Source organism: Desulfovibrio intestinivivus (assembly GCF_053570665.1).
Window position 1 is genome coordinate 1,138,559 of the sequence record NZ_JBRBQT010000001.1, and the last position, 56,720, is coordinate 1,195,278.

The following is a 56,720-nucleotide window of genomic DNA, read 5'->3' on the forward strand; positions in this document are numbered from 1 at the left end:
CGCCTGCCGTGTAGGGGCCAACGCCGGGCAAACCACGGATGGCTTCAAGCTCTGAGGGAAAAACGCCGCCGTGTTCCGCCATGATTTTGCGGGCGGCGGTCAGGATGTGTCTGGCGCGCGAATAGTAGCCAAGGCCTTCCCATTGGCGCAGCACGTCTTCCTCGCTGGCGGCGGCGAGGCGGGCTATGTCGGGGAAGCGCTGCATCCAGCGGTTGAAATAGCTGACGCCCCGCTCCATCTGGGTTTGCTGGAGCATGACCTCTGAAATCCACACTTCGTAGGGCGTGTAGTTGATCCGCCACGGCAGGCGGCGCTGGTTTGCGGCAAACCAGTTGAGCAGGGCGTTTTGCAGTTCGCCAAGGTGATCCTGGGGCGGCAGATGCGTGCTGGCAGCGGCCTGTTCCGGCATGCCCGGCAGTGTTGCCGGTTGGGGCTTGGAAGTCTTGCGGTTCATGCTGCGAAGCCTATACCGGGAAACGGGCATTGTCATCCGCGCTTCCATACCCTATATTCGCGCCAATGGCGGGGCGAACGCCCGCTGTGCAGAATAACCATTCAAGGAGCACCCATGTCCGACAATCCTACGGTTTTGCTGGAGACTTCCTCCGGCGACATTCTTGTGGAGCTTTATGCCGACAAGGCCCCCCAAACCGTTGCCAATTTTTTGAAATATGTGGATGACGGCTTTTATGCCAACACCATTTTTCATCGCGTTATCCCCGGCTTCATGATCCAGGGCGGCGGCCTCGGCGCGCGCATGGACGAAAAGTCTACCCGCGAGCCTGTGACCAACGAAGCCGACAACGGCCTCAAGAACGAGCGCGGCACCCTGGCCATGGCCCGCACCCGCGATCCCCACAGCGCCACCGCCCAGTTCTTCATCAATCTGGTGGACAACGATTTTCTCAACCACAGCTCCCCCACCCCTGACGGCTGGGGTTACTGCGTTTTCGGCAAAGTGACCGAAGGCATGGAGAATGTGGACAAAATTGCCAAGGTTAAGACCAAGACCGTGGGCTTTCATGAAAATGTGCCCACCGACATGGTGCTGATCACCGGGGCAAGCCGCTTCGAATAAATGGCGCGGCAGGCTTTGCCTGCACCGCTGTCGCATGGAACCGCCGTATGCCCGCAATTGCGGCGCTGCGGCGGTTTTGTGTTTGAGCGGCCTTTTACGCACAGGCAAGCTGTGCGCCAAACCTGAAAGAAGAGGAAAAGCCATGTCCAGAGAAATTGTTGCCGCCCTTGAAGAACCCTATCAGCGCTCTTGGGCCCTGCTGGCCCAGTATATGGACATCTGCCCCGAAAACATCTGGGCCGAAACCAACGGCGGCTGGCCCGTGTGGCAGCAGGTGGCCCACGCCATTGCCGTGCTGAACTTCTTTATTCTTGAAAGTGACGACGAAACTTTTTTGCCCGCGCCTGCCGGTATTGGCGTGCTGATGCTCAAGGAGCAGGGCAAGGATGTTGTGAGCAAAGAAGCCATGCAGGCTTATGGTAAATCCGTAAAGGCCGCAGTGGACGCACGGCTGGCGGCGCTTTCCAATGCCGACCTGACCAGGGTGCAGGAGCGCGTGAGCAAAAAAATTGGCCGGGATCTCACCTATGCGGCCATGATTGCCATGCTGGCCTCGCACACCACCTACCATCTGGGTTCCTGTGATGCGGCTTTGCGGGATCATGGCTTGCCGGGCGTGTTTTAGGCTGCAACAGTTTTTGCTGTTGGCAGGGAGTTCTGCGGCAAGCTTTGGGTCTGCCGCAGAACTCCCTGCACTGCCCGCATATCACGAACAAGGGCGGGCAGCGGCGCAATTTTTTTTGATAAATCATCTGGAACAACTTGACTCGGCAGCGTAGAGCCTTAACTAAAAACCATAGCTTGAACGTATGTTTTTCCGGCAGGCGTTGCCGATAAAAACAGCAATATAGATTTGAGCGCAACCTGCACTAAGCGGGAGGTTGTTATGGCTACCTGGAAGAACGATCCCGACCATTCGCACCTTGGTTTTGTGGTGCGGCATCTCATGATTACCGACATTAACGGCAGGTTTGCAGACGTTGGCATTGACCTTGAAACCGGCAACGATGATCTTTCTGACGCAGTCTTTACCATGACGGCCAAGGCTGTGAGCATTGACACGCATGTGCATGCGCGGGACGAGCACTTGCGCTCGCCGGATTTTTTTGATGTGGCGCAGCACCCCGAAGTTACCTTCCAGAGCACATCTGTGCGCCTTGGGCCGGATCATACCGGAACCATAACAGGCCTGCTCGAAATGCGCGGCACCTCGAGAGAAGTGACGTTCAACATCACAGCCAGCGACCGTATCACCAACCCCATCAACAGCAAGGAAACGCAGTCTTTCAGCATCACTGGCGAGGTGAATCGCAGCGACTTTGGTATTGGCCCCAACATCCCGGCAGCCATTGTGGGCGACAGGGTGAAGGTGGCTGCCAACTTTGAAGTTTCGCCAGCCTAGGCATCTGAATATTGAGATGTTTTGCGGGGGGTCTTTGATTTGAGAGCCCCCGCGGAATATGACCAAGCATTGTTTGCTCTGTCTGCTGTTTTTGCTTGCATGCCTGAAACGCTCACAATGATTACTTTCCGCCTCCGATCTTTCCCACCACGCGAAATCCGGCCCCGCCATACCCCGGGTTACGTTTAAAAGCCGCTCCTGCTAACAGGGGCGGCTTTTTATTCTTCTGCCCAGGATTCTTCCGCACAATAAATATCCCCCGGCATAGCCGGGGGTTTTTCATATGCGCCTGTAAGGCTCTCTTACCAGCTGCGCCCTAGCAGGCGCATGCACGATCTGACATTTGCATTTCTGTTACTTGCGGCCCGTAAACGGGCTTCCTGGATACGGGAGACTCAGCTGATCACCGAGTTTATCCCGATCCAGCTGTTTCTTTATGTAATCTTGAATCTTAGCCGTGTTTTTGCCTACTGTATCTACATAAAAGCCACGGCACCAAAACTCACGGCTGCGGTATTTAAATTTGAGATCGCCGAATTGCTCATAGAGCATCAAACTACTTTTACCTTTTAAGTACCCCATAAAACTAGATACGCTTATTTTCGGAGGTATCTCAAGCAACATGTGGATATGGTCAGGGCAACATTCTGCTTCTAGTATTTTTACATCTTTCCACTCACACAGCTTACGCAAAATATCCCCTACCGCTCGCCTTTTCTCACCATAGAATACTTGTCTGCGATATTTGGGAGCAAAGACGATGTGATATTTACAGTTCCACTTTGTGTGAGCTAAACTTTTTGCGTCACCCATTGTGACCTCCTTTTGATTTGTTTCGTTTGCAGTTGCCAGACCGCAAGTCGTTGTAACAAATCAAAAGGAGTTTTGCTGACATGCTTAAAGCTTTAAGCTTTACGGAACCCCCCGCCTAGCGGGGGGTTTTCTTCATACAAAAAAGGCCGGGTGCACATGCCCCGGCCTGATGGCCCCCATCGGGCCGATCGGTTTTTAACCTTACTGGATCTTGCAGTTGCCGTCGTTGCAGTCTTCGGAGGCGATCACAGGAGTGGCCTGGAACAGCACAACCTGTTCGCGCCCCTTGTTGGTGATGACCACCACGGTAATGCGCATGAGGCCCTCGGGCAGCGCAGGCGTGGCCTTGGCCTTGAGGTAGCCTGTGCCGGTGATGAGCTTGGCGTCGCTGATCAAGGCAGTGCGGGCATTTGTGAAGGTAAGGCGGTCAATGACCAGTTCCTTGCTCTTGATGGTGTTGATGAAGTGTTCCTTGTCCTCAATGTGCCCGTTGGCATTAATATGCCAGTAGTTGGGGGCCAGCAGGGTTTCAAGGGCCGGGACGTCGCCTGTCATGACGGCTTCGGTATACAGCGCCACGGTGTCGGCCTTGGCGTGGGCAAGCCCGCCGGAAAGGGCAATAACAAGGGCTATGAACACAGTGGTTACTTGCAGAATCTTCATGGTATCCTCCCTGAAGGGGCTATTGGAGCGGCCAGACCGAAAATTGCCAATGTGCACGGATTCTTCTATGGTTATATGTAAAGAGTTAAGCAAAACTCTCCCATTGTAAAGCGAATATCTGCCATAGAGCCGGATTTCCTGGTATTTTTTACTGTGAGGCTTATGTTTTCATGTTAACCAGCATTTTACAAACCATTGGCAACACCCCCATGCTGCGGCTTGATCTTTCACGCGATCTGCCCGGCACTGTCTGGCTGAAGCTTGAAAATCGCAATCCCGGCGGTTCCATCAAGGATCGCGTGGCTTTTCACCTTGTTGGCGAAGCTCTGGAAGAGGGGCGTGTAGAGCCGGGTGGGGTGCTGGTGGAGGCCACCAGCGGCAATATGGGCATAGGCATGGCCCTGGTTGCCTCGGTGCGTGGCTTTCGCTGCATACTGACCATGCCCGAATCCATGAGCGTTGAGCGCCGCAACCTCTTGCGGGCGCTGGGCGCAGAGCTTGTGCTCACCCCGGCGGAACAGGGCATGAGCGGGGCTGTGGCCGCTGCAAAGTGCATTGCCGATGAGCAGGATGCCTTTGTACTCGGCCAGTTTACCAATCCGCAGGCTGTGGTAGCCCATTACAAGACCACCGGGCCGGAAATTTTCAAGGACAGCGTGGGAAAGATGGACGTGCTGGTTGCGGGCGTTGGCTCCGGCTCGACCATCACTGGCGTAGGGCGGTATCTCAAGGAGCGCATACCCGGTTTCAGGGTCGTTGCCGTGGAGCCAGCCGCTTCGCCGGTGCTCTCGGGCGGCAAACCAGGGCCTCACCTCATTCAGGGTATTGGGGCTGATTTTGTGCCTGCCATCCTTGACCGCGCGCTTTTGGACGAGATTATCCAGATGGACGGCGAGGAAGCCATAAGAACCGCCCGTCTGCTCATGGAGCACGGCATCATGGCGGGCATATCCACAGGCTCCAACGTGCGCGCGGCCCTTGACCTTGCGGCGCGGCCAGAAATGCAGGACAAGAATATCGTTACCTTTGCCTGCGACACGGGCGAACGCTACATGTCGACGCGGTTGTTTCACGGAGTATAAACTGCTGGCAAGCTGGCTTTGCACCTAATTTATGACGGTATTTTCAATGCTAATGCACTCAGTTTGATATGTTCCCCGTTTTGTGCGAAACAGAAAAATGTGAAAAAAACTGTCTTTTCGGCCTGCATGGCTAAATATTTGCACTTGGCAACCGATAAGAGAGTCAGCGTAAGCTTCGCTCACCGGCTGGCAGCAAACAAGTTCAGGTCTGCCGTCCGACATTAACGGGCTTCAGCCCAACGGAGAGCATTTCCATGGCGCAGACCAACATCCTGCTGGAAACCGGCACCAACGAGCTGGAAATTGTGGAATTTTTCGTCAACCAGGACGGTTACGAAGCCCACTATGGCCTCAACGTGGCCAAGGTGGTTGAAATTGGCCGTCGCCAGCCGGTGACTGCCATGCCGGAAATGCGCCATAAAGCGCTTTTGGGCGCGTTTCTGCACCGCAATGGCCGTGTGGTGCCGCTGATTGATATGGCCCAGTTTTTGGGCAGCGGCCCCATTGAAAACGAAGACGCCAAGGTTATCGTCACCGAATTCAACGGCGTATGTACGGGCTTTCTGGTGTCGGGGGTCAACCGCATCTATCGGCTGAGCTGGACGGATGTGGAAGCGCCGGGGCAGTTTTTGCAGAATGTGAGCCGCAGCTCGGTAACGGGCGTGGTGCGGCTGGAAGAGCGCGTGATCTTTTTGCTGGATCTTGAAGCCATTGTAGCCGAACTGCATCCGGCCATGGCCATGCGCTTTGACTCCTCAGACATGCGGCACAGCGGGGAAAAAATTTACAATATCCTGCACGTGGACGATTCAAGCAGTATCCGCAGCCTGCTGCTCGATCTGCTCAACAAGGAAGGCCGCTTTACCGTGACGCAGAAGGTCAACGGGCAGGAAGCCTGGGATTACCTTAAGGTTCTGCGCGACCGCTGCGAAGCCGAAGATCGCCCCATTTCCGATTTCATTCACGGCGTCATCACAGACATTGAAATGCCCGGCATGGACGGTCTGGCCCTGTGCAAGCACATCAAGGATGAAAGAGTCCTTAAAAAGTTGCCCGTGGCCATCTTCTCTTCCATGATCAATGAACCGCTTGCCAAGAAATGCGCTGTTGTGGGGGCTGACGTGCAGTACACCAAGCCCGATCTCAAGGTGCTTTCCGTCAAGTTGTATGATCTGGTGACCGAAGCCTGGGGTTAAGGCAGTTTTCGCTTAAAATGCTCTGAAGGCCCTGACCGCACTGGTCAGGGCCTTTTTGCGTTATGGCATTTTTGTGCGCTCTCCTTCAGCCCGCAGCCCCTTTCTTGCCCAGCCCTGAAACCTTCAGTATGCTACACAAAGGGTCTCGCAAATTTACTGCTGAAAAATCTGTAAAGCCCCATACCTGCTGGATCAGCGTCCACTTTTTTACCCTGAGATGCCTATGCCCGCCCTGCCGGAAGAAAAAATGCTTGTCGAACAGGTAATGCACGACAACCCGGAAACCCTGACCCCTGACCATAAGCTCAAGGACGCGCTCCCGGTGTACGAACGGCACGGCGTGAACTGCGTGCCCATTCTGGATGCGGAAAAGAGGGTCAAAGGCATTCTCACCATTTTTCGCATGGTACAGGCCGTGCGCGCAGGGAAGTCCTTTGAAACGCCCATCAGCGAGGTCATGGACACCAACCTTGTCAGCATCCGCAACGATGACACCTTTGGTATGGCGTGCAGCATGCCCATCGACAGAATGCTTGTGCTGGATCATGAAGACAGGCTTGTGGGCGTTTTGACCAAGAAGGAACTGATCCACAAAATATACGTGGCCTTCAGAAATGCGGATATCCACAACCGCGAGTTGAGCGAGGTTATCAACTGCGCCACTGACGGCATCATGATTTTTGATGCCGAAGGAATCCCGCTGTTCAGTAACGACAAAATCCGCAGCTTGCTGCCAGATTGCGACAATATGGCAGCGCCCGCTTCTCCGGACATGGAGGTCGTGGGCGACCTGTTGAAAAAAGCGGTGGCCCACCGCAAGGCGCACAGTTCACTGCTTGAAGATCACAACGGCAAGCAGGTGGTGCTCACCATAACGCCCTTGTTTGATGAAAAGGAAAAGCTGTTTCGGTGCGTGCTTTCCGCGCAGGATATGACGGAAATCAACCGCCTGCAGACAGAGGCGGAGAATACGCGGCGGCGGCTTGCGGCCTTTCAGGAGGCCTCGCACAAAGGCAAAAAGGTCATTGCGTGCAATCCCTCCATGCTGCGTTTGCTACGCGAGGCTGAAAGGCTTGGCAGCGTGGATTCAACCGTGCTCATCACTGGTGAAACCGGCACGGGAAAAGAAGTGCTGGCCATGCATATCCACAGCCACAGCGGCCGCCGTAACGGGCCGCTTGTGCAGATCAATTGCGGCACCATTCCCCAGCACCTCCAGGAAGCGGAACTGTTTGGCTACGAAAAAGGCAGCTTTACCGGGGCCAATGCCAGCCGCGTGGGCATGCTTGAGGTCGCCAACGAGGGAACCCTCATGCTCGATGAAGTGGGCGAAATGGATATGTCCCTCCAGGTCAAGCTGCTGCGCGCCCTTCAGGAGGGTGTGATCTATCGCATCGGAGGGCGTAAGCCTGTCCACCTCAATGTGCGCATCATTGCCATGACAAACAGGGATCTGCTTAAAATGGTGCGGGAAAACACCTTTCGTGAAGACCTGTATTATCGTCTCAATGTGATTCCGCTTGCGGTGCCGCCCCTGCGTGAAAGGCCGGAAGACATCCTGCCGCTTGCACAGCATTTTCTTGCCAGTTTCAGCAAAAAATATTCTACCCGGTGCATGATCGGGCCAGAAGAAGAGCAGATGCTCCTGGCCTATCCCTGGCCGGGCAATGTGCGCGAACTGGGGAATTTTGTGGAAAGGCTGACCATTGCCAGTTTTTCCGCCGGGCATTGTGCATCAGTGTGGGAGAGTATTGCTCCGGCTGGCAGGGCTGCAGCTGTCGGTGCTGGCAACATGCGTGACCAGATCAAGATGTTTGAACGCCAGTGCATCGAAAGCGGACTTGCCGCCACAAGCAGCATCCGCGCCGCCGCGCGCAAGCTGGGCATATCCCATCCCACGCTGTTGCGTAAAATGCGGGAGCACGGCCTTTCGGTTCAGGAATGAACCACTTGGCGTGGCCTTTTGCTGTATGACGTTATCAGCACGAGTTCCGGTGCCGTTTTCCTGTGAAAGGGCTACGTTCTGACTGTGGTTTAAAAATGAACCGCATGGTTTGATTTTGAACCATTGTTTCGACACAGGCCCGGGGTTGCCTTCAAAATTATTAACTCAATTAAAACAAATTGTTATATATTTCATTTGCTGAGCATTGTGCGCAGCGAGGCCCGCGAAGTATACGCGGGCTTTTTTATATCTATTTGATAATCAAGATAAAACTTTTTGGAACAAACATTGCTAAGACAGGCTCACAATAGAAAGGCTTTGGTGAAGTGATGCTGTACAAACACAGTCACGAGAACGTTCAGTCGCAGTTGCCGCCACGGGCCCGGTCGGCGCGCGCCTGAGATAGAGAAAAGCAGGCTGCAGCGGTCAGCCGTACAGCCCATGCGCACGGGCTTTACCCTTGCCGTTCCGCCGCCAGACAGCGGCAAAATCATCCGTTATGATGAGGAGTTTATATGTCATCTTCGGCTTTTTGGATGTTCGGCCTTGCACTCGCGTATACGCTCCTGCTCATTGTCATGAGCCAGATAGCCAAGAAAAAGGCCAAGGCGGGCGAAGATTTTTTTGTGGGCGGGCGCAAGTTCAGCCGATGGACCGTGGCCTTTTGCATTACAGGCCTCTTTTCAGGCTCAACCTATATCGCAATCCTCGAACTTTCATATTTTACAGGTATTTCAGCCATCTGGTACGGCGTTGCGGAACTGACCCACGTGCTCATCATCGCACTGGTGCTGATCGGGCCGTTCCGCAAAAGAATGATGGTCACCATTTCTGGCCTCATTGGCGATAAATACGGACGCATGGCAAAGGGCATAGCCGGAACCATCACGGCCATCACGTTTCCCATGTGGTCTGTGGCTACGGCGCTTGCTTTCGCCTCGTGCATCAACGCCCTCACAGGGCTGGACATGCTTGCCTCGGTCGTTATTACCGCGGCGCTTATGTATGTCTTTTTGAGTGCTGGCGGCATGTGGTCTGTGGCCATGACCCAGACTGCGAATTTTTTTGTGTTCATGGGCATGTTTGCGGTGGCCATTTACGCCATTGGCGTCAATCCGGGCTACGGCGCGCTGGCAACCTTTCTGGAGACAAACGTCAAGTACGGCAGCCTGACCAGCGTTGGCCTGCAAACCATTCTGGCCTGGTTTGGCACATTCCTGATCAATGTGCTGCTGGCGCAGGCCGCATTCCAGATGGCCCTGTCGTGCAAAACAGCGGACGAAGGGCGCAAGGGCCTGCTGATCGCTGGCGGATTCAACATCATCTTCATTGTCATGGGTGTTCTTGTGGGCGTTGCTGCGGCTATCACCATGCCCGGCAATGCGCGCGGCCTTGTGGCTGTACCCAAATATCTTATGGAAACCCTGCCCGCGCCCATGGTTGGCATGTTCACGCTGGGCATCTGGGCCTGCGCCCTTGGCTGGGGCGCTCCGTGCCAGTTCTCCGGCGCAACCAGCCTTGGCAGGGATGTCGGCTCGGCCCTGTTCCCTGACGCGTCAGACGCCAAGCTTGTGCATTTTACCCGCATATCTCTGCTGGCGCTGACGGCGCTCATGATTCTGTTTGGCTATCTGCGTTCTGAACAGGCCGCGTGGTGGAATATCTTCGCCTGGACGGCCCGCAACGGCGCAACCTTCGCTCCCATGGTCGCAGCCCTGTTCTGGGGCGTTGCCACGCCCCGTGCCGCTGTCACCGCCCTTGTGGCCGGTTGCGGCGCTGGCCTTGTGTGGAACTGGATGGGCGGTTGGGCCGTCAACAGCTTCTATCTCAAGATACATCCCGTGTGGGTGGCCATGGCCGCCAATATTATTGGCATGACAGTCGTTTCTCTGGCTGAACGCGGCTGGAGCGTCATCACGCCGCAGGGCGGAGCCGCCATGCTGCGCAATGCGGCGCTGTTGGTAGTTCTGGCCTTGCTTGTCTGCCTGGTTTCGGCTGGCGGGTGGCTCTATGCCACAGGCCTTTGGGGCATGACGGCTTTTCTGCTTGTTCTTCTTGTCTGGATTGCCCTCATTGTCAGCACGGAACGTCAACAAGCATCTGCCCGCTAGAGCGGTCGTTACAAAAATTTGCGCTGCCAAATGCCCGCACGGCGAACATGCATAGATGCTTAGGCGCGCCAGCATGCATTTAAAGCGATAATACCTTAAAGGGGTTTACCATGCCTATGATTAACGTTGAATGGAAAGGGAACATGCTGTTTGAAGGAAGGGATTCCGATAACCGCCCTGTGATTATGGATGCCTCTGCCATATATGGCGGCAATAACGAAGGCGTACGCCCCATGGAGCTGCTGCTTATTTCTCTGGCGGGCTGCACGGGCATTGAAGTGGGCCATGCCCTCAACAAAATGCGTGTTCCCTTCACAGAATTCAAAATCTCTGCCGATGCTGTGCGCCGCGAAGAAATTCCGCAGATATTTACGGAAATCAATGTGGAATACTCAGTCAGCGGCGAAGGCGTCACCCTGGAAAAATTTGTGCGCGCATTTGAGCTTGGAGCCGTCAAATACTGCTCCGTAGCCAATATGCTCAAGGTGGCGAGCCGCATCAACTACAGCTTTGTGGTCAACGGCGAACACCACGCCTACCCTCTGCCGACCGCATCGGCCTAGTTGAGGCGGAACAGCGGAACTGACGACGCTTTTTACCATTGCGACAGGCAGTTCCCCACCACATCGATGGGGCCGGGAAGTTCGCGAACTTCCCGGCCCCGTGTACAGGAGACAGTATGCCTCAGTATAACTTGCCAGAAGATCTGTTTTACACCCCGGAGCACATCTGGGTGCGGCAAGAGGGAGATGAACTGGTGCTGGGCATTACGGACTTTGCCCAAAGCCAGCTTGAAGAAGTTGTCTATGCGGACGTGCCCAACGTTGGCGCGCAGCTGGAAGCCGAAAAAGAATTCGGCTCGCTGGAATCCATGAAGACCGTCAGCGCCTTGTTTGCGCCGATTACCGGAACCGTCATTGCGGTCAACGGCGATCTGGAAGATTCCCCTGCCCTGATAAACCAGGATTGCTACGGCAAAGGCTGGATCGCGCGCGTACGGCCCGAAGCTCCGGCAGGCTCGCATGCTCTGCTGCGCGCAGCGCAGTACGGCCAGTTGCTGCCGCAAAACAGTTAGCTTTCTGTGCCTTAAAATATGCGCGAGGATGATCGAATGAAAAAACTGACCATCATCGGCAGCGGCCCTGCCGGATATACGGCGGCCTTTGCAGCGGCCCGCGCCGGGCATGACGTAACGCTTGTGGAAAGCGAAGCCATTGGCGGCACATGCCTCAATTCCGGCTGCATTCCCACCAAGACGTTCAAAAGTTCCGCAGATATTCTGGACAAGTTCCGGCACATGAGCGAATTCGCCGTTACGGGCTCATCGCAGGCAGCCATTGATATGGCCCTCCTTCTGGAGCGCAAAAACCGCGTTATCCGGCTGCTGGCTCAGGGGCTGGAAAAATCTTGCGCACATCTGAATGTGGCTGTGGCCAGGGGCAGGGGCCGCCTTGTCAGCGCGCAGCAAGTGCAGGTGACGGCAAAGGATGGAGGCACACAGCGGATTGACGGTGATGCCGTCATTCTTGCGGTTGGCTCAAGGCCTTTGGAACTCCCCGCCCTGCCCACAGACAAGCGCCACATCCTGACCAGCGACGACGTTCTGAATCTGGATCGTGTTCCCGCAAGTATCTGCATTGTGGGCGGCGGCGTGATAGGCTGCGAGATGGCCTGCATTTTCAGGGCATTTGGCGCTGAGGTTACGGTAGTTGAAGGGCAGAACCGTCTGTTGCCCTTGCCTGCGGTTGATGAAGAAATCAGCAAGCTGCTGCACCGCGAACTGAAAAAAGCGGGAATCAAGGTCGAAACGGGAGTCACTGTCAGCCGGGCCGAAGTGGGCGACGGTGGAGTGCGCCTGCATACAGAAGCTGCCAGCGGCGAGCGCTCATCCGTGCCGCCTCCGCTTGAGGTGGAAAGCGTGTTTGTCACTGTTGGGCGCGTGCCGGATACGGAGGGACTGGGGCTGGAAACGGCAGGCGTGGCATGTGACGCGCGCGGCTGGGTGCAGACCGATGCCTTTCTTGAAACGTCCGTGCCGGGCGTATACGCCATTGGCGACATTCTTGGCCCGGGAAAAATCATGCTGGCCCATATGGCCGCCGCAGAGGCGGAATGCGTGGTCGAAAACCTGGGGCAGCAGTCAACGCCGTGTGATTATTCCCTTGTGCCCTCGGCTATTTTCACAACGCCGGAGATAGGCTGCGTGGGGCTTTCTGAAGCGCAGGCGCTGGCAAAAGGGCGCAATGTGCGTTGCGCCCGACTGCACGTGCGTGAACTGGGCAAGGCGCACGCCATGGGCGAAATCGCCGGGATGTTCAAACTGGTCATTGATGCGGAAAGCCAGGCAATCCTGGGAGCGCATATTTGCGGCCCGCATGCCACAGACCTCATAGCCGAGGCGGCGCTGGCAATCCATATGGGGGCAAGTGTCGAGGATGTGGCCAGCACCATTCACGCGCACCCCACCCTTGCGGAAGGTTTTGGCGATCTGTGCCGCATCGCCAAACTGGCGTAAGGCCTGCCCTGCGCCGGAGCGCATGCGCACTGCGATGTCCGTTGCTGCGCATGCGCCATCTTTTTGAGCAGTCAGACTACGAAATAGTTGCCAGCTTGCGAGTAAGCTGACCTTCAAGCGTTAATCTGCCTCAGCAATGCGCAACCCCCTCTCGGGTAGGGACACGAGAGGGGGCGCGCATGGGGCGGCCAGGGGTAGGGGCCGCCTTTTGTCACTATTTCAGGGCTGTTTAGCCCATCTTGGTGGCGTCAATCACGTTGTAGTCGAGGCCCAGTTCCTTGCCGGGAATACCCAGGGCAAGGCCCACCAGCTGCGAAAGGTGCAGCACGGGCACACGGGCTTTCGACTTGGCTATATCCTGCGCTGCTTCCTGATAAATGTCGAGCTGCATTTGGCAGAGCGGGCAGGGGGTTACAATGCAGGCCGCGCCGGAAGTTGCCGCGCTGTCCACAATCTGGCTGGTCATGCGCATGACGGATTTTTCCGCCGGATACACGGCGTGGAAGCCGCAGCAGTCCAGCCGCTTGGCAAAGGGGACCGTCTGCCCGCCAAGGGCGGCCACCACGGTCTCAAAGCTTGAGGGATTCACCGAGCTTTCAAAGCCCAGGGCGGATTCGGGCCGCAGGCTGTGACAGCCATAAAAGGCCGCCACTTTAAGGCCCGCAAGCGGCTTGGTCACCTTGGCCTTGAGGGTCTGGGCGTTTTGCGCCAGCACCCAGAGCAGGCTGGTGACTTCGCTGGTGCCGTTATAGGTCATGTTGCCCTTGGCAAGAAAGGTGTTGATGCGGTCCTTCTTGCCGCCGTCAAGCTCTGCCTTGGCGCGACGCAGCATGAGCAGGCAGGTGCTGCACGAGGTCAGCACGGGCAGGCCCATCTTTTCGGCCAGGGCGATGTTGCGGGCGTTGGCAACCAAGGTCGCCACGGGGTCAACATCCTGAGCCTGGGAAGCGCCGCAGCAGCTCCAGCCGGGGATTTCCTTGAGTTTGATGCCGAGCTTCGGGGCCACGGCCTCAAGAGCCATCTTGGATTCCTTGGCGGCCTGAGTCAGCACGCAGCCGGGAAAAAAGGCGAATTCGGTCTGCATACGGCTACTCCTTCTCTGCGGCATGGGCCGCCTGAATCATCTTCACCAGGGCATCATGCCCTTCAATGGTTTCGCCGCCAAAGGCCTCAAGCGGATTCATCTTGCCCTGGCGCAGCAGGGTCACAGCCATTCCCGCGCGGGCAATGGTGCTGATGCCTTCGGTACGCAGGGCAAGGCGCACTTCGTTGAGGCGGCCAGAATCGTCCACCAGATCGGTGTAGAACGACTTGGCGTGGGCCGGGCCAACGCCGTCGGTCATGCCCTTGGCCATAACCATGGCCCGCAGGCCGGCGATGTCATCGGCAGCGCTGATGCCCTTGGGGCAGCGGCTGGCGCATTCCTGACAATGCACGCAGTTCCACAGGCCGCCCGCCACGGCGGGCTTGCCGTGCAGCAGGGGATCCTTGGAGCGTGAATCGTTGGCCACGCGCCATGCGTGGGTGAAGACAAAGGGTTCCATGTAGTCGCTGCGGTCGGCGCTGAGTTTGTTGCACTCAGAGGCGCACGCGCCGCAGAGGATGCAGTCCCACTGCTTGATGATGCGGTCGAATTCCTTCTGGTTCTGGCGGCAGCCTTCCTTCATGGAGAATTCGGACTTTGCCACCATGCCCGGATGCACCCTGCGCAGGTTTTCCATGGCGGGTTCCCAGTCCACCACAAGGTCGGAAATAACCGTGAAGTTCGCCAGAGGCGAAATGTGGAGAGTTTCTGAACCGTAGGTTTTGGCAAGGTCGTCCATCTTGGTGTCGCAGGCCAGAATCGCATGCCCGTTGACGCGCACGGCACATGCCCCACAGATGGCGCAGCGGCAGGAGGCCGTGAAGTTCAGCGTGGGATCCTGGGTCTGCTTGATGAACAGCAGGGTGTTGAGCACGGTCTTGCCCGCCACGTCTGCCGGATCAAGTTTGTAGCTCTGCTCAAAACTGTTTTTGCCGTCAAAGCGGTCAATGATGATAGTGGGCATTAGTACTTCCGCTCCTCAGGCTTGAATTTGGTGATTTCCACTTCTTTCCAGCCCATGCGCATTTTGCCGCTGTCGTCCATGGTGACCATGCTGTGCTTGAGGAAGTTGGCATCGTCACGCTTGGGGAAGTCCTCGCGGGTGTGCGCGCCGCGCGATTCCTTGCGCTCGGAGGCGGCAAGGCAGGCGGCCTGGGCCAGTTGCAGCATGTTGCCCAGCTCCACATATTCGGTGAACACCGTATTGTAGACGGGGTTGGCGTTGGGGACGCGCAGGGAGTCGTAGCGCGAACGCAGGTCGGCCAGGGAGCTGCTCAGGGAGTCGAGCTTGGACTGGGTGCGGAAAATACCCATGTTGTCCCAGAGCTGCGCGCCCATTTCTTCGCGGATGGAGTACATCTGTTTGGCATCGCCGCCGTTGGTGGTGTTGCGGAAGCGATCCTGCCAGCGGGCGGTCAGGTCGGTGAGGCGTTTGCCCGCGCCAAAATCGGCATGGCTGGCAAAGGCCGCCGCGCCGTTACCGGCGATTTTGCCCGTTACCACCGCATCGGCCAGCGAATTGCCGCCAAGGCGGTTTGCGCCGTGGATGGACACGCACGAAGCTTCACCAGCGGCAAACAGGCCGGGCACAACCGTGGCCATGTCGTCAAAGGTGTTCACGTCAATGCCGCCCATGGAGTAGTGGGCCGTGGGGCGGATGACCATGGGCTTGTCCACAAGGTCGATATTTTCAAAAAGCTTGCCCACGTGGCGGATCTGCGGCAGATCGTGCACGATCTTATCCTTGCCGAGGTGCCTCAGGTCAAGCAGCACATAGGCTTCCAGGCCCTGACCGTAACCGCGGCCTTCGCGGATTTCCGTCTCAATGGCGCGGGCCACGATGTCGCGGGGTCCAAGTTCCATCTTGGCGGGGGCGTAGGTCTTCATGAAGCGCTCGCCCTTGTTGTTGAGCAGATAGCCGCCTTCACCGCGCGCCGCTTCGGTAATCAGCACGCCGCCGTGCACCACGCCCGTGGGGTGGAACTGCACCATTTCGGCATCCTTGAAGGGAATGCCCGCGCGCAGGGCAGCGGCAACGCCGTCGCCTGTGGCAATGTAGGGGGTGGAGGTGCGGTTCCAGAAAATGCGGGTATAGCCGCCGGTGGCAAGCACCACGGCCTTGGCGCGCACAGGGGCGATTTCGCCGGTGCGGATGTTGCGCAGCACGGCGCCTTCGCAGCGGCCATTGTCCACGGCCACATCAAGCAGCTCGTGATCCATGAGGAATTTGACGCCGTGGCTCAGGGCATCGTCCAGGCAGGTGTGGGCAACGATGTGGCCGGTTTTGTCGGCGGAGTAGTTGCAACGCACCTTGGAAGCGCCGCCAAAAGGACGGGCCTTGACCTTGCCTTCAGCCGTGCGCGAGAAGGGCATGCCCAGATAATCCAGTTCAAGGATGGCGGGGCCTGCCTGTTCGCAGAATTTGAGCGTGGATTCCTGGTCAACCAGATAGTCGCCGCCCTTCACGGTATCAAAGCAGTGCAGCTCGTAGGAGTCGCCCTTGCTGAAATCGGTGACGCCGTTGATGCCGCCTTCGGCCATACAGGTGGCGCTGCGCGAGGGCATGCATTTGCTGACCACAACCACGTTGAGCTTGGGATTTTTTTGCAGGGCGGCCACGGCGGCTCGCAGGCCAGCGCCACCCGATCCGATGATCAGGATGTCGCAGGTGGCCAGGGGGCCGACACCAGCGGCTGCGGCAAGAGCTTTTTCAATGCCGCTCATGTTCACCGTCAGCGCGCTGATGGTGATGCAGGCCGATTGCAGAAATTTTCTGCGGGTAAACTGCTGCGTCATAAGGGTTTCCTCAAAAGTAGATGAATTTGCCGTTATTTCCAGATGTTGTGCAAGAAAGTACGTGGGCGGAAAGGGCGGCAAAAAGCTGATTGATTGAGCAAAGAATAAAGGTATGCTCTGTTGATAGTGAAAAATAACACACCAAATCGTTCCAGAGCAACGCGGATTCTTGATTTGTAAGTTTTGAAACTTTTGTAAGTAATGAAAACAGCGAGGTCGGCGGGCTGCAAGGCCAGGGCGGCGAAACCAGCAGCACCGCCGGTTTTGAAAATAGTCAAAAAAAGGAGACTCGTTAACTAAAGAGTCTCCTCATAGGTTCATTCAAGGCACTTAGGGCTGCAGTTAAAAACCCTGTTCCAGCGGCGGCCACACAAGCCAGTCGCCATCGTGGGGCGCACGGGGGCTGTTGCCGGGCTTGAGGTGCACCTGCCGCCCCTGCACGTCTATGCGCCCCTGCGACAGCCACTGGATTGCCTGGGGATAGATGCGGTGCTCCATTACATGGATGCGGTTCATGAGGTCATCCTCGCTTTCGCCAGCGTTGACCGGCACAACGGCCTGAATCAGCACGGGGCCGCTGTCCACCTTTTCTTCCACAAAATGCACGGTGCAGCCGGAAACCTTGACGCCATAGTTGACGGCATCGGCACCACCGTGCACGCCGGGAAAGCTGGGCAGCAGCGCCGGGTGGATATTGATGACCTTTCCGGCAAAGGCCTCAAGGAACACAGGGGTCAGCAGACGCATATAGCCCGCCAGCACCACAAGCTCCGCCCCGGCTTCACGCAGGGCCTCAACCATGCGGGCGTCAAAGCTCTCGCGATCGGGGAAGCTTTTGTGATCCAGTACAAGGCAGGGGATGCCCGCCTTTTCCGCACGGCTCACAACTCCCGCACCGGGGCGGTTGCAAACGATCAGGGCAATGTTCACGTCAAGCACGCCCTGGGCGGCCTTGTCGATCATGGCCTGAGCGTTTGTGCCGCTGCCGGAGGCCAGTATGGCGATATTCAGGGGCATGTTTTATCTCGCAAAGTACGTTTTCAGGGCGTCCACCAGTGCCGGGATGGTGTAATCCATGGGCATGATGTTGCAGGTAAGGCCATTTTTTTGCAGCGTTTCTGCCGTTACCGGCCCGATAGCGGCCAGCTTCACTTCCGGGTGCGTCTTGAGGATTGCAGCCGGGATAAGGGAGAGGAAGTTCTCCACAGTGGAGGAGGAGCCGAAGGTCACGCAGTTCAGGGTGCCGGCGTTGATGCGTTCGAGGACTTCATCCCTTTTGTGCGCCGCGGGTACGGTTTCGTAGGCGGAAATAACGTCTACCACGGCCCCTGCCTTGCGCAGTTCTTCGGGCAGCACTTCGCGGGCCTTGGCGGCGCGGGGCAGCAAAAAGCGCATGCCAGCCACGTTGCCGTTTTCAAGGGCCATCAGGCCTTCAAGCACACCCTCGGCCATGTAGCGCTCGGGAATGAAATCGGGGATGATGCCGCGTTCGGTCAGAGCGTCGGCGGTGGCGGGGCCGATGGCGGCCACCTTGCAGTTGCCGAGGGCGCGGCTGTCCTTGCCCGCTTTTGCCAGCCGCAGCCAGAAGTGCTTTACGCCGTTGACCGAGGTAAAGATAACCCAGCCGTAGCTGACAAGATTGTCCAGAGCCGCGTCAAGTTCCGCATAATCGGCAAGAGGGCTGATTTCAATGGTGGGGCACTGGATGACCTCGGCCCCCAGCGCCGTAAGGCTCTGGGCGAGGCCGCTGGCCTGCTCGCGCGCGCGGGTCACAACAATGCTGCGGCCAAAAAGCGGCTTTTTCTCAAACCAGCCAAGGGTGTCGCGCAAGGTGGCAACCTTGCCCACAAGAATGACCGAAGGATTGGTGAATTTGGCTTCTACCGCAGCCTGGGGCAGACGGGCCAGGGTATCCACGAGGCTGCGCTGATAGGGCGTTGTGCCGCGATAGATAAGCGCCGCCGGGGTGTGCGGATCCATCCCTGCTTCAAGCAGATTGCGGGCGATGTCGGGCAGGTTTTTCATGCCCATCACAAAGACCAGAGTGGAGGCGCTGGCGGCAAGGGCCTTCCAGTTGTGCACGGAGCCGGGCTTGTCCGGATTTTCATGCCCGGTGATGATGGTCACGGAAGAGGCAAAATCCCTGTGGGTCACGGGAATGCCCGCATAGGCGGGGGCGGCGATGGTGCTGCTGATGCCGGGCACCTCTTCAAAGGGAACGCCCGCAGCCGCCAGTTCTTCGCCTTCTTCGCCGCCGCGACCGAAGATGTAGGGGTCGCCGCCTTTCAGGCGGGCCACAACGTTGCCTTCCTTGGCCTTGCTGACCAGGAGGGCGTTGATCTGATCCTGCGGCAGGGCGTGGTTGCCCGCCACCTTGCCCACATAGATTTTTTCCGCATCGGGGCGGGCGTAAGAAAGCAGGCTGTCGTTTGCCAGGGCGTCGTATACCACCACATCGGCGGCGGCCAGGGCGTCACGCCCCTTGATGGTCAGCAGTCCCGGATCGCCGGGCCCGGCTCCGATGAGAAATACCTTCATTATACGCCTCCCCTGGCGAGATCGAGCAGCGTACGCGCGCCAAAGGCCGTGGGCCCTACCGGAGAAATAGGCGTGGCCTTGGCGGCCCAGTCTACCCCGGCAATGTCCAGATGGGCCCAGCGCACGCCCTCTTGAATAAAGTGTTGCAAAAAGAGCGCGGCGTTGATGGCCCCGCCTTCACGCGGGCCCATGTGGCAAATATCGGCCACTTCGCTTTTGAGTGATTCAGCATAGGGCTTCCACAGCGGCAGGGGCCAGTACTCTTCGCCGCAAGCGCCGCCTGCCGCGCGGATGCGCTCGGCAAGGTCGGCATCATCGCTGAACAGGCCCGCAAGCTGGGTTCCCAGCGCAACGGCGCAGGCCCCGGTGAGGGTGGCAATATCAACCACAGCAGCCGGAACCCATGTTTTCTGGGCGTAGGCCAGTGCATCGCACAGGGCAAGGCGGCCTTCCGCATCGGTATTCTGGATTTCAACGGTGTCGCCATTGGCGGCGCGCACCACATCGCCGGGGCGCATGGCGCGGCCACCGGGCATGTTTTCGGCGCAGGCCAGCAAACCCACCACACGGCGGGGCGCGTCTTCCTGCGCAAGGGCCGCCACCGTGGCCAGCACCGTTGCGGCGCCGGTCATGTCGGCCTTCATCTGGTGCATGTTGGCGGCGGGCTTGAGGCTGATGCCGCCCGTATCAAAGGTGATGCCCTTGCCCACAAGCACGAGGGGCTTGTCCTGTTCATGTCCGGCAGGAGCGTGCTCCAGCACGATGAGGCGGGGCGGACGGCCCGAACCCTGGCCCACGGCCATGAGGCAGCCCATGCCTTCCTTTTCCAGATCGGTTTCGTCCAGCACGGTGCAGGCAAAGCCTTTTTCGCGCGCCAGTTCCTGCGCTTTCTGGGCCAGCATTTCAGGGTAGAGCAAATTGGGCGGCGTGGTGGCAAGGTCGCGCGCAAGGCTCACGGCCCAGGCGGCGTTTTCGCCCCTGCGGGCGGCGGCATGGGCGGCGTCCGGTACTTCTTGGCCGTCAAAGGCCACGGCCAGCCACTGCGGGTCGGCGGTTTCGTCCGCATCGGCCTTTTTAAGGGCCGTAAAGCGGTACAGGGCAAGCTGGGCGGCGCATACGCATTCTTCCACCAGCCGTTCACGGCCTCCGGGCAGTTTTGCCAGAGCCGGTTCGGGCAGCACTATGGACGTGTAGCCCTGCTTGCGGCACAGTTGCACTGCGGCGGCAATGGCCTTGCGGATGTCGGCGGTGGAGACCTTTTCCCTCGAGCCAAGGCCCACGGCCAGCACCCGGGGAACGGAAAGGTCGGGATGCCCGTGCAGAAGGGCCAGTTCGCCCGTCTTGCCCTTGAAGTCGCGCAGGGCAGGGGCTATGACCAGCCAGGGAGCAACCTTGTCCAGTTCAGGAACCTGCTCAAGCAGGGCTTCGTCCTGGCAGACGGGGGCCAGCAGAACGTCCCCCTTCCATTGTTCCGGTCCGAGATTCTGAAAGCGTATATCCATAGAGCTGCGTCTCCTGAAAGTGCGTTGCGTACAGCCGCCAGCGCGGTGAAAGATGCGGCAGAAGGCCGCAGGGCGCTTGCGCCGTGTTCCAATTGGTGAATATACTTCGCCGCCGCGTTTTTGCCAAGGGCGGGCAGCCGCCTGCGCGCGGAATTCCCGGCACGGCGGCGGATGCGGGCATATTCCTTGCACCTTTTGTTCATGTCTGTTGCCAGTTTGCTGCAACGCTAGTTTTTTCTTTGTTCCGCAGGGCCTTACGCGCAGGCGGAGCGTCGTTTTTTTGTCACTCACAGGATCGCTTATGCTGCTTTATATACATGTTCCCTTTTGCTCCACGCGCTGCCGCTACTGCGCCTTTCATTCAAGCCCGCTGGGGCGCGGCGTTGATGCGGCTGCATCCCCAGCCGTGCGCGACTATGTGGATACCCTGTTCCTGGAGCTTGCCCACTGGGGCGACCAGCTTGGCGGCAGCGAAGTGCAGTCTGTCTTTTTTGGCGGGGGTACGCCCAGCCTGCTTTCGCCGCGCATCATCGGCCTGACCATGGAGCGCATAAGCAAGTATTTCAGGCTCGTTCCCAAGGCTGAGGTGACGCTTGAGGCCAATCCGGAATCCCTGCGCGGCGGGCACCGCGCGGCCCAGTATCTGGATGCGGGCATCAACCGCCTTTCCATCGGCGTGCAGAGTATGGACGAAGGCATGCTGCGCATGCTGGGCCGTCCGCACAAGGCGCAGGACAGTCTGCACGTGGCCTTTTTGGCGCGCGAGGCGGGCTGCGCCAACATCAACCTTGATCTCATGTGGGGCCTGCCGGGGCAGAGCGTGCGCCAGTGGCTGCAAACGCTCAAAGACGTTATCCGCATGACTCCCGACCATATTTCCGCCTACGGCCTCACGCTTGAGCCGGGAACCCCGCTGGAGCTTGATGTGGAAGAGGGCCGTTTGACCCTGCCGCCGGAGCGCGACCAGAACATAATGTTCATGGAAGGCGCTGCCATGCTTGAGCAACACGGCTACCTGCACTATGAAATTTCCAATTTCGCCCGCATGGGGTTTCAGTGCCGCCACAACATGGGCTACTGGGAGGGGGAAGACTACCTTGGCCTTGGCCCTTCGGCCACGTCCACCATCAACAACCGCCGCTGGACAAATCCGTCAAGTCAGGCCGCTTGGAACGCCCGCACCCGCGAAGGCAAACTGGCCCAGACTGTGGAAGAACTCACGCCCGAAACACGCGTGCTCGAGCTTTTGATGCTGCGCCTGCGCACGGCGCGGGGTCTACGCGTAAAAGAGTACCGCGAAATGACCGGGCGCGACTTTGTGCGCGATCACCAGCGGCTGGTGCAGGCCCTGCACGAAAACGGGCTTATCCGCATCCGGCAGGGCTATATGCGGCTGACCCGTAGCGGTATGCTGGTTTCCAACTCCATTCTCAGCAACATGTTTGCCCGCACCCGCGAGGTGCTCAAGCAGGCGGCGCTTTCCGGCGGGCTGAAGCCCCAGGCCGTGGAATCTCCCGAAGGAACAGTAGAGCAGAGCGCACTGCACGAAGACAGCCCGGAAATCCGCCCGGTGCGCTGGCCCAGCGCCTGATTTCCGGTCAGGAATAAGGCCGCTGTGCAGGGTTGCGCAAGGCCGGTGTTTACGCGGGGCAAAAATGCCACTAGTATGCGGCAGCCGGTCTTGACGGTACCCCCCCTCCGTCTGCTCGGCAGATGCGAATTGCCCGCGCCCTTGCGCGGCTATGGCTGATCCTTCCCCGCCGCCTGCGGTTACGCGCGGCGCGGGACCAACCGATTTGGGCCTGTTCACGCTATGGCTCTTTTGCTCCCTGCCTGCGTCAGAAAACCTTTTTATTCCAGTTGAGTACCCAACGGAAACTCCTTTCATAAAAAGGCTTCCAATCCCTGGCAGAGAACAAAATTTCTCACAGCGTCAACAGTCCCTGAGCGTCAACGAGAATACGGAGAGAGGGTATGCGGCAAAAGGATTTTGTGGTTTTAGGCGTTTGTTTGGCGGCGTTCGGTTGGCTGGCTTTTGGGCCTGGGGCGCTTGAGGGCTTTATCAGCCTGACTGCCCAGTATCCTTTTGGCATGAGCTTTCTCAAGTTTGCCATTCTGGCTACCCTTGGCGAATGCATTGCCCTGCGCATTACCGCAGGTGTGTATAACAGGCCTGGTTTTGGCGTTTTGCCCAAGGCGATTATCTGGGGTTTTCTGGGCATAGGCATCAAGATTGCCTTTACCGTGTACGGCGCGGGCACGTTCAAGCTGCTCAACGAAATGGGTCTGCTTTCGGGCGCGCCCACGACCTTTGGCGCCAAGCTGCTCATGTCTTTTTCCATCAGCGTGCTCATCAACACGTTGTTCGCCCCGGTGCTGATGATTACCCACAAGCTCACCGACCTGCATATTGCGGCCACCGGCGGCACGCTCAACAGCCTGTGCACCAAGCCTGACGTGGCGGCCCTGTTCCGCACCATCGACTGGAATTCCATGTGGAGCTTTGTGCTCAAGAAGACCATTCCGTTCTTCTGGATTCCCGCGCACACCATCACCTTTATGCTGCCCGCCCATTTCCAGGTAGTGTTCGCGGCGGCGTTGGGCATTGCCCTGGGCGTGATTCTGGCCTTTGCGGGCCTGCGCGCCAAGAAGGCGTAAACAGAAAAGACATCTTTGCGGGGTGAGCTCCGCAAGATCATAAGCATAATAAAAGACGGCCACTCCCAAAGAGTGGCCGTCTTTTATTATGGCGTGCGCCTCGGGGCGCTGCGGCACATCAGAAAAACAGGCCGCTCTGCCGGATGATCTCCTGCCCGTTGGGCAGCGAGGGCAGCAATGTGGCCGCCATTATGGCGTAGTGTGTTACCGTAGGTTTGAAGCCGTATCGTGGCGTGACAAAGATAAACAGCATGCACAGGGCAGCCGCAACAAAGACCAACACGTTGGCTTGGTTCGAACCCCATGGCAAGGCAGCGGCATACAGCAGGGCATACATGCCCCACGCCGCCAGCATGGCGCAAACAAAGAGAATATTGAAGCCGGGGTGTGCGCGCCAGCTTTGCCTGTAGGCGGTCAACATATGCTATTCCCTTGCGCCCGAAGCGCCAATGCCAAGTCCCATGGAAAGGATGGCGGCTATGTTGCGCGCGGCCCTGCGCAGATTTTCATTGCCCTCGGTAAGGGCCTCGTCAATGGTGCAGGGGCGGTAGAGTACGCTTGAAACCGCGTCGATACCGTGGGCAAAGACGGCGTCCACATCGGCCCGTAGTGAACCGCCAATGGCGATCACCGGTTTGTTGTGGCGCTTTGCCACGCGGGCAACGCCCACAGGGGTCTTGCCAAAGGCCGTCTGCCCGTCAATGCGGCCCTCGCCGGTAATGACGATATCAGCGTCGCGCACGTGCGCGTCCAGCCCCACGGCTTCGGTCACGATCTCGCTGCCGGGGCGCAGCCGCCCTTTCAAAAAGGCAAACATGGCCGCGCCCATGCCGCCAGCAGCGCCAGCGCCGGGCATATCCGCCATGTCTACGCCAAGGTCGCGGCGCGCAATGGCCGCAAAATTTTGCAAATACCCGTCGAGCTGCTGCACCATTTCAGGCGTGGCCCCTTTCTGCGGGCCAAAGATGGCCGATGCGCCGCGCGGGCCGCACAGGGGATTGTCCACATCGCAGGCAACATCAATGACGCAGTCGGCAAGGCGGGCGTCAAAGGCGGACATGTCTATGCGCGCAAGCCTGCCAAGGCCCATGCCGGTGGGCTCGATTTCCTGCCCCTGGCCGTCCAACAACCGTACTCCCAGAGCCTGAAGCATGCCAGCGCCGCCTTCGTTGGTGGCGCTGCCGCCAATGCCCAGAATGAACTTGCGCGCGCCAGCATCCAGCGCGGAGCGGATAAGCTGGCCCGTGCCGTAGCTGGTGGTATTGAGGGGATTGCGCAATTTGGGCGGCACAAGGGCCAGACCGCTGGCTGCGGCCATTTCGATCACAGCTGTTTTGCCATCGCCGGTCAGGCCGTAGAAAGCATCCACCGGGTCGCCCAGCGGGCCGCGTACCGTGGTGTCCACCCGGCGGCCTGCCGTGGCTTCAACCATGGCTTCTACGGTACCTTCGCCGCCGTCCGCCACAGGAACCTTGACGTAGACCGCATCGGGGAAAACCTCGCGGAAGCCGGATTCGATGGAAAGAGCCACTTGCAGGGCAGACAGGCATTCCTTGTACGAGTCGGGCGCGATGACGATCTTCATTGCTGATTCCTTGCTGGGGCTGGCGGTGGAAGACAGGGCACTGATCTATAATAGCGCCGGGGCCTGTGAAATACCAGACCCCGGCGCAGCGGTTCTTACAGGAACATGGAGAGCAGCAGCGTGCCGAACAGGCCAAGCACGGAGGCTATGGTAGTGCCAGCCGTATAGGTGGCATACATGGAACCCATTGGGATTCCAAGTGATTCTTTGACGAACCAAAAGCCGGAGTCGGTCACATGCGAAGCGCCGGTCGCGCCAGCGCCGATGACAATAGCCATGAGGGCCGGGTCAATGCCGGGGTTGCTGCTGAGCAGGGGCAGGATAAGCCCGGCGGCGGTCATCATGGAAACCGTGGCGCTGCCCAGGGCAAAGCGCAGGGCAATGGCGATAATCCAGGCCAGGATCAGGGGGCTGATCTGGATGCTGGTGAGCACCTGCTTGAGCACAACGCCCACGCCGCTGTCGGTGATGATCTGGTTCAGCGCTCCAGCCGCGCCAATAACCAGCATGATGGAGGCCAGCGGGGCCATGCCCTGCTCGCTGAAACGGCCCAGCTGATCCCAGTTGAAACCGCGCTTGAGACCAAACACGATATAGGCCACCACTGCGGAAATGAACAGGGCGATCATGGGCGTGCCAATGAAGTTCACGTAAGGCATGTAGGCGGGCGGATTCTGCTTGTCGATGGTCAGTTCCACCACAGTCTTGGCGATCATGAGCAGCAGGGGCAGCAGCATGACGAGGAGGGAGCTGCCAAAGGGCGGCAGTTCAGATTCCTTGCGCGGTTCGGTATTGGCGTACACGCCGGTCAGCGGCACGGCGGGCAGGCGCTTGGCAATGAACTTGCCGTAAATGGGGCCTGCAATGCTGGCGGCGGGCAGGCCCACCAGCAGACCGAAAAAGATAACCTTGCCCACGTCAGCCTTGAGCAGATCGGTAACGGCCATGGCGGCAGGGTGCGGCGGCACGATGCAGTGCACCGTGGTCAGGGCAACCACAAGGGCCATACCTACCTGAATGAGCGGCAGCTTGGATTCCTTGACGATGGAGAACATGAGCGGCGTCAGCAGGATGATGCCCACCTGAAGAAAAACAGGAATGCCGCAGATGTAGCCCACAACCATCATGGCCCAGTGCGCTTTTGACTGGCCGAGAATGTTGATGAGCGTCCGCGCCAGCCTTTCGGCTGCGCCGGAAACTTCCATCAGTTTGCCCAATATGGCTCCCAGGGCCAGAATGGGCGCAAGAAAGCCCAGAGTTTTGCCAAGGCCGCCTTCAAAGGCCATGACGATCTTGGCCAGTTCCATGTGGTGCGTCAGCGCCAGAAACAGGCTCGCTGCGGTCAGGGACACAAAGGCATGTATTTTGAAGCAGATGCACAGCACAATGACTATGGCGATGGAAATGCAGAGCATGGTCATCGAATAGCCGATGCCGAACGATTGGACGGCAGTCATCTCAACCTCCGTGGTGTGGTTGCGACACGGCCCGGGCAGTGCCCGCGCCGGTAAAAGTTGGGGGAACGGTTGACGCTCTTACGGTTTGTTCTCTTGTTTTACTCTGCTCGTCCTCCGGATGCGGTGCGCAGTTCACATCCTCTGCCGCAAATCAGGCCCTTTTGAAGTTGGGCGCGTATTCCGCTGCAAGGCGGATGGCTTCCACCATGCTCACGGCGCTGACCTTGCCTGTTCCGGCAATGTCAAAGGCTGTGCCGTGATCCACCGATGTGCGCAGAATGGGCATACCCAGCGTAAGGGAAATGGTGCGCTCAAAGTCCACCATCTTGGTCGCTATGTGGCCCTGGTCGTGATAGAGCGAAAGCACGGCGTCCCACGCGCCCTTGAGGGCAAAGTGGAACACAGAGTCCGCCGGGTTGGGGCCGTGCACGTTGAACCCCTGACGGCTCGCTTCTTCAATGGCTGGAACCACCTCGGCGTCTTCCTCATTGCCAAAGAGCCCGTGTTCGCCGCAGTGCGGGTTGAGCCCGGCCACCACCATGCTCGGGTTCTCCAGTCCCAGCAGCTTGAGGGCGCTGGTGCAGCGGTCGATGTAGTCGAGTACGCGGTCTTTTTTCACGGCGCGGCAAGCATCAATCAGCGAGAGATGCCGGGTGAGGAAGAACACGCGCAGGCTGTGGACCTGGAACATGGTCAGCGGGTCCTTGGTGCCGGTGAGGTCGCCAAAGATTTCGGTGTGTCCGATATACGGCACGTGGGCTGCCTTGAGCGATTCCTTGTTGATGGGCGTGGTAGCCACGGCGGCGGTTTTGCCCGCCATTGTCAGCTCAATGGAGGCCTTGATGTATTCAAAAGCCGCCTGGCCGCACTGGGCCTGCACCTTGCCGTAGGCAAAGGAGGCCAGGTCCACGTTGTCCATGTTGATGATGTTGGCAGCGCCCTCGCGCCAGCCGTTGAGATCCGTATCCACCTCGTTGAAATCGAGGTTGACCTTCATGATTGCGGCGGCGCGGCGCATGATTTCGGTATTGCCCACCACCAGCACGTTGGCCATGTCGGTGACGGCAGCATCTGCCAGCGAGGCGGCCAGTATTTCCGGCCCAACGCCTGCGGGGTCGCCCATGGGGGCGCAAATCAGGGGTTTCATTTATCTGTTCCTTGTTGGTTATGAACTTGCGTGGGTGCGGCGCAGCTGTCAGGCGGGCCGCTTGCGGCTTGAAATTTTGGTGAACAGGTATTCCATGCATTCCACAAGGCTGTCTTTGTCGCCCACAAAGCCGCCCTTGGTGATCATGGGCAGGTCGGGGTGTTCGCCGCCGATGATGTGGCCGTACACGGCAAGGGGCAGCACCATGATCCGCACGGAAAAGCCCCCGGCCTTGAGCGTACGCATGACGGAAACCGTCACTTCGCCGCCCGAGGTGTACAGGCCGCCGATGCGCAGATTTTCGTTCTTCAGGGCTTCCTGAGCCACATGAGCCAGAGCCATATTGATGCGGCGCGAGATTTCGCTGGGCGCGATGCCGAGGGTCTGGGACATTTCCTGCATGGAGAAAACGTCTTCCTTGCTGGCGGCGGTGCACACGCCAAGAACCTTGGCTTCTTCGGGCGCGGCAAACACGGCCTCCAGCACGCGGCGGCACTCCGCCTGTGATTCGGCCTCGCCAGCCAGCACCTTGCGCACATCCATGGACACGATGTGGCAGGGGTGGGCCAGCCGCAGGGTTTCCAGCTGTACTCGGGTCAGTTCGCTGGTGCTGCCCACAGTGAGGAAGATGCGGTTTTCAAATTCCGCACGGGGGGCCTCGATGCGCGCTGCGGCAAGCTCCGATGTGAACGGGCCGGGATCCAGCGACACCAGCGGATAGGGCGCATCGGCCAGCGACTGGGCGATCACGGCAATGTCGTCGTCCGATACGGCATCGCAGACCACGGCGCGGCACCCTTGGGCACGTGCGGCCTCAATGGTTTCGCGCACGGCAGCAGGCCCGGCCAGCACCTTTTCAAGCGACACAAAGCCGCAAGGCAGGGAAGTCTGATCGGCGATGATCTTGAGCACTGCCGTGTGGTGCACGGGAGTGGCGGCGTCCTTGGCGATGGGCGAGCGCTCCAGCGGCACGCCATGCACAATCTGGTATCCGCCCACGCAGATGCGGCCCGAATGCGGATAGGACGCCACAAGCACGGCCAGGGTCTGGCTGTGACCGTGGGTATCGTCCATGGCCTTGATGGCGGCCTCAAGCTCCGCACCCACATTGCCACGCAGGGTGGAGTCTATGCGCTTTGAAACAAGCGCGGGCTTTTCCTTGTTGAATTCTGTCACGGCGTCATACACCGCTTTATAGGCGTCTTCGCGGTGCAGAAGGCGGCTCTCGGCATTCAGGCAAACGGCGTCGCACTGTGTAAATTCTTTGGGGTTCCAGTGGGCAAGGCCCAGGCAGGTGGCGCTGGAAAAGCCTTTGGCGGCAAGCAGCGCACCATTGTCGTTGGCTCCCGTAAAGTCGTCGGCAATAACAGCTATGATCATACAGACACCTTCCGGTGATTTTGTGACGGCGGCGGGCTTAGTCGGCGAGGCACAGGCGCGCGCCTGCGTCTTGCAGGGCGGCGCGGGCTTCGGCGGTCAGGCCGCTGTCGGTGATGATGTGGTCAAAGCGATCCACCCCGGCCACCAGCCAGGGGCTGAACTTGGCGTACTTGGACGTGTCCGCCATTAGAAAGGTTTTGTCGGCGCTGGCCATGAGTTGGCGCTTGTAATGCATCTTGGCGGAAGTGCTGGTGGTGACGCCGTGGTGCGCGTCCCATACGTTGGTGCCCACAAAGGCCATGGTGAGGCGCAGGCCGCGCAGGTAGGCCACGGCATCGCTGTCGTTGCAGGCGCGGCTGACGGGGTCGATAAGCCCGCCGGAAAGAAAGACGGAAATATGGTCGCAGCCCGAAAGCAGCAGGGCTATTTCCAGATCAGGCGTGACAACGCCGAGGCTTGTGAGGGGCAGGGTGGGCAGCAGGCGGGCCAGCTCAAGGCTGGTGGTGCCCGCATCCAGGGCAATAAAGTCTTCGTTTTTGATAAACTGGCAGGCGGCGCGGGCTATGGCCTGCTTGGCTTCAAGCATGGAAACGGCCTTGCGGGCGCGGGGGATGTCGTTGGCTTCAAAACATAGAGGCACGGCCCCGCCCCAGGTGAGTTCAAGCTGGTTGCGTTCTTCCAGCACCTTGAGGTCGCGGCGCACAGTCATGGTGGAAATGCCCAGCGCTTCGGCGAGTTCGCGGGTGTTGACCGCGCCCCGGTTTTTGATGAGGCGGGCCATTTCTCTGCGGCGTTCTGCTGGCAACATGGCGGCTCCGGCGTGTGACGGGTGTGTGTTAATTTTGTTTCAAATTTGTTGCTTTGTGTTATGCTCCTGAAGGGGAATATCGTCAAGACAGGTGGGGTAATTTTGTGGATATAGCTCATACTTTTTATCTATGTTATCAGAAAAATGTTGTTTTTTGTTAATTGACGAAAGGTCAGCCAGAGCACACGTTCAGCCCCCCATCGGGGGCAACAAAAAAGCCCGGAGAATCTCTCCGGGCTGGAAAAAGCGCGTCCGCCGCAAGTGTATCGTGCGGCCTGCGGCAGAACGCAAAAAGGCTGCCGGGCACATGATCCGGCAGCCTTCTGCTAGGGTTTACGCGGGCGGGGTAGACCCGCGCTGGCTATGCGTTGCCGAAGAATGGGGGGCGGCGCGTCTGCGCATCGCCGCTGACCCGGAAAATCTGTACCGTATACTGATCTTTGCCGCTGCACATGGGACAGCCGTCTGTGACCAGCATGCAGGAAGAATCAAGTTCAAGGGGGTCAATGCCCGCCAAGCTGAGGATATGGGTGGCCTTGCCCTGCTCCCACATGACGGGCGAGCCGCAACGGGCGCACTCAACATAGAGCAGTTCAGGGTCAAAGCCTGCGGGCACTGGGGTGCCGCGCAGCGGTTCGGCAATGGCTTTCAGTGTGTTGCTGTACATAGAAACCTCCCGGCTTGCTTTGCGTGTTGCCAGAAGCCTGGCCGCGCGCATACGCAGCCTCGTCTTCCATACATAAGCACAGCGTGCGCCGAGGCAAGCCCTGCCACGGGAATTTATTCTCCACACGCAGCCGCGCATGCGCCGCAGGCGGGGCCGCTTGCCTTGTGGAGCGCGCCCGAATACACTGGGCCTATGTCTGAAAAATATCGTCATATACGTTTGCTACCGCCTGAGTTGCGCAATCAGATCGCCGCTGGTGAAGTGGTGGAGCGCCCTGCCAGCGTGCTCAAGGAACTGGTTGAAAACAGCCTTGACGCCGATGCCGCGCAGATCGACGTTTGCCTTGAAAACGGTGGGCAAAGCCTTATCAGCGTGCAGGACGACGGGTGCGGCATAGCCGCAGCCGATCTGGAACTGGCTGTCACCCGGCACGCCACGAGCAAGATTGCCAGCCTGTCTGACCTTGAGCACATCAGCTCTTACGGTTTCAGGGGCGAGGCCCTGCCGAGCATTGCCTCGGTTTCTCGTTTTTCCATTACCTCTGCGGTGACTGACCCGGACGGGCAGACACAGGCGCACAGGGTTGAGGTGGAGCACGGCTTGCTGACGGTTTCCGCCCCGGCAGCCCTGCACCGGGGAACGCGGGTGGAAGTGCGCGATCTTTTTTCCAACATACCAGCACGCTTGAAATTTTTAAAGACCCCATCCACGGAGTTCAAACGTGCGCAGGACTGGCTGGCCCGGCTGGCTCTGGCCCGCCCCGCCGTGGGCCTGAGCCTGAGCTCCGGCGAGCGCGAGGCACTGCGGTTTTTGCCGGGGCAAAGCCTTGCCGACCGCCTTGGCGTGCTCTGGCCCCGTTTGATTGTGGAGGCGCTACGCCCCTTTGACGGCACCCGCCACGGTATCCGGGTGCGCGGTCTGGCCGCCCTGCCCAATGTGAGCCAGCCGCGCGGCGACCGCATGCTGTTTTACGTCAATGGCCGCTCGGTGACGGACAAGCGCCTGCTTGCTGCTGTGCGTGAGGCCTACAAGGGCCGCATGACCAGCCGGGATTATCCGCAGGTAGCACTGTTTGTGGAGATGGACCCGGCGGAAGTGGACGTGAACGTACATCCCGCCAAGTCTGAAGTGCGTTTTCGGGATGAGTCCGCCGTGTTTTCTGCCGTGCTGCATGCCGTGCAGGGGGCACTGCTGACCTCCTACGATGTGGCCGAAAATCTGTGGCCGAACTCGCCAGAAGGCGACACTGCGGAAAGCGCCCTTGCGCCCTCTGCCCAACAATCAGCCCCGCGTCCGCAGGGTTTTTGGGGCAGGCTGGACAACCCGCCACTTATTAAGGCGCAGGAGCGGGACGACAGGCCGGACGAGGAATCCTCGTGGCAGGCCCGGTTGCCCGAATCAGACGCAGGCTCGGATAGTGGAGCAAGTTGGTGGGGCGATTCTGTTCAGAGTGATGCGGTATCTGCCCATGAACAAGCGCCCACGCAGAAAGAAAGCGCCCTGTTTGTTGCCGCGCCGGAAGATATTTCTGGCCTTGCGGAAGCGGCCTCTGTCTATGCGCACCAAACTCCTGATGCTGTCCCGTATCAGGCTGCGAATACGGCGGGCGAGCACAGTGAAGCCATTTTCCCACCCGCGCAGGAACGCCAGCCCTTGAGCGTTGGGCAGTTTGCCTACCTCGGGCAGGTGGCGCTGACCTATCTGGTATTGCGGGACGCATCCGGCGCGCTGCTGCTGCTCGACCAGCACGCGGCGCACGAGCGGGTGCTGTATGCCCGTTTGCGGCGTGGGGGCTTCGCCGGGTCTGGTCAGTTGCTGGCCCTGCCGCTTGATCTGCCCCTGCATCCGGCTGAAACGGAACGTTTTTTTGAATTGCGGCCCCGGCTGGAATCTCTGGGCTTTGCGCTTGAGGTCAGCGGCGGCAACCTGCGCGTCAACGCCATGCCTCCGGTGCTCTCCCGCGCCGAGGCCAGGGACTTTCTGCGCGAGGCCCTGGCCGGGCGTAAGGATGATCTGGCCGACATGTTCATATCCATGTCGTGCAAGGGAGCCATCAAGGCCGGGCAACGCCTTGCGGATGACGAGGCCGCCGGGCTGTTGCAGCAGTGGCTGGAAACGCCCGACCGCGAATATTGCCCGCATGGCCGCCCCTGCGTCTTGCGCTGGGACGGCGCCGAACTGGAAAAGATGTTCAAGCGGCGGCAGTCGTAAAAGGCAAAGCCGTCAGGCGCGGCATCCCCATTTCCTGCACATAAAACAGCGGGCGGTTCTCCCATGAGAGCCGCCCGCTTTGCTGTTTATTCGCTGGCTTCGTCAACCAGATAGACAATGGAATAGTAGGGGATGCCGCCGTGCAGCGACAGGCCGATCTGGCAGGTGCGGCTGGAGGAATAGCCCACCTCGCAGGTGCTTACCTGCATGCGCAGGCCCTTGAGCGCGGCCTCGTTGAGTTCGGGATGGGTAAAGCCCCGGTCGCCCGCCCAGCCGCAGCAGTTGATGCCGTCCGGCACCACCACGGTTTCGGCGCACTTGCGGGCCAGTTCTTCCAGCTTGCCCTCAAGGCCCATCTTGCGCATGGAGCAGGTGGCGTGTAGGGCCACGGTCTTGGGCAGCTTTTTGAGCTTGAGCGTATCCATGAGGTTCTCAAGGATAAACTGCACAGGCTCCATAAGCTTGATGCCGGGGTCGAGGGTCTGCTTCATGTGCAGCAGGCAGGGGCTGGTTTCGCACAGCACGGGGTATTCGCCATTGTTGCTGGCCTGCCGCAGGGCCTTTTCCAGCTCCTGCTCTTTTTTGTGTGCGGCGTCTGCGAGGCCCTTGCTGGCAAAGGCCATGCCGCAGCACAGCTTGTCCAGATTATTGGGCAGAATGACGTCATACCCGCCCTTGAGCAGCACGCTGATGACCGCTTCCGGCTCTGTACGGCGGTCGCTGTGCTCCTCGCCGGGGCCCATGTTGCGGGCGATGCAGCTGGGGAAGTAGACGACCTTCTTGGCGTTGCCCGAGTACGGGGTGGGCAGATAGACCGAGCCCCCGCCCTTGGGCATGTTTTTGTTCCACAGCGGCACCTTGTTGAAGGTGAGGCAGCGCAGGAGGCGCGAACCGTCGCGCATGATGGTGGTGCCAAGGGCGCGGTGCAGGGCGTCCACGCTGTTGAGCGCAATGGACATGGCCTTGCAGGTTCCCGCAAAGTGGTCGGCAATGGTTCCGGCAATGCTTTTGCCGAGGGAACCGGCGTCCTTTTTGCGCAGGCTCTTGATGAACACGCCCGTATCCACGCCTGCGGGGCAGCGCGGGCGGCACAGGCTGTCTGTGGCGCAGGTGGCCTTGCCCATGTATTCGTAGCCCTTTTGCAGCTTTTTCAGCTCGCTGCTTTCAGGGGCAGCCTCGCGCAGGCGGCAGATTTCGCGGTATACGGTGATGCGCTGGCGCGGCGTGAGCGTAAGATCGCGCGAGGGACAGACAGACTCGCAGAAACCGCATTCCATGCATTTGTCCACCAGTTCGTCGGCGGGGTGCAGGGGCTTGAGATTTTTGAGATGCCCCTGCGAATCGCTGTTGAGCAGCACGCCGGGGTTGAGGATGTTCTTTGGGTCGAGCAGGCTCTTGATGCTCTTCATGATGGCATAGGCCTGACTGCCCCACTCCAGTTCCACAAAGGGCGCTATGTTGCGGCCAGTGCCGTGTTCCGCCTTGAGCGAACCATCGTACTTTTCCGTAACCAGCTTGCAGAAGTCTTCCATGAATCCCTTGTAGCGGGCCACTTCTGCCGGAGCGCCAAAATCCTGCCAGAAAACAAAGTGCAGGTTGCCGTCGCGCGCGTGGCCAAAGAGCGGGGCCACCGTGTAGCCGTGGCGGGCAAAAAGATCCTGCAGGTCTTTGGCGGCCTCGCCCAGCCTGTCGAGGGTAAAGGCCACGTCTTCAATGACAATGGAGGTGCCCACGGGCCGCATGCCGCCCACCGAGGCCAGAATGCCCTTGCGGATGAGCCACAGCTTGGTGAATTCCTCGGGTTTGTCGGTAAAGGCGTAGGGCCGCACAAAGGTTACGTTGCTGAATGCCGCATTGATGGTGGCGATGTTCTTTTCAAGCTGCTCGTGGGTGGCGGCGCGGGTTTCCACCAGCAGGGAACAGACGTCGTCGTCCAGGGTTTCCAGCCCTTCGGGCAGGCCGGGGGTGCCTTCCACCGAGCGCAGGGACGCTCTGTCCATAAGTTCCGCAGCCGCAACGGGCAGGGTTGCCACGGCAGAGGCCAGATCACAGGCGGCCTTGACGGTGGGCAGAAGCAGCAGGGCTGAGGCCTTGAAGGGGGCCTCCTCCACCGTGCGGTAGGTTACTTCGGCGATAAAGCCCAGCGTGCCTTCAGAGCCGACCATGACGTGCTGCAAAATTTCAAAGGGATCTTCGTAATCCACCAGGGCGTTGAGGCTGTAACCCGTGGTGTTCTTGATCTTGAACTTGCGCCGGATGCGGTCGGCAAGCTCGGGATTGTCCATGATCTGTTTGCGCAGGTCGGCAAGACCGTTGAGAATATGGGCGTGTGTTCTGGCAAAGGCGGCGCGGCTTTTGGCATCCGCCGTGTCCAGCAGAGTGCCGTCTGCCAGCACCATGCGCGAGGAAACAACGGTCTTATAGGAGTTGTCGGAGGTGCCGCAGCACATGCCGCTGGCGTTGTTGGCAAAGATGCCGCCGATAAGGCAACTGTCGATGGAGGCCGGGTCAGGCCCGATTTTTTTGCCAAATTCCGCCAGAATCTTGTTGGCCCCGGAGCCGATGATGCCGGGTTGCAGGGTTATGCGCTCGGCGTTTTCGCCCACGCGCCAGTTGCGCCAGCCCTTGCCGATGCGCACAAGGACGGAATCGGACACCGCCTGACCGGACAGGCTGGTGCCTGCGGCGCGAAAGGTCACAGGCACGCGCATGCGGTCTGCCAGGGCCACCAGTTGCACCACTTCTGCCTCGTCCAGCACGTCCACCACGATCTTGGGGATCAGGCGGTACACACTGGCGTCTGTGCCGTAGGCCAACAGGCGCAGGGGATCAGTATGGATGCGGTCTTTGGGAATAAAGTCCAAAAGGGCTTCTTTGAATTCTTTGTAGGGAGAAGCAAGCATGGACAAACCTCCGTGGCGGTTCATGCCGTCATTGGGTGGGCGCCTGAAACAGCGCTGGGCGGGGAATTGCTGCCGTTGAAACCTGGACGGGAACCCCGGCATTTTTACAAATGCGGGATGTGCTGATCTGGAGATGACAATGGATTACCAATAGCAATTCTCGGCTCGGATTGCTACTGTTTTACAATCAAAAAGCACTTCGGCCTGCGCAATCCTTGTGCCCCTGCCGCCCCTGCGTTACAAAAAAGAAAAACAGTTTGCTGATTTGATGTACAGCATTCCAGCGTCTGCCGCCGGGGTCGCTGGCGTTTTTGCGTATCGGTTTGGACATGCGGGATGTTACGGTCTGATTTTTTATGGAGGTTCCATGAAGCGGCTGATCGTCTTATGCTGTGTTTCTCTGGCCCTGCTGCTGCCCCAGGCAGCCCTTGCCTGCACTACCTTTATTGTTACCAGGGGGGCCAGCGCAGACGGCTCCGTGATGGTAAGCCATTCTGACGACAACGACCTCAACGACCAGTCCATTGTGTATGTTCCCGCCCGTGACTGGCCGGAAGGCGCGCAGCGCCCTGTGTACGATTCCGCCGTGGCGGTGAAGGAGAATCCCGCCACCAATACCTTTCTTGTTCCCCGCCTTTCAGACCCCAAGCGCGCGCCGGGATATAATCACCCGGATACGCCGCGCACGATTGCCATCGGCTTCATCCCTCAGGTGCGGCACACCTTTGCCTATATTGACGGCAACTACGCCATCATGAACGAGCATGGCCTCATGTTTGGCGAATGCACGGATGGGGCGCACAATACCTGCACGGCAGAGCCGGGCAAGCGCATTTTCTATTCGTCCGAGCTGGCGCGCGTGGCGCTGGAACGCTGCAAAACCGCCCGCGAGGCCATTGAGCTGATGGGCGCGCTCATTGAGCAGTATGGCTACTACGGAACGGGCGAAACCCTGCCTGTGGCCGACAAAAACGAAGCATGGGTTATGGAAATGGCCCCCTCCCCGGCGGGTACCGGCGGGCTGTGGGTGGCCCAGCGCGTGCCGGACGGTCAGTTTTTTGTGGCGGCCAATGAATTTCGCATCCGCGACATCACGCCCGGCAACCCTGACCAGATGTACGGCAAAACCCTGTTTGCCACAGTAGACAAGTACAACCTGCGCAGCCCCAAGGACGCCTCCAAACCTCTGGACTGGCTGACCACCGTGAGCGATGGCGAGTATAATCACCCGTATTATTCGCTGCGGCGCGTGTGGCGGGCGCTCTCTCTGGCGGCACCCTCGCTGAAACTGCCCGCCTGGGTGGAAAAGGGCGCAACACGCGCATATCCCTTTTCCGTCAAGCCGGACAAGCTGCTGAGCTTGAACGACATCAAGCGCATGCACCGCGACCACTACGAGGGAACGGAATTCGACCTTACCAAGGGCGTTGCGGCGGGGCCGTTTGGCAATCCCAACCGCATTATCGGTCCCAAGGACCCCAGCGGCGATGTAAGCCCGACCACCAAGCTTGAAGGCGCGTGGGAACGGCCCATGGGCATGTATTATGTGGGCTACACCACCATTGCGCAGTATCGGCCCGATGTGCCGGAACCGCTGGCGCTGGTGTGCTGGGTTGCGCTCGCTCCGGCGGCGGAATCTGTCTTTGTGCCGCTGGCGGTCGCCCCCATGCCCGCAGGCTACGAACAGGGCGACACCCGCCGTTTTGCCAATGATTCCGCATGGTGGGCCTATTCCCTGGTGAGCGATTACGCCAACATCCGTTACGACCTGATTTCTCAGGAGATTCAGACCAGAGCGGCCAGCATGGAAGCCGCCTTTGCCGCCCGCGTAGCCGCGCTGCAAAAGGAACTTGCCCCCAAGGCGGCATCCTCCCCGGCGCAGGCGCAGGCCGCCTTTGCCAAGGCTCTGCGGGCGCAGGCAGAGGGGGCGTTGCGCGACTGGCGGGAATTCTTCCCCCAACTGGTGGCGCGGCACTGCCAGGGTTTTCTCAACAGCCCGGACAAAATGGCCCAGAACATAGGCTATCCCGATGCATGGCTGCCCCGCACCAACTATTCCACCGGCCCGGTTTCGTACCAAAAGCCCCGGCAGTCGGCTTCGCAATCTGCCAGATAACTCAGGAGGATGCATGTATGCACTGTAATCGTCGGCGTTTCCTGCAATCAATGGCTGTGACGGGCGCGGGCCTGTGCCTGCCCTCACTCACGTGGGCAGGCTTTGACCCCCTGTGGAAGCCTGGCTCCGTGTGCGCCAATCCCATTGATGTGACCGTGTTCGAGATGTTCAAGATCGGCCCTGGCCCCTCCAGTTCGCACACCATTGCGCCCATGTCGGCGGGCAATGATTTTATCCATCTGTGCGCCCAGTTGCCGCAGGAGCAGCTTGCCCAGGCGGACGCCGTCAAGGTGCATCTGTACGGCAGCCTCTCGGCCACGGGCAAGGGGCACGGCACTGACCGCGCCGTGGCGGCGGGCCTGCTTGGGCAAAAGCCCGATGAATGCAAGGCCGAATTTCTGGACAATCTTTTTGTAAAGCCGGACGACACCCGCACCGTGGTGCTTGGCCCGGCCCGGATTCCGCTCAAGGATTCGGACGTGATCTTTGAGCAGGGCACCATCGAGGCCCCGTTCAGTAACGTGCTGGTCATTGAGCTGCTGGGCAAGGGCAAGCAGCTTGCCTCGCGCGAATACTATTCCGTGGGCGGCGGATTTTTGCAGTGGAAGGGCTGGAAGGCCCCGGACAAAGGCAAGCCCGTGCATGCCTTTGATTCCATGAATGGCCTGCTTGAAATCGTGAAGACCACGGGCAAGAGCATCCCGCTTATTATGCTTGAAAACGAAATGGCCATCACCGGGCAGTCGGAACAGAACATCCGGCAGGGCGCGCAGCGCATCATCCACGTGATGGACAGTTGCGCCGCCACGGGCCTTGGTCTGGAAGGCAAGCTCAAGGGGCCGTTTGGTCTGGAGCGCCGGGCCAAGCTCATGCTGGAGCAGGCCGCCAGCTCGCCGGAGCCAGCGGATGCCTTTGCGGCGCGGCTGTCGGCCTACGGGCAGGCCGGGTCGGAAGAAAACGCCATGGGGCACCCCATTGTGACAGCGCCCACGGCGGGTTCCGCAGGAGTTATGCCTGCGGTGGTACACATGCTCATCAAGGAGCGCGGCAAAACAGAGGCCGACCTTGTGGACGGCCTGCTGGTTGCCTCCATGGTGGGTACGCTTATCAAGCGGCACGCCAGTGTGGCGGGCGCGGATGTGGGCTGTCAGGGCGAGATCGGCTCCGCCTCAAGTATGGCGGCTGCCATGCTGTCGCAGGTGATGGGCGAAACGCCCGATGTTGTGGAAAATGCGGCGGAATTTGCGCTGGAACACCACCTGGGCATGACCTGCGACCCTGTGGGCGGCTATGTGCAGATTCCCTGTATTTCGCGCAATGCCATGAGTTCCGTGAAATCGTGGAACGCCTGGATGATGGCCCGCACAGGGCAGGGTACCAAACACCCTGTGGGGCTTGATCTCTGCATCCGCACCATGAACCAGACAGGCCGCGACATGAAGGACGACTACCGCGAAACCGCGCGCGGCGGGCTGGCATTGTTCTATACGCAGGGGTGCTAGAAAATTTAAATGCCTTTTGCCCTAGCGCAGATGGTGGAGTAACTGCTTGGCTAATGCGTGTGGGCTGCATGCTCAGCATTTTTTTGACAACCAAACAAAAAGCGGCTGAAATCCTGTGGGATTCCAGCCGCTTTATACGCTTCTCAAACTGGCGGAGGGGGAGGGATTTGAACCCCCGGAAGGCTCACACCTTCAACGGTTTTCAAGACCGCCGCGATCAACCGCTCTGCCACCCCTCCGCAGGGGTGTTTCTCCGGCTTTATGCAGAGGCGGCCAAAATGCCGCGTACATGGCAGGAGAAAATATCGACGGCGCGATTACCCTGTGTGAAGGCAATAGCGCCGCCGAAAAAATTGTGCTGCTACGCCACTTACTTAATGGCGTCTTTCAGGCCCTTGCCGGGCGTGAACTTGGCAACCTTGCTGGCAGGAATGGTGATTTCCTTGCCGGTGCGGGGGTTGCGACCCTTGCGGGCGGCGCGCTCAACCACCTTGAAGCTGCCGAAACCGGTAAAGGTCACGGATTCGCCAGAGGCCAGGGCTTCGCGCAGCGAGGCCACCACGGCGTCAAGAGCTTCTTCGGCTTTGGCCTTGGTGGGCAGGCCGGCTTTGGCATGGATCTTTTCTACGAGCTCAGCTTTGGTCATGATGCTACTCCATAAAGGATTTCGGTTATTCCCTGCAAGCCGGATCGGGTCGACATGCCAGAAGTCTGGTGCCTGAGCCCGATACGCCGCACTCAAAAGAAACAGCCGCAAAAAAGCCGCCAAGGCTTTTTCACGTCATGGGGGAATCGTAATCAAAACCGCTTCTACAGCGGTCAGAACTTTTGTTTCCTTACGTTAGGGGCGGTTTCCTGTCAACGAAAAAGCGCAGAATCCCGCGTCTGCTCTAGCTTTTCACGAAAAACCGTTTGGGCAAACAGGCTCGATGCAAGAGTCAGCCCCTTACTGGAGGTTTTTTATCTGCCCGAAATATAATGATTAAAAAATACTGTTACAGGTCAACCAGGCAAACTTCGTCATCGCCGAGGTTTCGGCCCAGAAAAAGGCTGCCTGTCCGGGCAAAGCGGGCGGCATTGTCAGTGGTCAAAAAGCGGTAGTGCGCGGCGCTATCCGCAGATCGCAGCAGGTTGGTGGCCCGCAGTTCGTCAGCCACGCACTGTGCCGTGGTGGCGGCAGAATCCACTATCCGCACCTGTGGCCCCACCACGTTTTGCAATGCCTCCTGCAACAGTGGAAAGTGCGTGCAGCCAAGCAGCAGGGTATCGGGTTCCAGATTCCCTGCGGGGGCGGCTCCCTCAAGCGGAAAAATATCAGCCAGATAGCGCCTTGCAACGCCTTCCACAATAGGGCCGTTCATCCAGCCTTCTTCGGCAAGGGGCACAAAGAGGGTGCAGGCGCGCCCGGTCACAACGGCGTCGGGCCGGATGCGGGCAATGGCCTTTTGGTATGCGCCGCCGGAGATGGTGGCCTCTGTCGCCACTACAACTATATGACCGTTGGCGCTGGCTGTGGCGGCCGCCTGCGCGCCGGGATCCACCACGCCCATGACCGGCAGCGGGGCAAACTGCTCCCGCACTGCGGAAAGCGCCGCAGAGGTTGCCGTGTTGCAGGCAATAACGAGCATTTTAACGCCCATGTCCACCAGCTTTTGAGCGGCCTTGAGCGTATAGCGCGTGATGGTGTCGCGCCCCTTGGTGCCGTAGGGCAGGCGGGCGGTGTCGCCAAGATAGAGCAGATCTTCGTCGGGCAGACATTCTGCCAGGGCCTTGAAAACCGTGAGGCCGCCCATGCCGGAATCAAACAGGCCAATGGGCAACCGGGAAGAATCATTCATTGCAATTTCCTTTACAGTGCCGCGCGCGATACTGCAAAACGCGCGCCGTGGGGGCTTTGCTGCCCGCCCAAAACAGGCGAAGCGCCTCCGGCGCTGCCCTGCGGCAGGTCGAAAGCGCTCCGGCCAGAAAAACTCGGGCGGCAGCGGCGCTAGAAACCTTGGCCCAAATAGCGCACGGCTGTAAAGAGCAAAACTGCGGTCAGAAGGGCCTTCAAGGCAAGAGAAGGCACATATTTCTGGCAACGCGCCCCGGCATACATGCCGCACATGCCGCCAAGGCCCACCAGAACGCCCATACGCCAGTCGGGCGCAACGGCCATATCCGGGTAAAAGGGCGCGAGCAGGGCGTAAAACGACACGCCCGCCACGGATGTTACGAAGGTGGCAAAGAGCGTGGAGCCTGCAACAACATAGACAGGCAGCCCGAAAAACGAAACCAGAAACGGCGCCATGATGGCCCCGCCTCCGATGCCGTAGATGCCGCCCACAAGGCCCACCACAAGGCTCAGCAGCACAAGTGCGCGGGTGGCGACAACATACTTGGTTTCCTGAAATACAAAGGCCACTTCCTTCATGTTCCAGTAGAGCACGTGACAGCACATGAGCCTGCCGTTTTTGTCCTCGCAGGTGGGCATGTTCTCTTTCTTTTCCTTGCGCGACCACAGCGAGGCCCTGCCTTGCCATGTGGTCATGGCCATGCGCCCGCCGATGTACAGCAGCACAAGGCCTGCAAAGATTTTAAAGCTCTGGGGATTGGGCAGCAGGTTGATGCGCACAATGGCCCCAATAAACACGCCCGGCAGTGTGCCCAGGGCAATGGTAAAGGCCAGCGGCCACACAAGCCGCCCCTCGTGCCAGTAGCGCCATACGCCCGAGGGGCAGGCCAGCACGTTAAAGAACTGGTTGGTGGCGCTGACGCTGGGGTTGGTATAGCCCAGAACGCTCATCTGAAACGGCAGCAGCAAAAAAGCGCCCGAGATGCCGCCCATGGATGTGAAAAAAGAGATGCCAAGGGCCACCGCAAAAGGAACAAAAGGATTGCATTCAATGCCTGCAGTGGGAAAATACATGCTGGCCTCCTGCGCAGATGGCGTGATAACTATCGTGAAATATTAAAAAATTCTTTGCATGGACAATTTCACTGTTCACGGTTTTTATAATAACCGTGAACATTAAAATTGTCACGCCGTTCCGCAAAAGGTTTGCCGCCGCCGCTTGCCGGTGCGCTGATTTTTCCTGCGATGCCGGGGCATCATGCCAACCTGCGCGTTGCCTGCACACCGGCAAAAAGGTATGATGCACCTTTCAAAGCCACCAGCCGCCAATCTCCCCACGGCAACAACAAGCAGAGGATGCACCATGCTGGCCATTCTGGACTACAAGGCAGGCAATCAGACGAGCGTGCGCCGCGCCCTTGAACATTTGGGAATACCTTGCGCCATCACGGCGGACCCCGCAACACTGGAGCGCGCCCACGGCATCATTTTCCCCGGTGTGGGCGCTGCCGGGCAGGCCATGCGCGCCCTGCACCCCACGGGCCTTGACGTGCTGCTGCGCGAGGCCGTCAAGCGTGGTCAGCCCCTGCTGGGCATCTGTCTGGGCTGCCAGATTCTGCTTGACCGCAGTGAAGAAAACGACACCACAACCCTTGGCATCGTGCCGGGCCTTTGCCGCCGTTTTGAAGACAACATGCGCGAAGAGGACGGCACCCCCGCGCCTATCCCGCACATGGGCTGGAACAGCCTGAAAGTATCCGCCCCCTGCCCCCTGCTCGCGGGCGTTGCCCCCACAGCGGAATTCTATTTTGTGCATAGCTATTATGTGGAGCCGGACCCCACTTTTGTGATCGCCACCACCACCTACGGCAAAGAATTCTGCTCCGTATACGGGCGCGACGGCCTGTGGGCCACCCAGTTCCACCCCGAAAAAAGCGGGCGTCCGGGGCTGACAATTCTGCGCAACTTCTACGACTACTGCGAGGCGCGTCATGCTCAGTAAGCGAGTGATTCCCTGTCTGGATGTGCGCAACGGGCGGCTGACCAAGGGCGTCAAATTTGTGGGCAACGAAGACATCGGCGATCCGGTTGAAACCGCACGGCGGTATTATGAGGAAGGCGCGGACGAAATCGTGTTCTACGACATCACGGCCTCTGCCGAGGCGCGCGGTATCTTTATTGATGTAGTGGAGCACGTGGCGGAGCAGATTTTCATTCCCTTTTCGGTTGGCGGCGGCATTTCCAGCGTGGCAGACATGCGCGCGGTGCTGCTGGCCGGGGCGGAAAAGGTTTCGGTCAATTCGGCGGCGGTCAAGGATCCGCACATCATCAGCGATGGCGCGGATGCCTTCGGCTCCCAGGCTATCGTGGTGGGCATGGACGTGCTGGCTGTTCCGGTAAGCGCAGAAATTCCCTCCGGCTATGAAATCGTCATCCACGGCGGTCGCAAGCGCATGGGGCTGGACGCCATTGCCTGGGCGCGCCGCTGCCAGGAGTTGGGCGCTGGCGAACTCTGCGTCAATTCCATTGATGCGGACGGCACCAAGGACGGCTACGAACTCAAGCTGACCCGCGCCATAGTCGATGCCGTGTCCATCCCTGTAATCGCTTCCGGCGGTGCGGGCGAGCCGCGCCACATGGTTGAGGCTGTTACCGAGGGCGGGGCCTCAGCTGCGCTGATCGCGTCCATTGTTCACTACGGGCAGTACTCCATCCGGCAGTGCAAGGAATATATGGCCGGGCACGGGGCCAAGGTGCGTATGACCTGGTAGGCTCGGCCCACGGGCCTGTGCGGCTTTTTGCCCCATCAGAAGACGAAGATATGAGTAAAAATCCTTTCCGTGCGGATCAGGTTCCAGCTGCGCTTGCCACGGTGCTGCGCGATCTGCCCCGCGTGGCGGTGGCTTTTTCCGGCGGGCTGGACAGCCGTTTTTTATGCCACGCGGCCCTGTTGTGCGGTTGCGACGTGCTGGCCGTGCATGTTTACGGCCCGCACATTCCCCCGCAGGAAAGCGCCGGGGCCGCAGCCTGGGCGAGTGAGCGCGGCCTGCGCCTGCATACGGCGCGGTTTGATCCTCTTGCCTTGGCGGAGGTGGAGACCAACAGCCCCCAACGCTGCTACGGCTGCAAAACCGGGCTTGTGGCTCTGTTGCGCGGCGAGCTTGCCCCCATGGCGGAAGCTCATGACCGCGTGCTCTGCGATGGCACCAATGCCGATGATTTGCAGGCCTACAGACCGGGCTTGCGTGCACTTGAAGAAGGTCGCGTGCGTTCCCCCCTGGCCGAAGCCGGGCTGACCAAGGCGCAAGTGCGCGAGGCTGCCCGAGCCACAGGGCTGGACAGGCCGTGGCAGCGCGCACGGCCCTGCCTGCTGACGCGGCTGGCCTATGGCATGAGGCCCGAGGCCGACACGCTGGCGCGTCTGGCAGCGGCGGAGGCCGATCTTGCAGCATTGGGAGCAACCGCCCCCGCACAAGGGGAGTCGCACTGTATTGTGCTGGAGGAGGGCAGCGTGGGCGAGCTGGGGGATTTTCGTCTGCGGCTCACGCCGGAGCCTGTGTTGCAGGCTGAAAAACTGCCGGAAGAACTGCTCCCGGAATTGCGGAACATCCTGATCCGTTATGGTTTCTGGCCGTGCGGGCTGGAGGCTGGCGGCAATATCAGCGGCTTTTACGATGCGGGCAACAGCGCCGGAAGGCACTAGGCGAGGCAGATATTTTTCCGCCTGCGGTCAGTGTTTTCGGCCCGGAATGTGGCTCGGGGCTGGACTTTGCCGATCAAAGAGCATATGAATACCCACTTATATTAACGGGGCTTGCCCCTGGAGGGAATCATGGCACATAAGAAAATTGAGCGTAAGAAAGAACTGGATCGCCGCCGTAAGCGCCGTGAAGAGCGTCTGAAGCAGCGCGTGCGCGAAGCCAAGGCTGCCAAGGCCTAAGCTTCGGACACGGGAAACCGGCGTTCCGACGGCTGCGAATTGACGCGCCGTCACATATGGTGCTCGGCCCGGCTGCCTCTTGGCAGCCGCGCGGGGCGCAAACAAGCAGCAGCGGTCAGCGCGGCAGCATGCCGTGTCATGGCCTTTTTAGTGTTACCATGCCTATCTACGAATATCAGTGCCCCAAGTGTCAGCATACGTTTGAGGAATGGGTCAAGGCATCGGAATCCCACGGGCAGGAACCCTGCCCCCAGTGCGGTGAGCCTTCGCCCCGCATCATGTCGCACACATCGTTCGTCCTCAAGGGCGGCGGCTGGTATGTGAGCGACTACGGCTACCGCAAGGGCGTCACGGAAGAGGGCGGCTCAACGGCCTCCTCCGGCACCTCCGGCGGTTCCTCTGCCCCCGCTTCCAGCGGTACGGCAGGCGAAAAAGCCTCCGCATCTGCATCCGATTCTGGAAACAGCGCCGCCAAGGCGGCCTCCGCCCCTACGCCAACCACAGGGTCCGCAGCGTCGGCACCCACCAAAGCCGCCAGCTCGGCTTCATGAGGCAGCCATGATTGATCGCTACACCCGTCAGGAAATGGGCCGTATCTGGACCCTTGAGAACCGCTATCAGGCATGGCTTGATGTGGAAGTTGCCGTTTGCCGGGCCTGGAGCGACATGGGCCGCATCCCTGCCGCCGCGGTGGAAAATATTCAGGCCAAGGCTTCCATTGATGTGGACCGCATCCTGGCTATCGAAGAAGTGACCCGCCACGACGTCATCGCTTTTTTGACCTCGCTTGAAGAAAAAGTTGGCGCGGAAGACGCGCGCTACATCCATCTGGGCTGTACCTCCTCCGATATCGTGGATACGGCCAACGCCCTTCTGCTCATGCAGGCCGGGCGTCTGATCCTCAAGGACATCCGCGAGCTCCTGACCGCCATTGAAAGTCTGGCCCGCCGTCACAAGGGTGTGCTGTGCATGGGCCGCACCCACGGCATCCACGCGGAACCCACCAGCTTTGGGCTCAAAATGGCCGGATTCTACGCCGAGTTTGAGCGGCACCTTGCCCGGGTTGAGGCCGGGATTGAAAGCGTGCGCGTGGGCAAAATTTCTGGCGCGGTGGGCACCTATGCATTTTTGTCGCCCGAGCTTGAGCAGCGCGCCCTGAGCTATCTTGAGCTTGAGGTTGATCCGCACTCCACCCAGATCATTCAGCGCGACCGTTACGCCCACTTCTTCACCTCGCTTGCCGTGCTGGCTGGCGGCGTAGAGCGCCTGTGCGTTGAATTGCGCCACCTGCAACGCACGGAAGTGCTTGAGGTGGAAGAAGGCTTTGCCAAGGGGCAGAAGGGTTCGTCGGCCATGCCGCACAAAAAGAACCCCATTTCGGCAGAAAACATGAGCGGTCTTTCGCGCCTTTTGCGCACCAACGCTCTTGCCTCGCTGGAAAATCAGGCCCTGTGGCATGAGCGCGACATCAGCCATTCTTCAGTGGAGCGGGTAATCATGCCCGATTCCACCATTCTGGCCGACTACGTGCTGACCCGCCTCACCAAGCTGCTTGAAGGTCTGGTGGTCAAGCCCGAGCGCATGCGTGAAAATATGGAGCGTTCTTACGGCCTGTATTTTTCGCAGCGTGTGCTGACGGCTCTTATTGCCACCGGGCTTCCGCGTCAGCAGGCTTATGAAGCCGTGCAGCGCCTTGCCATGCAGAGCTGGGAAAGCCGTACGGCCTTCCCCGATCTGGTGCGCAACGATGCCGACATGAGCGGGCGGCTGGGCGCAGCTGCGCTGGCCGAGCTTTTTGACCCTTCGTACTACCTGCAACACGAAGACGAAATTTTTGCCCGGGTGTTCAAGAACGCTGCGGCCAACAAGGCGTAAGGATCTGTCATGCAAACTCTTTCTTCTGAAGAACTGCTGGCGCTCAAGCGCCGCCTTGCCCGCCTGCTGGTAGAAAAATCATACCGCGAGGGAGATTTTGTGCTGGCATCAGGCCGCAGAAGCGATTATTATTTTGATTGCCGCGTCACGGCGCTCCACGCCGAAGGATCGTGGCTTATTGGAACCCTGTTCAACCACATGCTCCGCGAGATGGACATCAAGGGCGTCGGCGGCATGACCATGGGTGCTGACCCTCTGGTTGCAGCCACCACGGTCATCTCTCACGAACAGGGCAGACCGTTGAACGGCCTTTTGGTCCGCAAGGAAGCCAAAGGGCACGGCACAGGGCAGTTTGTTGAAGGGCTGGGCAATTTCTGCGCGGGCGACCGCGTGGCAATGCTTGAAGACGTTGTTACCACCGGCGGTTCTCTGCTGAAGGCCTGCGATCGTATTGCTGATGCTGGCCTGTCCATTGTGGCGGTTTGCGCCATTCTGGATCGGGAGGAAGGTGGCCGGGAAAAGCTCCGTGAGGCGGGATATGACCTGCTTGCGCTCTTTACCCGTGCGGAATTGGTGGACCTTGCGCGTTAAGATCCCCACCGGCCCGCGCGCCTTGCCCCTGGCATTGACGCAATGCTTGATGGGTTCTGCGGCCAGTTCCATTGTCAGGCCTTTGGTCAATTGTCTGGCCAATTGCCTTGTCAGATGCATGGCCTCGGGGCTGCTGATGGTCTTTGGCATTGGTTGTCCCCTCGCCGCTCCACATCTGGCGCAGGCCGAAGAATGGCAAGCCTCTCTGTACAACGAGGGGCTTCCTACGCATTTGGTGGCTGTGGACAAAAAACGCCAGACCTTCATGTTTTTTGAGAAGAAAAGCCCCCTCAAGCTCAAATACACCTTTCCCTGCACAACAGGCCAGTTGCCCGGCGACAAGCAGGCGCTCAACGATCTGCGCACGCCCGAAGGCATCTACTTTGTGGAATACAAAATTGCCAGCGGGCTGGATTTCAAGGAATACGGCGGCATTGCCTATACCCTGAATTATCCCAACCCCGTGGATCGTCTGCGCGGCAAAACCGGCCACGGCATCTGGATTCACAGCAAGGGTTTTGGCATTGAACCGCTTTCCACACGTGGCTGCGTGGCCATTGGCCTTAAGGAAATCGACGAGGTCGGGCCGCAGCTGACGCCCGGTACGGCAGTGGTTCTGGCCGAAAATATGGACGAGACCGCCCAGCCCCGGCCCGACAGCAGCACCGCCAACGAACTGCGCCGCCTGATGCAGAACTGGAGCACCGCCTGGGCCTCCCGTTCGGTCAAGATGTTTGATTACTATAATCCCGATGCCTATTCCAAGGCTATGACGGAAAATTTTACGGCCTTTCGGCAGAACAAGGAGCGTCTGTTCAAGTCGCTCCAGTTCATCAAGATTTTCAATCGCAAGATCAATGTGCTGGAAGGGCCGGGGTATTGGGTGACCTGGTCAGAGCAGCTCTATACGGCATCCAATCTTTCCACAGAAGGTGTGCGCCGTTTGTACTGGCAGCGCGGTAACGACCAGAAGTTCCGTATTGTTGGAATGGAATGGACACCGCGCGATCTGGGTATGCGCGCCGATTTCCAGAAAGGCCAGCTTGTGGCCGAAGCGCCTTTGCAGCAGGTCAGCGATGCTTCTTCCGAAGCGCCGCAGCGCCCCCGGCTGGATATGCCAGAGGCCGCGCCTGAAAAGACGGAGGCCACGGCCCTCGCCGCGCCGCAGCCTTCGCAGGACAAAGCCGCTACCGCCAGGGCTGGTCAGGGCGACAAGCTCATGGCGGTCAATGATCCCCTGGTGCCCCGCCGCAGCAGTGCAACACCCCCGGCAGAAGTAAACTGGGGCGCGCGCCCGGCAATGGAAGAAGCGGCCCGCAGCGTGGTAGAATCCGCCCCCAAGGCCGCACCAGTCAAGCCTGCCGATCAGGCGGTAAAGTCCGCAGAAGCCCAGCAGGCTGTTAACTTGCCTGCACCGACATCTGTTCAGGCTCCCATCGCAGCTCCGGCACAAGCCAACGCTCCCGTGGCAGCGGCAGCCCAGCAGCTGACCCTCACACCGGAAGTTCGCGCCGCTCTGGAAAAGGCCGTACAGGCCTGGAATGCGGATTTTTCCGCGCGTTCGACCAACATCGCCTCTCTTTACGATCAGGCCAAGTACAACCGCGAAGCCGGAACCCCTCGGGGATATTCCTACAATTCGACCATGCGCGAATTTGATCGCCGCTTTGCGGTGCCGTGGCTGCGTCTTATAAGCCGCAAGCCCACGTTGGAGATCCAGGGTTCACTGGCTGTGAGCCATTGCGAACAGCTTGTAGTGGCCCCCAACGGCATGGAGCAGGGGGTGCGTTCCTTCTGGTGGAGCCGGGACGACAAGGGCGATTTCCGCATTGTTGCTTCGCAGTTCAAGCCAGAAGAACTTGGCCTTGCAGCGGATTATCTGGATCAGGTCAGCGATGCCGCCAGCGCTATGGTTGAAAAATGGCGCAAGGCCTGGGAAGCTGGACGTCTGGACGAGTACATTGAATACTATGCGGACGATGCCATCCAGCAGGGGCGTTGGGGCGCAAAGAACATTCAGAAGCAGAAGGAACTGCTCTGGCAGCGTGTGCAGCCCACTTTGGTTCAGATCACGGGCCTGCGGCTGGTGGCTGACAAGCAGGGCCTGCGCGCCGACATGAATCAGGTTTACGCCGACAGCTCCGGTCACACTGACCGGGGCACCAAGACCCTTTTGCTGCGCTTTGACGGCAAGGGCTGGCGTATCGCCCGCGAAGACTGGGCACCCCTTGGCGCGCCTGTTGCGCCCATTGGAGAGGCCGGTCAATAGGGACTTCTGCCGTTTTGCCACATTGGACAGGGGGCAGAGGCTGGTCAAACCGTTTGCCCGGTTTTATGGCGAGGTATCATAACAAGGTGTTGTGTGCGGCCATCCCGAAATTTCAAACGCCAAAGTTCGTGAGGACCGTTTGAAGTACCGCGAAAATCTCAGCATAATCCTGATGCGGGATAACGGCCCCAGGCACAGCTATCGAGTGCGCAGGGGGCGGTTTGTGGCGGCCCTTGGGGTTATGGCCTGCCTGCCTGTTGCGTGCGCTGTTCTGGGCTGGCTGTGCTGGACTTTGTGGCAGCAAAACGTGCAGTTGCGGGACAATGTGCTGCGCTTTGAAAGCGATTCGCAGACGGCGCAGGCCAATGCGGAGCGCCTGGAACACCTTGAAGAACTGTTGCGCGAAGAAAATATTCCAGGCCGGGAGCTTGTGCTGCGCAGACTCAGCACCGGCGGCGCAGCTGCGGAGGCACCTGGTGAAGGCCCCGCAATTACTGGCGGGGCTGCGGCCGAAAAGCCTCAGGGCGGGGCCAGCGATGCGGCCCGCACCACCGAAGGGCCGGGGCATGAGGACTTTCCCTCCATTGACCTTGATTACGTCAAGGTAGGGAATGTGCAAGTACGTGAAATACGGGGCGGCAAACTGCGCGTCGCACTGGATTTGCGCAATGCCGACAACCAGAAGATACTTTCGGGTGTAGTTAGCGGCACATTGCTGACAGCCGATGGCAAAAAATATTCCCTGCGCTTTGAGCCCGAAGATGTGGGCAGTTTTCGTATCAGTCGGTTCAAGCGCGCCGTCATGGTTGCTTCTGCCGAGCACCCCATGAGCCTCACCAACTCCCAGGTCATTCTTGAAGTGCGAAGCCAGGAAAATGGCGTTGTGTTCCGCAATATCTACGCAGTTGAGCATTAAAGTGATTTTCAACATCCGTTGCCGATGCGTCCTGAGCAAAGGGTGTTGCTAACCGGCCTCTGACCAGAAAAAAGCGGGCCGGGGCCTTGTCATTGCGAGGCTTTTGTGGCTGAAAGTTCGACCCTGTTGTGCTATTTTGCCACCATCCCCGAGGCCTGGCCCTGGATGCGGCAGACAGAAGACGGCAACGGCGCTATGGGCCGTGTGCAATTTGTGCTGGCCCCGCCAGCCACCCGCTCCTTTTCCTCGCTTCCCACTTCGGCAGAAACTTCCAGCGCATGGCTCGTGGTTTTTGACGAAGCCCCTGCGGGTTTCAGCACCACAGTGCCCCGTGAACGGCGCATCCTCTTTGTCACCGAGCCGCCTGAAATCAAAAAATATCCCCGTTCCTACCTCGGCCAGTTCGGCACGGTGGTGTCTCCTTATGACTTGCGCGGTGTCGAGCGGCGCAGCATGGTCATCAGCAACCCCTGTCTGAGCTGGCACTACGGCGTCGAACGCTCATCAGGAAAAAACATAAGTAAATTCTGCAGTCTTAACGAATTGCGCACATTTCCTATGCCAGAAAAAACAGGCTTGATTTCCGTAGTATGTTCCACCAAGACGGCAACGTCGGCACAGCGCGCACGACTTGCACTGGTACGTATGCTCAAAGAGAGGCTGGGGGACGCGCTGCATGTGTACGGGCGCGAATTCAACCCCGTGGATGACAAAATGTCGGCCATTGCGCCCTATAAGTATCATGTGGTGCTTGAGAACAACTACCTGGACAACTTCTGGACAGAAAAACTGTCTGATGCCTGGCTCGGCTGGGCGCTGCCGCTCTATCTTGGAGCACCCAACCTTGGCGCTGTTTGCCCCGCACCCGGATTTGTGCCCTTGCCGCTTGGCGATCTGGAAGCCTGTGTGCAGAGTATTCTGTCTGCCATCAAGAGCCGTTTGTGGGAGGCCCGGCAAGCAGAGCTTGCCCAGTGCCGCAACTGGATACTGGAAACCACCAACGTTTTTGCCCGCACAGCCCGGATGATGGAAACAGCGCCGGATTATTGCCGCAGACAGCCTGCGCTCGGCAGACCGGAACCCATATTTGGCTCGGGGCGCGATGATGTGGCCGCCATGTACAGGCAGGTGAGGGGGGAACGCCTGTGAGTTCGCCCACGCCAGAAATCACTGTGGCAATGCCCGCCTATAATGCCGCCGCCCACCTGCTTGAAGCGATAAACTCCATCCTGGCCCAGAGCTTTGAAGACTTTGAGCTGCTGGTGGTGGACGATGGCTCCACAGACAATACACTTGCCGTCGCGCAATCCTGCGCCGACAAGAGGGTTCGCGTTGAGCGCCTGCCTGCCAACAAGGGGCGGGCCACGGCGCGCAATATGGCCATTGGCCGTGCGCGCGGCAGGTATCTGGCCTGGATGGACGCGGACGACATAGCCATGCCCCGCAGGCTTCAGGCCCAGCATGCCTGCCTTGAGGCCAAGCCAGACATCCACATCTGCGGTGCGGGCATCCAGTACTTCGGGCAGTCCAGCGCGCTTGAACTCTTTCCAGAACAGCCGGATGCCGCCCGCGCGGCCGCGCTCTTTGGGGTCCCCGTGCCCAACTGCTGCGTCATGGTGCGGCTGGACGCGGTGCGCGCCTTTGGCTTACGCTATGACGCGGCGCTTGCAAGGGCCGAGGACATGGGCTTTTGGGCCGATGCCCTGCTCAAGGCCGGATTGCAGGCGGTCAATTTGCAAGAGCCGCTGCTGCACTATCGTTATACGCCAGCAGCCCATGCCCGCCAGTGGCATATGCGCGCTCTGCTTGGGCATGTGTTTCCTCCGCTGGGTATCCGGGCGGCAAGCGCACAGGCGGCACTGCACGCAGGGCTGATCTATGGCGGGCTTACAGAGCCGGGAGCAGCGCTACGCTGGCTTGATACCCTCTGGCAGGCCTGGACAGCCTGTTATGGGCACGATGAATATATGCAACGCCATATGCTTGTTTTTATGGCGCGCATTCTGCGCGAAGCCTCGGCGGATGCAGCACAGGCGGATCAGACAGGCAGGCTCTTGCGCACACTTTCGCTCGCGGCGCTGGCAGAAAATATCTGATGCTTACGCCCTGGCCCGGCGCTTTGGTCGCCCGCGCGTTTTTTACAGTCAGGAGGTCACCATGCACGATTTTACGTACTACACGCCCACCAGGGTTGTTTTCGGCAAAAATACAGAGCAGCAGACCGGCGCACTCGCCAAAGCCTGCAAATGCCGCAAGGTGCTTATACACTTTGGCGGGCAGAGCGCCCTGCGCTCGGGCCTTGTGGACAGGATCAAGACCTCTCTCGAGGCTGAAGGTCTGTCCTTTGTCACCCTTGGCGGTGTAGTGCCCAACCCTCGGCTTTCGTTGATCCGCGAGGGTATTGAACTGGCGCGCAGAGAACAGGTGGATTTTGTACTGGCGGTGGGCGGCGGCAGCGTTATCGACTCGGCCAAGGCCATTGCATACGGCGCAGCCAACGAGGGGGACGTGTGGGATTATTACATGGGCAAACGCAAGCCGGACGCATGCCTGCCCATTGGCTGCGTTGTGACCATCGCCGCCGCGGGCAGCGAGATGAGCAGTTCGACCGTTGTGACCAACGAGGAAAACGGCTTCAAGCGCAGCTTCAAGACGGATATGGCCCGTCCGGCCTTTGCCGTTATGAATCCGGAGCTGACCATGTCGCTGCCGCCCTTTCAGACGGCCTGCGGATGCGTGGATATTCTCATGCACACCATGGAACGCTACTTCGGGCACGGCTCGAACATGGATATAACGGACAGCATCGGTGAGGGCCTCATGCGCGTGGTCATGCACCATGCCGCCGTGCTGCGCGATGATCCGGCCAACTACGACTCCAGAGCCGAAGTCATGTGGGCTGGCAGCCTTTCGCACAACGGACTGACCGGCTGCGGTTCTGACGGCGGCGACTGGGCCACTCACATGATTGAACACGAGCTGAGCGGCATGTTTGACGTGGCTCACGGTGCGGGGCTGTCTGCCATATGGGGCAGCTGGGCGCGCCATGTGCTGCCCCTGCGGCCTGACCGCTTTGCCCTGTTTGCAGAACGGGTCATGGGCATTGCCCCGGCGGAAACGGAAACCATCACGGGCCTGCGGGGCATTGAGGCCATGGAGCGGTTTTTCCGCTCGCTGCACATGCCCACCTCGCTGAAAGAGCTGAATCTCGCGCCTACTGATGCGCAGATTGCCGAAATGGCCGAGAAGGCTCTTGTGGGCAAAACCCACATTGGCAGCGTAAAAAAACTGTTGCCGCCCGATATTGTCGCCATTTTTGCTGCCTCGCGGTAGGAGAGACTGACGGATATAGCATTGTTGGCCCGTTTCAGGCCGGGGTAACCAGACTACCCCGTCCGAAACGGGCTTTTTCCGGTCTTGTGCCGGGGACATTGAGGCAGCCTGCGGGCTGTACAAGCGACATCAGGAGCCAGCCATGCATGATGCATTTGAAGGCCGCATTGACGTGAGGTTCCCCCGCGCGGTGGTCACAGGCGTAACCGGCAACTGGGCCTTTGCCGCGGGCACGGTACTGCTGGCGCTTCGGCGGCATAATCCGGGGATGGAGGCCGACATCATCGTTTTTTGCGATGAATCACTGCTGGAAACCGATGCCGCGATACTGCAAAGCCTTGGTGCGCAGCTTGTGCCCTTTACTCCTGTTCCTGCAGAGCTGACGGCTGAGGCGCTGGAGGTCTTTTCGCCGCTCAGTCTGGCCAAATTTGACTGCTTTGACCTGCTGCAACGCTATACGTCTATTGTATGGCTTGATGCGGACGTGCTGGTTCAGGATAGTCTGGAAGGCCTCTTTGATTGCGGCCCTCTGGGGCTGGCGCTGGAAGATCCTGAGTTTTCTGACCCTCCGGGGGCCAAGCCAGCGCGGATCAATCTGCACGAAGCTATTGAGGGATTTGACGGAGGCGCTGACAACCTGAATTCGGGCGTCATCGTATTCCGCAATGATTTGCCAGCGCCGGAGGCCCTGCGTCAGGGCTGCCTGGAATTTGTGTGTCGGCACGGCGCGAAGTTGCGTTACCCTGATCAGGCGGCCTTTAACCTGTTGGCGCAGATGCTGCTGCGGCAGTATCCACAGAGCGTTTTTCAGCTACCACAGGGCTTCAACGCGCATCCACGTAATCCAGCGGCGGCCTTTGCGCCTGTGGTTCATGCCTTTGGAGCGTACAAACTGTGGAATGACGGCCTCACCGCCACCTGCTTTCCTGAATGGCAGCGGGACTATGCCCGTTGGCAACGCCTTGGCGGCAGCCCCTATGCGGGAACAGTAGAAAATGCTGAGTTTCTTGAGGGCTGCGCGTTTTCGCTGCTCGGCGGGCTGTGCGGCACCATTGAAAAAGCCGAGACCGCCATTGCTGAATTGCAGCAAAAGCTGGAAATGGAAACCAGGGTTCGGGCAAGACTCGAGGCGGTGGTCAGCAGGCTCGGGTGAGGGGTGCCGCAGCCTGATACGACCATGCGCCAGACGCGTGCAAAATGGGCGGCTTTGCCATGAAGGTAAGAATTTGCCGTGCCGATAATGTACGGCGCGTAAGCGCAGCATCAAAAAATGGCAGGAGTGGCGAGAAAACATTTCACGCAGGGCGGCTGTAGCACCGTCACAAATCAATCCTGCATCACTGCGGCCATGTTTCTGACTACAAAAGCAGCCCCCATACCAATCCTCTGGTCACAGAATTATGCGTGAGCAGGGTTCTCCTTCGAATAAGAGTTTCGCAATCTTGCGAAACGCTGGCTGAAAATCTTTCCATAACATCGTGGTGACATCCTGGGGATTAATAACACCCAATTCAAAGCGCACAGATATGGATCGCGGCAAAGAAGAAATTTTTAAATCCATGACATTGATGGTAACTATCATATATCGTTGCGGATCTTTTTCATTAAGACGTGAAGTCTGTGCGGTTTGTAAATATAGGTATACTATATAACGCGCATTGTTGGCCTTGGCCAATTCATTGGCTTTGTACCACTGCTCGTGTCGATCACTGATAATGGCCTGCCTTGTAAATGGGCTAAAGGATTTCTGGAACATTTTCGCTAACTGAACTTCAATATCAGGGTATCGTGTGCTATCTACAGGCATACCGTAGCCTTCTCTCCGGTCATCGCCATGAAGTATTCCACTATCCGGTACAATATATACAGTTTCACCGCGCTCCATAGTTCCGAATTCAGGCGGACCAAAATCTGTCAGTCGTTTTGTGCATCCACACAATATCAATAGTATAATTATAATAAAAGATAAGTGGCGCATGCGTCTCCCGCTTAAAGTATTTGAACGTGACGCGTTGAATACTATAGATAAATGAATGGTTCAATGGGGCCATAAATTATACAAAAACGCGACTTGCAAGAACCGCGCTGAAGGAAAGGCGTGGAGAAGAAAAGATACAAAAAGCGGTCAGCTTTTTACAGCTAACCGCTTGAATTCTTGATGGTGCGCCCGGCGAGATTCGAACTCACGGCCTTTGGCTCCGGAGGCCAACGCTCTATCCAACTGAGCTACGAGCGCATAAGAACATTTCTGATATGCTTTGTACTGGCGACTGTCAAGGCGTAGGGCTGAACCGACTGGCTACCAACTCGCGCCCTCTTTCCCGCAGGCACACTGGGTGGGGCGGGTTTGCGCGCCGCTGCAATGTGCGGTAAAAATCAGATTCAGGGGCAATTGCTCGGTGATATTTTATGCGGAGAATGCATGCGTGATATTCTTGTTGGGGTGAGCGGGGCCAGCGGCATGCCCCTGGCCCTGTGCCTCATGCGGCTGCTGGCGGCCATGCCCGATGTGCGCACCCACTGCGTGGTCTCCGATGGCGCACGGGCCGTGCTGCGGGCGGAATGCGGCGCGGATGCCGATCTGCTCACGGCGCTGGCGCATACCGTATATGCCGCAGAAGATTTGGGCGCAGGCCCGGCCAGCGGCTCGTGGTGGCGGCGCGGCAGCGAACCAGCAGCCATGCTGCTTGTGCCGTGCTCCATGGGAACAGTCGGGGCCATCGCCAGCGGAGCCACGCGCAATCTTGTACACCGGGCTGCGGATGTGGCGCTGAAGGAGCGCTTGCCTCTGGTGATGATCACG

At 59.2% G+C, this 56,720-nt stretch carries 50 protein-coding genes and 2 tRNA genes (2 of these 52 running past the window's edge); 28 read left to right on the top strand and 24 right to left on the bottom strand.

The window, feature by feature from the left end:
- Positions 1–454 carry the 5' end (the start) of an A/G-specific adenine glycosylase gene (gene mutY / locus ACUZ9P_RS04785; protein ID WP_449248843.1) on the bottom strand. 788 nt of this gene lie to the left of the window's left edge, so the window shows 454 of its 1,242 coding nt (coding positions 1–454); the start codon lies at positions 452–454; its stop codon lies off the left edge, out of view.
- A 114-nt stretch (positions 455–568) separates the two neighbouring features.
- Here mutY and ACUZ9P_RS04790 point away from each other — a divergent pair, with 114 nt between their 5' ends.
- The 3 genes from ACUZ9P_RS04790 (at position 569) to ACUZ9P_RS04800 (ending at position 2,480) form a co-directional block, all read left to right on the top strand.
- On the top strand, positions 569–1,078 hold the full coding sequence (locus tag ACUZ9P_RS04790) for a peptidylprolyl isomerase (protein WP_022659070.1): 510 nt from the start codon (positions 569–571) through the stop codon (positions 1,076–1,078).
- Between the two features lie 142 nt (positions 1,079–1,220).
- Complete coding sequence (locus ACUZ9P_RS04795; protein ID WP_209818383.1) at positions 1,221–1,703, top strand: DinB family protein; 483 nt, start codon at positions 1,221–1,223, stop codon at positions 1,701–1,703.
- A 261-nt stretch (positions 1,704–1,964) separates the two neighbouring features.
- Positions 1,965–2,480 (top strand): YceI family protein, encoded by a 516-nt coding sequence (locus ACUZ9P_RS04800; RefSeq protein ID WP_449248844.1) that lies wholly within the window; start codon positions 1,965–1,967, stop codon positions 2,478–2,480.
- Positions 2,481–2,834: 354 nt separating this feature from the next.
- Here ACUZ9P_RS04800 and tnpA read toward each other — a convergent pair whose 3' ends face one another.
- Together tnpA and ACUZ9P_RS04810 are read right to left on the bottom strand one after the other, a co-directional pair.
- Entirely contained in the window at positions 2,835–3,293 is a 459-nt protein-coding gene (gene tnpA, locus ACUZ9P_RS04805; protein WP_179979204.1) for an IS200/IS605 family transposase, read from the bottom strand.
- 201 nt (positions 3,294–3,494) lie between these two features.
- Positions 3,495–3,956, bottom strand: a complete 462-nt coding sequence (locus tag ACUZ9P_RS04810; RefSeq protein ID WP_449248845.1) for a nuclear transport factor 2 family protein — start codon at positions 3,954–3,956, stop codon at positions 3,495–3,497.
- 170 nt (positions 3,957–4,126) lie between these two features.
- Here ACUZ9P_RS04810 and cysK point away from each other — a divergent pair, with 170 nt between their 5' ends.
- The 7 genes from cysK (at position 4,127) to lpdA (ending at position 12,805) form a co-directional block, all read left to right on the top strand.
- Positions 4,127–5,038 carry a cysteine synthase A gene (gene cysK / locus ACUZ9P_RS04815; RefSeq protein WP_449248846.1) on the top strand — a complete coding sequence of 304 codons (912 nt, stop codon included), beginning with the start codon at positions 4,127–4,129 and terminating at the stop codon, positions 5,036–5,038.
- 254 nt (positions 5,039–5,292) lie between these two features.
- A complete protein-coding gene (locus ACUZ9P_RS04820; protein WP_298997855.1) occupies positions 5,293–6,234 on the top strand; it encodes a chemotaxis protein in 942 nt (313 codons plus the stop codon).
- 223 nt (positions 6,235–6,457) lie between these two features.
- On the top strand, positions 6,458–8,179 hold the full coding sequence (locus ACUZ9P_RS04825) for a sigma 54-interacting transcriptional regulator (protein WP_449248847.1): 1,722 nt from the start codon (positions 6,458–6,460) through the stop codon (positions 8,177–8,179).
- 515 nt (positions 8,180–8,694) lie between these two features.
- Positions 8,695–10,290: a sodium:solute symporter family protein gene (locus ACUZ9P_RS04830; protein WP_449248848.1), complete on the top strand. Its 1,596-nt coding sequence runs from the start codon at positions 8,695–8,697 to the stop codon at positions 10,288–10,290.
- 110 nt (positions 10,291–10,400) lie between these two features.
- Positions 10,401–10,853, top strand: coding sequence for an OsmC family protein (locus ACUZ9P_RS04835; protein ID WP_449248849.1), 453 nt, complete (start codon positions 10,401–10,403; stop codon positions 10,851–10,853).
- 116 nt (positions 10,854–10,969) lie between these two features.
- On the top strand, positions 10,970–11,365 hold the full coding sequence (gene gcvH, locus ACUZ9P_RS04840) for a glycine cleavage system protein GcvH (RefSeq protein ID WP_449248850.1): 396 nt from the start codon (positions 10,970–10,972) through the stop codon (positions 11,363–11,365).
- Positions 11,366–11,401: 36 nt separating this feature from the next.
- Positions 11,402–12,805: a dihydrolipoyl dehydrogenase gene (gene lpdA, locus ACUZ9P_RS04845; RefSeq protein ID WP_449248851.1), complete on the top strand. Its 1,404-nt coding sequence runs from the start codon at positions 11,402–11,404 to the stop codon at positions 12,803–12,805.
- A gap of 229 nt (positions 12,806–13,034) precedes the next feature.
- Here the strand turns inward: lpdA and sdhE are convergent, their stop codons facing one another.
- The 7 genes from sdhE to ACUZ9P_RS04880 form a co-directional block, all read right to left on the bottom strand.
- A complete protein-coding gene (gene sdhE, locus ACUZ9P_RS04850) occupies positions 13,035–13,889 on the bottom strand; it encodes an 8-methylmenaquinol:fumarate reductase membrane anchor subunit (RefSeq protein WP_449248852.1) in 855 nt (284 codons plus the stop codon).
- A 4-nt stretch (positions 13,890–13,893) separates the two neighbouring features.
- The gene (locus ACUZ9P_RS04855; protein WP_449248853.1) at positions 13,894–14,853 is read right to left on the bottom strand and encodes a succinate dehydrogenase/fumarate reductase iron-sulfur subunit; all 960 of its coding nucleotides are present in this window, start codon (positions 14,851–14,853) and stop codon (positions 13,894–13,896) included.
- Positions 14,853–16,685, bottom strand: coding sequence for an 8-methylmenaquinol:fumarate reductase flavoprotein subunit (gene sdhA / locus ACUZ9P_RS04860; RefSeq protein WP_449248854.1), 1,833 nt, complete (start codon positions 16,683–16,685; stop codon positions 14,853–14,855). Before sdhA ends, ACUZ9P_RS04855 begins: the two co-directional genes overlap by 1 nt.
- Before the next feature lie 32 nt (positions 16,686–16,717).
- Entirely contained in the window at positions 16,718–16,963 is a 246-nt protein-coding gene (locus ACUZ9P_RS04865; RefSeq protein ID WP_449248855.1) for a hypothetical protein, read from the bottom strand.
- A 64-nt stretch (positions 16,964–17,027) separates the two neighbouring features.
- Positions 17,028–17,702: a phosphoribosylglycinamide formyltransferase gene (purN, locus tag ACUZ9P_RS04870; protein ID WP_449248856.1), complete on the bottom strand. Its 675-nt coding sequence runs from the start codon at positions 17,700–17,702 to the stop codon at positions 17,028–17,030.
- 3 nt (positions 17,703–17,705) lie between these two features.
- Complete coding sequence (gene cobA / locus ACUZ9P_RS04875) at positions 17,706–19,223, bottom strand: uroporphyrinogen-III C-methyltransferase (protein ID WP_449248857.1); 1,518 nt, start codon at positions 19,221–19,223, stop codon at positions 17,706–17,708.
- The gene (locus ACUZ9P_RS04880) at positions 19,223–20,725 is read right to left on the bottom strand and encodes a leucyl aminopeptidase (RefSeq protein WP_449248858.1); all 1,503 of its coding nucleotides are present in this window, start codon (positions 20,723–20,725) and stop codon (positions 19,223–19,225) included. The genes cobA and ACUZ9P_RS04880 overlap by 1 nt, the downstream gene beginning before the upstream one ends.
- A gap of 301 nt (positions 20,726–21,026) precedes the next feature.
- On the opposite strand from ACUZ9P_RS04880, the gene hemW reads away from it, so the two are divergent.
- On the top strand, positions 21,027–22,316 hold the full coding sequence (gene hemW / locus ACUZ9P_RS04885; protein ID WP_449248859.1) for a radical SAM family heme chaperone HemW: 1,290 nt from the start codon (positions 21,027–21,029) through the stop codon (positions 22,314–22,316).
- 383 nt (positions 22,317–22,699) lie between these two features.
- Positions 22,700–23,383, top strand: a complete 684-nt coding sequence (locus ACUZ9P_RS04890) for an Mpv17/PMP22 family protein (protein WP_022659083.1) — start codon at positions 22,700–22,702, stop codon at positions 23,381–23,383.
- A 118-nt stretch (positions 23,384–23,501) separates the two neighbouring features.
- Here the strand turns inward: ACUZ9P_RS04890 and ACUZ9P_RS04895 are convergent, their stop codons facing one another.
- From ACUZ9P_RS04895 to ACUZ9P_RS04925, 7 genes are all read right to left on the bottom strand, one after another.
- Entirely contained in the window at positions 23,502–23,804 is a 303-nt protein-coding gene (locus tag ACUZ9P_RS04895) for a hypothetical protein (protein ID WP_449248860.1), read from the bottom strand.
- A gap of 3 nt (positions 23,805–23,807) precedes the next feature.
- On the bottom strand, positions 23,808–24,968 hold the full coding sequence (locus ACUZ9P_RS04900; RefSeq protein ID WP_449248861.1) for a glycerate kinase: 1,161 nt from the start codon (positions 24,966–24,968) through the stop codon (positions 23,808–23,810).
- Positions 24,969–25,063: 95 nt separating this feature from the next.
- On the bottom strand, positions 25,064–26,425 hold the full coding sequence (locus tag ACUZ9P_RS04905) for a GntT/GntP/DsdX family permease (protein WP_449248862.1): 1,362 nt from the start codon (positions 26,423–26,425) through the stop codon (positions 25,064–25,066).
- Positions 26,426–26,576: 151 nt separating this feature from the next.
- Positions 26,577–27,572 carry a 4-hydroxythreonine-4-phosphate dehydrogenase PdxA gene (pdxA, locus tag ACUZ9P_RS04910; protein WP_449248863.1) on the bottom strand — a complete coding sequence of 332 codons (996 nt, stop codon included), beginning with the start codon at positions 27,570–27,572 and terminating at the stop codon, positions 26,577–26,579.
- A gap of 48 nt (positions 27,573–27,620) precedes the next feature.
- Entirely contained in the window at positions 27,621–28,952 is a 1,332-nt protein-coding gene (locus ACUZ9P_RS04915; RefSeq protein WP_449248864.1) for a four-carbon acid sugar kinase family protein, read from the bottom strand.
- A gap of 37 nt (positions 28,953–28,989) precedes the next feature.
- Positions 28,990–29,760, bottom strand: a complete 771-nt coding sequence (locus ACUZ9P_RS04920) for a DeoR/GlpR family DNA-binding transcription regulator (RefSeq protein ID WP_449248865.1) — start codon at positions 29,758–29,760, stop codon at positions 28,990–28,992.
- Between the two features lie 361 nt (positions 29,761–30,121).
- Positions 30,122–30,427 carry a hypothetical protein gene (locus ACUZ9P_RS04925; RefSeq protein WP_051135428.1) on the bottom strand — a complete coding sequence of 102 codons (306 nt, stop codon included), beginning with the start codon at positions 30,425–30,427 and terminating at the stop codon, positions 30,122–30,124.
- A 192-nt stretch (positions 30,428–30,619) separates the two neighbouring features.
- On the opposite strand from ACUZ9P_RS04925, the gene mutL reads away from it, so the two are divergent.
- Positions 30,620–32,638, top strand: coding sequence for a DNA mismatch repair endonuclease MutL (gene mutL, locus ACUZ9P_RS04930; protein ID WP_449248866.1), 2,019 nt, complete (start codon positions 30,620–30,622; stop codon positions 32,636–32,638).
- Between the two features lie 86 nt (positions 32,639–32,724).
- On the opposite strand, the gene ACUZ9P_RS04935 is transcribed toward mutL, so the two are convergent.
- Complete coding sequence (locus ACUZ9P_RS04935) at positions 32,725–35,541, bottom strand: FAD-binding and (Fe-S)-binding domain-containing protein (protein ID WP_449248867.1); 2,817 nt, start codon at positions 35,539–35,541, stop codon at positions 32,725–32,727.
- Positions 35,542–35,908: 367 nt separating this feature from the next.
- Between ACUZ9P_RS04935 and ACUZ9P_RS04940 the strand changes: the two genes are divergently transcribed.
- Entirely contained in the window at positions 35,909–37,657 is a 1,749-nt protein-coding gene (locus tag ACUZ9P_RS04940; RefSeq protein WP_449248868.1) for a dipeptidase, read from the top strand.
- Between the two features lie 17 nt (positions 37,658–37,674).
- The gene (locus ACUZ9P_RS04945) at positions 37,675–39,159 is read left to right on the top strand and encodes an L-serine ammonia-lyase (RefSeq protein ID WP_449248869.1); all 1,485 of its coding nucleotides are present in this window, start codon (positions 37,675–37,677) and stop codon (positions 39,157–39,159) included.
- A gap of 149 nt (positions 39,160–39,308) precedes the next feature.
- On the opposite strand, the gene ACUZ9P_RS04950 is transcribed toward ACUZ9P_RS04945, so the two are convergent.
- The 4 genes from ACUZ9P_RS04950 to ACUZ9P_RS04965 all read right to left on the bottom strand — a co-directional run bounded on the left by ACUZ9P_RS04950 (position 39,309) and on the right by ACUZ9P_RS04965 (position 42,067).
- A tRNA-Ser gene (locus ACUZ9P_RS04950) sits at positions 39,309–39,398 on the bottom strand.
- Positions 39,399–39,529: 131 nt separating this feature from the next.
- On the bottom strand, positions 39,530–39,805 hold the full coding sequence (locus ACUZ9P_RS04955) for an HU family DNA-binding protein (RefSeq protein WP_022659096.1): 276 nt from the start codon (positions 39,803–39,805) through the stop codon (positions 39,530–39,532).
- 349 nt (positions 39,806–40,154) lie between these two features.
- A complete protein-coding gene (gene murI / locus ACUZ9P_RS04960; RefSeq protein WP_449248870.1) occupies positions 40,155–40,997 on the bottom strand; it encodes a glutamate racemase in 843 nt (280 codons plus the stop codon).
- A gap of 149 nt (positions 40,998–41,146) precedes the next feature.
- Complete coding sequence (locus tag ACUZ9P_RS04965; protein WP_449248871.1) at positions 41,147–42,067, bottom strand: sulfite exporter TauE/SafE family protein; 921 nt, start codon at positions 42,065–42,067, stop codon at positions 41,147–41,149.
- A gap of 289 nt (positions 42,068–42,356) precedes the next feature.
- On the opposite strand from ACUZ9P_RS04965, the gene hisH reads away from it, so the two are divergent.
- The 12 genes from hisH to ACUZ9P_RS05025 all read left to right on the top strand — a co-directional run bounded on the left by hisH (position 42,357) and on the right by ACUZ9P_RS05025 (position 55,070).
- Positions 42,357–42,995 (top strand): imidazole glycerol phosphate synthase subunit HisH, encoded by a 639-nt coding sequence (hisH, locus tag ACUZ9P_RS04970; protein ID WP_240823335.1) that lies wholly within the window; start codon positions 42,357–42,359, stop codon positions 42,993–42,995.
- Positions 42,985–43,764: an imidazole glycerol phosphate synthase subunit HisF gene (gene hisF / locus ACUZ9P_RS04975; RefSeq protein ID WP_449248872.1), complete on the top strand. Its 780-nt coding sequence runs from the start codon at positions 42,985–42,987 to the stop codon at positions 43,762–43,764. Before hisH ends, hisF begins: the two co-directional genes overlap by 11 nt.
- Before the next feature lie 50 nt (positions 43,765–43,814).
- Positions 43,815–44,696, top strand: coding sequence for a PP-loop family protein (locus ACUZ9P_RS04980; RefSeq protein ID WP_449248873.1), 882 nt, complete (start codon positions 43,815–43,817; stop codon positions 44,694–44,696).
- A 395-nt stretch (positions 44,697–45,091) separates the two neighbouring features.
- Positions 45,092–45,484, top strand: coding sequence for an FmdB family zinc ribbon protein (locus tag ACUZ9P_RS04985; protein ID WP_449248874.1), 393 nt, complete (start codon positions 45,092–45,094; stop codon positions 45,482–45,484).
- Positions 45,485–45,491: 7 nt separating this feature from the next.
- Positions 45,492–46,808 (top strand): adenylosuccinate lyase, encoded by a 1,317-nt coding sequence (gene purB, locus ACUZ9P_RS04990; protein WP_449248875.1) that lies wholly within the window; start codon positions 45,492–45,494, stop codon positions 46,806–46,808.
- A gap of 9 nt (positions 46,809–46,817) precedes the next feature.
- Positions 46,818–47,399: an orotate phosphoribosyltransferase gene (gene pyrE / locus ACUZ9P_RS04995; protein WP_410173094.1), complete on the top strand. Its 582-nt coding sequence runs from the start codon at positions 46,818–46,820 to the stop codon at positions 47,397–47,399.
- Positions 47,389–49,668, top strand: a complete 2,280-nt coding sequence (locus ACUZ9P_RS05000; protein ID WP_449248876.1) for a L,D-transpeptidase Cds6 family protein — start codon at positions 47,389–47,391, stop codon at positions 49,666–49,668. Before pyrE ends, ACUZ9P_RS05000 begins: the two co-directional genes overlap by 11 nt.
- A gap of 139 nt (positions 49,669–49,807) precedes the next feature.
- Positions 49,808–50,584: a hypothetical protein gene (locus ACUZ9P_RS05005; protein ID WP_449248877.1), complete on the top strand. Its 777-nt coding sequence runs from the start codon at positions 49,808–49,810 to the stop codon at positions 50,582–50,584.
- A gap of 105 nt (positions 50,585–50,689) precedes the next feature.
- Positions 50,690–51,733, top strand: coding sequence for a glycosyltransferase family 10 domain-containing protein (locus tag ACUZ9P_RS05010; protein WP_449248878.1), 1,044 nt, complete (start codon positions 50,690–50,692; stop codon positions 51,731–51,733).
- Entirely contained in the window at positions 51,730–52,680 is a 951-nt protein-coding gene (locus ACUZ9P_RS05015) for a glycosyltransferase family 2 protein (RefSeq protein WP_449248879.1), read from the top strand. Before ACUZ9P_RS05010 ends, ACUZ9P_RS05015 begins: the two co-directional genes overlap by 4 nt.
- Before the next feature lie 61 nt (positions 52,681–52,741).
- Positions 52,742–53,917, top strand: a complete 1,176-nt coding sequence (locus tag ACUZ9P_RS05020; protein ID WP_449248880.1) for an iron-containing alcohol dehydrogenase — start codon at positions 52,742–52,744, stop codon at positions 53,915–53,917.
- A 142-nt stretch (positions 53,918–54,059) separates the two neighbouring features.
- Positions 54,060–55,070, top strand: coding sequence for a glycosyltransferase family 8 protein (locus ACUZ9P_RS05025; RefSeq protein ID WP_449248881.1), 1,011 nt, complete (start codon positions 54,060–54,062; stop codon positions 55,068–55,070).
- A gap of 237 nt (positions 55,071–55,307) precedes the next feature.
- Here ACUZ9P_RS05025 and ACUZ9P_RS05030 read toward each other — a convergent pair whose 3' ends face one another.
- Both ACUZ9P_RS05030 and ACUZ9P_RS05035 read right to left on the bottom strand, forming a co-directional pair.
- Positions 55,308–55,895, bottom strand: coding sequence for a hypothetical protein (locus ACUZ9P_RS05030; protein WP_449248882.1), 588 nt, complete (start codon positions 55,893–55,895; stop codon positions 55,308–55,310).
- A gap of 181 nt (positions 55,896–56,076) precedes the next feature.
- Positions 56,077–56,153: transfer RNA gene (locus ACUZ9P_RS05035), tRNA-Arg, on the bottom strand.
- A gap of 186 nt (positions 56,154–56,339) precedes the next feature.
- On the opposite strand from ACUZ9P_RS05035, the gene ACUZ9P_RS05040 reads away from it, so the two are divergent.
- Positions 56,340–56,720, top strand: partial view of a UbiX family flavin prenyltransferase gene (locus ACUZ9P_RS05040; protein WP_449248883.1) — the 5' portion only. It continues 198 nt past the right edge of the window; only the first 381 of its 579 coding nucleotides appear in the window; its start codon is at positions 56,340–56,342; its stop codon lies beyond the right edge, outside the window.

What these genes read in the sequence shown, in the direction of transcription:
- ACUZ9P_RS04810 (WP_449248845.1), bottom strand. Translation starts at nt 3,956, where the DNA reads ATGAAGATTCTGCAAGTAACCACTGTGTTCATAGCCCTTGTTATTGCC.
- ACUZ9P_RS04825 (WP_449248847.1), top strand. Translation starts at nt 6,458, where the DNA reads ATGCCCGCCCTGCCGGAAGAAAAAATGCTTGTCGAACAGGTAATGCAC.
- hisF (WP_449248872.1), top strand. Translation starts at nt 42,985, where the DNA reads ATGCTCAGTAAGCGAGTGATTCCCTGTCTGGATGTGCGCAACGGGCGG.
- ACUZ9P_RS04790 (WP_022659070.1), top strand. Translation starts at nt 569, where the DNA reads ATGTCCGACAATCCTACGGTTTTGCTGGAGACTTCCTCCGGCGACATT.
- ACUZ9P_RS04900 (WP_449248861.1), bottom strand. Translation starts at nt 24,968, where the DNA reads ATGAAGATCGTCATCGCGCCCGACTCGTACAAGGAATGCCTGTCTGCC.
- ACUZ9P_RS05030 (WP_449248882.1), bottom strand. Translation starts at nt 55,895, where the DNA reads ATGCGCCACTTATCTTTTATTATAATTATACTATTGATATTGTGTGGA.
- ACUZ9P_RS04820 (WP_298997855.1), top strand. Translation starts at nt 5,293, where the DNA reads ATGGCGCAGACCAACATCCTGCTGGAAACCGGCACCAACGAGCTGGAA.
- ACUZ9P_RS05025 (WP_449248881.1), top strand. Translation starts at nt 54,060, where the DNA reads ATGCATGATGCATTTGAAGGCCGCATTGACGTGAGGTTCCCCCGCGCG.
- ACUZ9P_RS04800 (WP_449248844.1), top strand. Translation starts at nt 1,965, where the DNA reads ATGGCTACCTGGAAGAACGATCCCGACCATTCGCACCTTGGTTTTGTG.
- hisH (WP_240823335.1), top strand. Translation starts at nt 42,357, where the DNA reads ATGCTGGCCATTCTGGACTACAAGGCAGGCAATCAGACGAGCGTGCGC.
- purB (WP_449248875.1), top strand. Translation starts at nt 45,492, where the DNA reads ATGATTGATCGCTACACCCGTCAGGAAATGGGCCGTATCTGGACCCTT.
- purN (WP_449248856.1), bottom strand. Translation starts at nt 17,702, where the DNA reads ATGCCCCTGAATATCGCCATACTGGCCTCCGGCAGCGGCACAAACGCT.
- sdhE (WP_449248852.1), bottom strand. Translation starts at nt 13,889, where the DNA reads ATGCAGACCGAATTCGCCTTTTTTCCCGGCTGCGTGCTGACTCAGGCC.
- ACUZ9P_RS04905 (WP_449248862.1), bottom strand. Translation starts at nt 26,425, where the DNA reads ATGACTGCCGTCCAATCGTTCGGCATCGGCTATTCGATGACCATGCTC.
- ACUZ9P_RS04935 (WP_449248867.1), bottom strand. Translation starts at nt 35,541, where the DNA reads ATGCTTGCTTCTCCCTACAAAGAATTCAAAGAAGCCCTTTTGGACTTT.
- ACUZ9P_RS04985 (WP_449248874.1), top strand. Translation starts at nt 45,092, where the DNA reads ATGCCTATCTACGAATATCAGTGCCCCAAGTGTCAGCATACGTTTGAG.
- pyrE (WP_410173094.1), top strand. Translation starts at nt 46,818, where the DNA reads ATGCAAACTCTTTCTTCTGAAGAACTGCTGGCGCTCAAGCGCCGCCTT.
- tnpA (WP_179979204.1), bottom strand. Translation starts at nt 3,293, where the DNA reads ATGGGTGACGCAAAAAGTTTAGCTCACACAAAGTGGAACTGTAAATAT.
- ACUZ9P_RS04915 (WP_449248864.1), bottom strand. Translation starts at nt 28,952, where the DNA reads ATGATCATAGCTGTTATTGCCGACGACTTTACGGGAGCCAACGACAAT.
- ACUZ9P_RS04855 (WP_449248853.1), bottom strand. Translation starts at nt 14,853, where the DNA reads ATGCCCACTATCATCATTGACCGCTTTGACGGCAAAAACAGTTTTGAG.
- cysK (WP_449248846.1), top strand. Translation starts at nt 4,127, where the DNA reads ATGTTAACCAGCATTTTACAAACCATTGGCAACACCCCCATGCTGCGG.
- cobA (WP_449248857.1), bottom strand. Translation starts at nt 19,223, where the DNA reads ATGAAGGTATTTCTCATCGGAGCCGGGCCCGGCGATCCGGGACTGCTG.
- pdxA (WP_449248863.1), bottom strand. Translation starts at nt 27,572, where the DNA reads ATGAAACCCCTGATTTGCGCCCCCATGGGCGACCCCGCAGGCGTTGGG.
- mutL (WP_449248866.1), top strand. Translation starts at nt 30,620, where the DNA reads ATGTCTGAAAAATATCGTCATATACGTTTGCTACCGCCTGAGTTGCGC.
- ACUZ9P_RS04925 (WP_051135428.1), bottom strand. Translation starts at nt 30,427, where the DNA reads ATGTACAGCAACACACTGAAAGCCATTGCCGAACCGCTGCGCGGCACC.
- ACUZ9P_RS04980 (WP_449248873.1), top strand. Translation starts at nt 43,815, where the DNA reads ATGAGTAAAAATCCTTTCCGTGCGGATCAGGTTCCAGCTGCGCTTGCC.
- gcvH (WP_449248850.1), top strand. Translation starts at nt 10,970, where the DNA reads ATGCCTCAGTATAACTTGCCAGAAGATCTGTTTTACACCCCGGAGCAC.
- ACUZ9P_RS04830 (WP_449248848.1), top strand. Translation starts at nt 8,695, where the DNA reads ATGTCATCTTCGGCTTTTTGGATGTTCGGCCTTGCACTCGCGTATACG.
- ACUZ9P_RS04895 (WP_449248860.1), bottom strand. Translation starts at nt 23,804, where the DNA reads ATGTTGACCGCCTACAGGCAAAGCTGGCGCGCACACCCCGGCTTCAAT.
- ACUZ9P_RS04795 (WP_209818383.1), top strand. Translation starts at nt 1,221, where the DNA reads ATGTCCAGAGAAATTGTTGCCGCCCTTGAAGAACCCTATCAGCGCTCT.
- ACUZ9P_RS04920 (WP_449248865.1), bottom strand. Translation starts at nt 29,760, where the DNA reads ATGTTGCCAGCAGAACGCCGCAGAGAAATGGCCCGCCTCATCAAAAAC.
- ACUZ9P_RS04880 (WP_449248858.1), bottom strand. Translation starts at nt 20,725, where the DNA reads ATGGATATACGCTTTCAGAATCTCGGACCGGAACAATGGAAGGGGGAC.
- hemW (WP_449248859.1), top strand. Translation starts at nt 21,027, where the DNA reads ATGCTGCTTTATATACATGTTCCCTTTTGCTCCACGCGCTGCCGCTAC.
- murI (WP_449248870.1), bottom strand. Translation starts at nt 40,997, where the DNA reads ATGAATGATTCTTCCCGGTTGCCCATTGGCCTGTTTGATTCCGGCATG.
- ACUZ9P_RS04835 (WP_449248849.1), top strand. Translation starts at nt 10,401, where the DNA reads ATGCCTATGATTAACGTTGAATGGAAAGGGAACATGCTGTTTGAAGGA.
- ACUZ9P_RS04890 (WP_022659083.1), top strand. Translation starts at nt 22,700, where the DNA reads ATGCGGCAAAAGGATTTTGTGGTTTTAGGCGTTTGTTTGGCGGCGTTC.
- sdhA (WP_449248854.1), bottom strand. Translation starts at nt 16,685, where the DNA reads ATGACGCAGCAGTTTACCCGCAGAAAATTTCTGCAATCGGCCTGCATC.
- lpdA (WP_449248851.1), top strand. Translation starts at nt 11,402, where the DNA reads ATGAAAAAACTGACCATCATCGGCAGCGGCCCTGCCGGATATACGGCG.
- ACUZ9P_RS04965 (WP_449248871.1), bottom strand. Translation starts at nt 42,067, where the DNA reads ATGTATTTTCCCACTGCAGGCATTGAATGCAATCCTTTTGTTCCTTTT.
- ACUZ9P_RS04955 (WP_022659096.1), bottom strand. Translation starts at nt 39,805, where the DNA reads ATGACCAAAGCTGAGCTCGTAGAAAAGATCCATGCCAAAGCCGGCCTG.
- ACUZ9P_RS04940 (WP_449248868.1), top strand. Translation starts at nt 35,909, where the DNA reads ATGAAGCGGCTGATCGTCTTATGCTGTGTTTCTCTGGCCCTGCTGCTG.
- ACUZ9P_RS05020 (WP_449248880.1), top strand. Translation starts at nt 52,742, where the DNA reads ATGCACGATTTTACGTACTACACGCCCACCAGGGTTGTTTTCGGCAAA.
- ACUZ9P_RS04945 (WP_449248869.1), top strand. Translation starts at nt 37,675, where the DNA reads ATGCACTGTAATCGTCGGCGTTTCCTGCAATCAATGGCTGTGACGGGC.